Raw genomic sequence first — 57,671 nt, forward strand, 5'->3', positions numbered from 1 at the left:
CGCCTGGCACACCGGGACCTGGCGCGGGGCGCCGCCGGCCGGGGTCCATTCGGCGTCCTCGACGGAGGGGCCGTGGCGCGGGTCGAAGAAGCAGGGGGCGCGGCGCTCGGGCAGCGGCTTGTGCTCGCGGCGGGCGGCGAGGGTGGCGAGCGAGAACCGGCCGTCCTCCAGGGCCTGCGTCACGCCCGTCACATCGGCGGGCCGCTCGGCCTTGGCCATCAGCGTCTTGGAGGTCTCGTAGGAGTCGAGGGCGCGCTCGTAGTCGGCGCGCATCGCGTCGTCGGCGCCGGGCTCGGCGGGATGGAAGTCGAGCCGGTCGAGTTCCTCGCCGAACGCGGTGATGTCCTCGTCGACGACGACCTGGAGGCGCTGGAGGGCGGCCCGCTCCTCCTCGGCCTTCTTCCTGCGGCTGCGGCGGACCAGCGCGTACGCGCCCGCGCCGCCCGCGACGATCACCGCACCCACGCCGACGAGCGCGCCGGTGTCGACCCCGCCGCCGGAGCCCGAGCCGCCGCCCCACGAGGCGGGGGCGTGGCCCTTCATCTGCGGGAGCGCCTTGTCGACGAAGGCGTTGAGCTGGGTGGCGGCGTCGGTGTTGGTGCCGGGGGCGCGCACGGCGCTGTTCAGGTTCTGCACGGCCTGCTTCGACATGACCTTCCGGTCAGCGCCGGAGGTGAAGGCGTCGCCGAGCCGGATCGCGTACAGGCCGGTGACACCGGTGTCCGTGCGCAGGTTCTGCAGGATCGAGTCCTTGGGGAACGCGGAGCTGTTCGGCAGCACGGCCACGAACAGCGGCTTGTCCGCGTCCTTGATCTTCTTGGCCAGTGCGTCCGCCTGGGCCGCACTGAGCTGGCCCGCGGCTCCGGGATCCACGTAGACCGGGCTCTTCTTGAGCTGGTCGGCCACGTCGGACGCGCCGGTGGCGGCCATGGCGGGGCCCGCCGTGGCCAGTGCGGCGAGCGCTACGGCGGAGAGTGCGGTCAAAACCCTGAGCCTCATGGCCCCGACGCTACCCGAGGCCGCACGGAAACGGACATACGGGGTGGAGCGGTCGCGGGTCGGCTTGCTCCACCGTGGACACATCCCGGGGGCACGGGCCCCGTCCCCCGGATCGCGTGCCTACTGCGGCGGCTGGGTCCCGGCCCGGAGCAGGCCGTAGGTGTAGGCGTCCTGGAGAGCCTCCCAGGACGCGGCGATGACGTTGGGGGCGGCGCCGACCGTCGTCCACTCGCCCGTGCCGTCCGTGGTGGTGATCAGGACGCGGGTGGTGGAGGCGGTGCCATGCTTGCCCTCCAGGGTGCGGACCTTGTAGTCGACCAGCTCGAACTTGGCGACCTGCGGGTAGAACCGCTCCAGGCCCTGGAGCAGCGCCGAGTCCATCGCGTTGACCGGGCCGTTGCCCTCGGCGGTGACGATGATGCGCTCGTCGCCGACCCAGAACTTCACGGTGGCGCCGTTGGCGTGCGTGCCGTCCTTGAGGGTCTCGATGATCGCCCGGTACGACTCGATGCGGAAGTAGTCGCGCGGGCCTCCCTCGACCTCGTCGCGCAGGAGCAGCTCGAAGGAGGCGTCGGCGGCCTCGTAGGTGTAGCCCTGGAGCTCGCGCGCCTTGACCCGCTCCACGACGCGGGCGACGACCGCGCGGTCGTCGCCGAGGTCGACGCCGAGCTCCTTGCCCTTGAGCTCGATGGAGGCGCGGCCCGCCATGTCGGAGACCAGCATCCGGATGTGGTTGCCGACCAGCGAGGGGTCGATGTGCTGGTAAAGGCCGGGGTCGACCTTGATCGCGGAGGCGTGCAGGCCCGCCTTGTGGGCGAAGGCGGAGACACCGACGTAGGGCTGGTGCGTGGAGGGCGCGAGGTTGACCACCTCGGCGATGGCGTGCGAGATCCGGGTCATCTCGGCGAGCGCGCCCTTGGGCAGCACGGTCTTGCCGTACTTGAGCTCCAGGGCGGCCACGACCGGGAACAGGTTGGCGTTGCCGACGCGCTCGCCGTAGCCGTTGGCGGTGCACTGGACGTGGGTGGCGCCCGCGTCGACGGCGGCCAGGGTGTTCGCGACCGCGCATCCCGTGTCGTCCTGTGCGTGGATGCCGAGCCGGGCGCCGGTGTCGGCGAGCACGGTGGCGACGACGGCGTGGATCTGGGCGGGGAGCATGCCGCCGTTGGTGTCGCACAGGATCACCACGTCGGCGCCGGACTCACTGGCGGCCCGTACGACGGCCTTGGCGTACTCCGGGTTCGCCTTGTAGCCGTCGAAGAAGTGCTCGCAGTCCACGAAGACCCGGCGGCCCTGCTCGCGCAGGTAGGCCACCGTGTCGCGGACCATCTCCAGGTTCTCGTCCAGGGTCGTGCGCAGCGCCAGCTCGACGTGCCGGTCGTGCGACTTGGCGACCAGCGTGATCACCGGGGCGCCGGACTCAAGCAGGGCCCGCACCTGGGGGTCCTCGGCGGCCTTGCCGCCCGCGCGGCGGGTCGCGCCGAAGGCCACGAGCTGCGCGTTCTGGAAGCTGATCTCCTGCTGCGCGCGGGCGAAGAACTCCGTGTCGCGGGGGTTGGCGCCGGGCCAGCCGCCCTCGATGAAGCCCACACCGAACTCGTCCAGATGCCGGGCGATCGTCAGCTTGTCCGCGACGGTGAGGTTGATGCCCTCGCGCTGGGCGCCGTCGCGCAGCGTCGTGTCGAAGACATGGAAGCTGTCGTCGACCCGAAGGCCGGCGAGCAGACTCTCCTCGGCGGCTTCGTTCGCCTCGTTGGTCGTCATGCTGATCTGACTCCTGTCGGGTGAGTGGCTCCGAACTCATGGCTCCACTTGCCCCCGTCGCCGCGCTCCTCGCCCCCGGCCGTGGTGGGGCCGGTAAACGAAAAGACCCCTCGCGGGTGCGAGAGGTCTGCGCGCGGGTCTGGGGCACGATGGCCGCTGCCGCGGGTTGTGCCACGGTTCAGCGATCACTGCGGACCGGCGCGCTGCTGTCCATAATCATGCGGGAAGCGAGCACGCTCGCAGTCTGCCATACGGGCCCGGGGCCCGGAGGCGGGGTCTCACCATCCGGGCGCCCCCGACCTGCACTAATTCGAAGGAACCGGTTCCGCTTGCGTTCGCCGGGGTTCGTCCTTGACCCGGTTGAGATCAATATCGCGGGTCTCCCGCATGGTCAGGTAGACGACCAGGGACACCGCCGCACATCCCGCCACGTACCAGTAGAAGCCGGACTCGATGCCCGCCTGCTTGAACCAGAGCGCCACGTATTCGGCCGTCCCGCCGAACAGCGCGTTCGCGATCGCGTACGGCAGGGCGACGCCGAGCGCGCGGATGCCGGTCGGGAAGAGCTCGGCCTTCACACAGGCGTTGATCGAGGTGTAGCCGGTGACGACGACCAGGGCGAGCAGGGCGAGGCCGAAGGCCGGCCAGAAGGTGCCCGCGTGCCTGAGCATCTTCATGATCGGCACGGTCAGGAAGGTGGAGCCGACGGCGAAGGTGATCAGGAGCGGGCGGCGCCCGACCCGGTCGGAGAGCGCACCCGCCAGCGGCTGGATGCACATGAACACGAACAGCGCGCAGAAGCTGACGAGCGAGGCAGTCGACTTGTCCATGCCCGCGCTCTTGGACAGGAACTTCGTCAGATACGTCGTGTACGTGTAGTAGGCGACCGTGCCGCCCATGGTGAGCGCCATGACGAGCAGGGCCTCGCGCTTGTGCGCCCACAGCGCCTTCAGGGTGCCCCGGTCCGCGTCGTGGGCGGCGCCCGAGTCCTCGTACACCTCGGTCTCCAGCATGGAGCGGCGCAGGTAGAAGACGACGGCCGCGCCAAGGGCGCCGACGATGAAGGGGACGCGCCAGCCCCAGCTGTGCAGGGCCGCGTCCGAGAGGTTGCGCTGCATGACGATCTGGAGGCCGAGGCCGAGGAGCTGGCCCGCGGTCATCGACACGTACTGGAAGCTGGAGGCGAAGCCGCGCTTCTTCGGGTCGGAGGCCTCGGTGAGATAGGTCGCGCTGGCCGCGTACTCGCCGCCGACCGAGAGGCCCTGGAGAAGCCGGGCCACCAGGAGGACGGCCACTCCGCCGTACCCGGCGACGGCGTACGTCGGTGCGATCGCGATCAGGATCGCGGAGGCCGACATGAGGGTGACGGTCAGGGTGAGCGCCGCCTTGCGGCCCTTGCGGTCGCCGATCCGGCCGAGCAGCCAGCCGCCGACCGGCCGCATGAAGAAGCCGACCGCGAAGATCCCCATGGTGTTCATGAGGTTGGCGGTCTCGTTGCCCTTCGGGAAGAACGCGTCCGCGAAGTACACGGCGAACGTGGCGTACACGAACCAGTCGAACCACTCGACCATGTTGCCGGCCGAACCGACCCAGATCTTCTTCCAGTGCTCTCGTCCCATGGACGCTCACGTTGGCGCAGGCCCGCGCGGCCGACAAGGCGTGCGGGCGCAACGATCGGGCCTACTTACGTGCGTTGCGTTCCCGCCGTCAGCGACGCATCAGCGACTCGTCCACGAACTCCCTTACGTGGTCGAGGACTTGGGCCCGCCCGGTGCCGGGCAGGCCGACCGCGACATGCACGCTGAACCCGTCGAGCAGGGCGCGCAGGCGGGCCGCGAAGCGGTCGGCGTCCACCCGGCGGAACTCGCCGCGCGAGACCCCCTCGGCGACTATCGCGACCAGGTCGCGGTGCCAGGCCCCCTCGATGGCGGCCTGGCGGGCGCGGGCGGCGTGGTCGGCGTTCTGCGAGCGGTTCCAGACCTCCAGCCACAGGATCCAGTGCGGATCGCGCGGCCCGTCGGGGACGTACAGGTCGATGTAGGCATCGAGGCGTTCGCGGGCCGTGCCGGGCCGCGCGAGCAGGCCGCGGCGCTCCTCGCCGAGCCGGCCCTCGCTCCACTCCAGGGTCTGGAGCAGCAGCTCGTCCTTGGAGCGGAAGTAGTAGAGGAGGTGCCCGCTGGACATGCCCACCTCGCGGCCGAGCCCGGCCATGGTGAGCCCGTCGAGGCCGCGTTCGGCGATCGTGGCCATGGCGGCGACGAGCACCTCCTCGCGGGGCGGAGCGGTGTTGCGGCGGCGGGCGGCGGGACTCATCACCCGACCAGTTCTACCCGATGCGCGCGCCACCGCCCCGCGCGGTCACACCTTGGGCTGCTGCTGGGTGATGCAGTGGATGCCGCCGCCGCCCGCGAAGATCGTCCGGGCGTCGACGAGGGTCACCGTGCGCTCGGGGAAGAGCCGGCGGAAGATGCCCGCCGCGTTCTCGTCGCGCGGGTCGTCGAAGGCGCACAGGACCACGCCGCCGTTGCAGAGGTAGTGGTTGATGTACGAGTAGTCGACCCAGCCGTGGTCGTCCTTGAGGACGGTCGGCGCGGGGATCTCGACGACTTCGAGGGAGCGGCCCCGGGCGTCGGTCCGGGAGCGGAGCAGCGCCACGTTCTCCTTGCAGAGCTCGTGGTCGGGGTGGGCCGGGTCGGGCTGGGTGTGGACGACCACGACGCCGGGCCGGGCGAACGCGGCGACGATGTCGACATGGCCGAGGGTGCCGTAGCCGTGCGGCGGGTAGTCGGCGGTCAGGCCGCGCCGCAGCCAGATGGCCTTGCGGGTGCCGAGCATGGCGTGGATCTCGGTCTCGACCTCCTCGCGGGTCCAGCCGGGGTTGCGCTCGGGGCCGAGCTGCACGGTTTCGGTGAGCAGCACCGTGCCCTCGCCGTCGACGTGGATCGCGCCGCCCTCGTTGACCAGGCGTGAGGTGTACGTACGCGCCCCGGCCAGGTCGGAGACCTGGGCGCCGATCTTCGCGTCGTGCTCCCAGGTCGCCCAGTCCTGGGCGCCCCAGCCGTTGAACGTCCAGTCCACGGCGGCCAGTCGGCCCTTGCCGTCGGTGAGGAAGGTGGGGCCGATGTCCCGCATCCACGCGTCGTCGAGTTCGCGCTCGACGAGCTCGATGCCGGGGCCGAGCAGGGCGCGGGCGCTGTCGGCCTGCCCCGGTCCGACGACCATGGTGACCGGCTCGAAGCGGCGTACCGCGCGGGCGACCGAGGCCCAGGCGGCTCGGGACTCGGCGAGCTCGGCCTCGTTCGGGAACGTCACGTTGGGACCCGGCCATGCCATCCAGGTCCGCTCGTGCGGGGTCCACTCGGCGGGCATGCGGAAGCCGTCGGCGGCAGCAGACATCAGGGCGGTCCTTACAGGAAGTAGAGGCGGTTGAGGGAGACGGAGTCGGCCGGTTCGGAGCGCAGCGGGTCGCCGTCGAGGGTGACGAGCCCGGTGCGGCCGTCCACGCCGACGGCCCCGGTACGGGAGTTGAGCAGCAGGTCGGCGGGGCCGATGCCGCGGGTGCCGCGCACCGCGACCCGGCGGCGGCGCGTCGGCAGCCGGTCGCCGCCCTGGTGGAGGGCGGCCTTCGCCACGAAGGCGACGGACAGCTCGGCGGCGGTCCCGCCGTGGGCGCCGAACAGCGGGCCGAGCACGAGCGGTTCGCAGGTGTCGGTGGCCGCGTTGGGGTCGCCGGTGACGCCCCAGGCGGGGAAGCCGGACTTGAGGACCATCTGCGGCTTGGCGCCGAAGTAGGCCGGGCGCCACAGCACGAGGTCGGCCATCTTGCCGACCTCGATGGAGCCGATCTCGTGCGAGAGGCCGTGCGCGATGGCCGGGTTGATGGTCAGCTTCGCCATGTAGCGCAGGACGCGCGCGTTGTCGTCACCGGGCCCGTCGCCCTCCAGGGGGCCGAGCTCGGCCTTCATCTTCCCGGCCATGGCGAAGGTGCGGCGTACGGTCTCGCCCGCGCGGCCCATGCCCTGTGCGTCGGAGGAGGTGATGCCGATCGCGCCCAGGTCGTGGAGCACGTCCTCGGCGCCCATGGTCCCGGCGCGGATGCGGTCGCGGGCCATCGCGGCGTCGCCCGGCAGGTCGGTCTTGAGGTCGTGGACCGAGACGATCATGCCGTAGTGCTCGGCGACCGCGTCCCGCCCGAAGGGAAGAGTGGGGTTGGTGGACGACCCGATGACGTTGGGCACCCCGGCCATCTTCAGCACATTGGGTACGTGCCCGCCGCCGCAGCCCTCGATGTGGAAGGCGTGGATGGTGCGGCCTTCGAGCACCTTCAGGGTGTCCTCGACGGTGAGGCACTCGTTCAACCCGTCGCTGTGCAGGGCGACTTGGACGTCGTGCTCCTCGGCGACCCGCAGCGCGGTGTCGAGCGCGCGGGTGTGCGCGCCCATGTCCTCGTGGACCTTGAACCCGCAGGCCCCGCCCTCGGCGAGCGCCTCCACCAGCGGGGCGCCGTTCGAGGACGAACCCCGGCCGAGGAAGCCGATGTTGACCGGCCAGGCGTCGAAGGCCGCGAACGCGTGGCGCAGCGCCCAGGGCGAGTTGACGCCGACGCCCCAGACCGGGCCGAACTCCTGGCCGATGATCGTGGTGACACCGGAGGCGAGCGAGGCCTCCATGATGCGGGGCGAGAGCAGGTGTACGTGGGGGTCGACGGCTCCGGCGGTGGCGATGAGCCCCTCGCCGGAGACGATCGAGGTGCCGGTGCCGACGACCACGTCGACGCCGTCGAGGGTGTCGGGGTTCCCGGCCCGCCCGATGGAGCAGATCCGTCCCTCGCGGATGCCGATGGACACCTTGCGGATGCCCTGCACCGCGTCGATCACGACGACGTTGCTGATCACGACGTCGCAGGTCTCGCGCACTGCGGCCGCCTTCAGGTGCAGCCCGTCGCGGGCCGTCTTGCCGAAGCCGGCCAGGAACTCGTCGCCGGGGGCCTGCGAGTCGGACTCGACGCGGACGGTCAGACCCGAGTCCCCGAGCCGGATCCGGTCCCCGGTGCGGGGGCCGTGCACGGAGGCGTACTCGTACGGGTCCATCACTTGTCTCCCTCACGGGGGCCGGTTCCCAGGTAGCCGCAGGCGGCGGCCCTGCGCAGGGCCTCTTCCTTCGCGCCGGGTGCGTCGAGCGGCCCGTCGACCAGGCCCGCGAAGCCGATCGCGACGCGGTCGCCGCCGATCGGGACCAGGCCGACCTCCTCGCTCTCGCCGGGCCCGAACCGCACCGAGGACCCGGCGGGCACGCAGAGCCGCATGCCGTAGGCGGCCGCGCGGTGGAAGTCGAGCCGCGGGTTGGCCTCGAAGAAGTGGAAGTGCGAGGTGACGCTGACCGGCACCGAAGCGGTGTTGGTCACGGTGAGCCGGACCTCGGGGGCGGCCTCCGGGTAGCCGTCGCCGGGCAGCAGGGCGCCGGGGGCGGCCTCGCCGGCCGTGCCGCCGATGGGGTCGGACACCACCGCGAGCCGGGAGCCGTCGTCGAAGACGGCCTCGACATGGACCTCGGTGACCACGTCGGACACGCCGGGCAGCACGTCGTCGGGGCCGAGCACGGCGCGGGCCGCCTCGATGGCCTCGGCGAGCCGCCGGCCGTCGCGGGCCGCCTCGCAGACGGTGTCCGCGATCAGGGCGGTCGCCTCGGGCACGTTCAAGCGGAGCCCGCGGGCCCTGCGGGCCCGGGCCAGTTCCGCGGCGCCGAACAGCAGCAGCCGGTCACGCTCCGTCGGGGTCAGTCGCACGCCACCACACCTCCTGTTTGAACGCCACTCTAACCAGAGATTCCACAGAGTGGAAGCATTGACGGCACCGCTTGGCATGAGCCACATTGAGCGCCACTCAAACCCCCCGAGAGTGAGAGGCGCCGGCATGCCCATAGAACAGCGCGGAGTCGACACGGTCCCGGAAGCGGAACGAACCAGCGGGCCGCGCGATCTCGTGTCGATCCTGCTCGGCTCGAACCTCTGCCTCGGGGTGATCGTCTTCGGCTGGCTGCCGGTCTCCTTCGGCCTCGACTGGTGGGCCTCGGTCAGCGCGGTGATCGCGGGCACGGCGGTCGGCACCCTCCTGACGGCCCCGCTCGCGCTCGTCTCACTGCGTACGGCCACGAACCTGTCGACGTCGTCGGGCGCCCAATTCGGCGTACGCGGACGGCTGGTGGGCTCCGTGGTGGGCCTGCTGCTCTCGCTCGGGTACACCGCGCTGACCGTGTGGATCGGCGGGGACGCGATGACGGGCGTCCTGCACCGCCTGTTCGGCCTGCCGACGGGCGGGATCTCGTACGGCATCGTGTACGCGCTGCTCGCCGCGGCCACCGTCATCGGCGCGGTGTACGGCTACCGGGTGCTGCTTCGCCTGTCGCGCATCCTGGCGGTGGGCATGACGGCGCTGCTGATCCTCGGAGTCGTCGCCTACGCACCGCACTTCACCACCTCGGCGCTGCCGGACGCGGGCGGCTGTCTGCTGGGCTCGTTCTGGCCGACCTGGCTGCTCGCGCTCGTCGCGGCGGGGCTGAGCGGCCCGATCGCGTTCATCACGCTGCTCGGCGACTACACGCGCTACATCTCGCCGGCCCGGCACCGCCCGCGCCGCGTCCTGCACGCGACCTGGCTCGGCCTGACGGCGGGCCTCCTGGTGCCCCAGCTCTTCGGTACGTTCACGGCGTACGCGGCCCGCGCGGCCACCGACTACGCGGGCCCGCTGGTCGCGGCCGCCCCCGGCTGGTACCTGGTGCCGCTGCTGCTGGCCGCTTCGGCGGGCTCGGTGGGCAACGCGGGTCTGATGCTCTACTCGATGGGCCTCGACCTGGACGCGATCCTGCCGCGCGCCTCGCGGACCCAGGCGACGTTCGCGGTGGCGGGCGTCGCCACGGTGTGCGTGTTCGCGGGCCACTTCGCCTGGGACGCGCAAGCAGCGATGACCTCGTTCGTCCTGCTGCTCACGGCGATCGGCACGCCCTGGGCGGTGATCACCCTGATCGGCTTCGTGCGCTGCCGGGGCGTGTACGACGCGGACGCCCTCCAGGTCTTCAACCGCCGCTCGCGGGGCGGTATTTACTGGTACCGGGCCGGCTGGAACCTCCGCGCGGCGACCGCCTGGGCCCTGGGCGCGGCCACGGGGATCCTCGCGGTCTCCCTGCCCAACTACCAGGGCCCACTGCTGAGTTGGACAGGCGGAGTGGACTGCAGCTTCCTGCTGTCGGGGGTGGTGGGCGGTTTGGCGTACATGGCGCTGACCGCCCGCTCCTGGGCAACCGAAAGGGCCGCCGCGGACACGGAGTCGACGGCGGCCCTCGCGGAGAGCTGAGTTCTAGCCCAGCGGGTGCATCCACCCGTGGGGGTCCGGGGACACCCCGGTCTGAAGGTCGAGCAGCGCCTTGCGGAGCTTCATCGTGACCTCGCCGGGCTCACCGTCACCCTGCGTCCAGTTCGCGCGGGCGGACTTGACCGACCCGACCGGGGTGATGACCGCGGCCGTGCCGCAGGCGAAGACCTCGGTGAGCGAGCCGTTCTCGTTGTCCCGCTTCCAGTCCTCCGTGGAGATCCGCCCCTCGACGGCCTCGTACCCGAGATCGCGGGCGATCTTCAGGAGGGAGTCGCGGGTGATGCCGGGCAGCAGCGAGCCCGTCAGCTCCGGGGTGACGATTTTGTCGCCGTACACGAAGTACAGGTTCATGCCGCCCATTTCCTCGATCCAGCGGTGCTCGACCGCGTCGAGCCAGACGACCTGGTCGCAGCCGTGCTGGGCGGCCTCGGCCTGGGCGACCAGGGAAGCCGCGTAGTTTCCGCCGGTCTTGGCCGCGCCGGTGCCGCCCTTGACGGCACGGACGTACTCCTCGGACAGCCACACCGAGACGGGCTTCACGCCGCCGGGGAAGTAGGCACCGGCCGGGGAGGCGATCACGATGAACAGGTACTCGTTGGCCGGCTTCACGCCGAGGCCGACCTCGGTCGCGATCATGAAGGGGCGCAGGTAGAGGGAGGCCTCGCCGGTGGCCGGGACCCACGCCTTGTCCTGCTGGATCAGCGCGTCGCAGGCCGCGATGAAGAGGTCGACGGGCACCTCGGGCATCGCGATGCGGCGGGCCGAGGACTGGAAGCGCTCGGCGTTGGCCTCGGGCCGGAACGTGGCGACCGTGCCGTCGGGCTGGCGGTACGCCTTGAGGCCCTCGAAGATCGTCTGCGCGTAGTGCAGCGTCATGTTCGCCGGGTCCATGGACAGCGGGGCGTACGGCACGAGCTGGGCGTCGTGCCAGCCGCGGCCCTCGGTCCAGCGGACCGTCACCATGTTGTCGGTGAAGTGGCGGCCGAAACCGGGGCTGGCCAGAATCGCCTCGCGCTCCGCGTCGGACAGCGGATGCGAGGTGGGCTTGAGCTCGATCGTGGGCGTCGTCATGAGTGCTGTGTCCTTCACCGGTGGATAGTGACGGACCGCGCTCACGCCGCTGCTACTGCCTGGACGTCCGAGCTGCTCCGCATGTCGCGGCCCACGTCCGATTATCGCTCTTGGCGGGGCCTTGGACATAACGGCGTGATGTGCGGTCCGGGGTTGATGGTGTCACCCGGTGGGCGCATGCGAAAAGCCGCCGGGTGCGAAATGCGACCCGGCGGCTGTTGCGTAGGTGTGCCGCGGGTCAGCCGGCTACGCGTACGGCGAGCGCGTCGCCGATCTCGTCCGTGGTGCGGGCCGAGTCGCCGCGGGCCGCGAGGTCCTCGGAGACGGCGGCCTCGATGCGGGCCGCCTCGGCCTCGTGGCCGAGGTGGCGGAGCAGCAGGGCGACCGAGAGGACCGTGGCCGACGGGTCGGCCTTGCCCTGGCCCGCGATGTCCGGGGCGGAGCCGTGCACCGGCTCGAACATCGACGGGAACTCGCCGCTCGGGTTGATGTTGCCCGAGGCCGCGACGCCGATGCCGCCCGAGACGGCCGCGGCGAGGTCGGTGATGATGTCGCCGAAGAGGTTGTCGGTGACGATCACGTCGAACCGCGCCGGGTCGGTGACGAGGAAGATCGTCGCCGCGTCCACGTGCAGGTAGTCGGTGGTGACGTCGGGGAACTCCTTGGCCACCTTGTTGAAGATGTTGGTCCACAGGTGCCCGGCGTGGGCCAGGACGTTGTTCTTGTGGACCAGCGTCAGCTTCTTGCGCGGGCGGGCCTGGGCGCGGGCGAAGGCGTCCCGGACCACGCGCTCGACACCGTAGGCGGTGTTGACCGAGACCTCGGTGGCGACCTCGTGCGGCGTTCCGGTGCGGATCGAGCCGCCGTTGCCGGTGTACGGGCCCTCGGTGCCCTCGCGCACGACGATGAAGTCGATCTCGGGCTGGCCGGCGAGCGGGGTGGCGACGCCGGGGAGCAGCCTGCTGGGGCGGAGGTTGACGTAGTGGTCGAAGAGGAAGCGGAGCTTCAGCAGGAAGCCGCGCTCCAGGACGCCGGACGGGACCGAGGGATCGCCGATCGCGCCGAGCAGGATCGCGTCGTGCTGCTTGAGGGCCTCGACGTCGGCGTCGGTGAGGGTCTCACCGGTGGCGTGGTAACGCCGGGCGCCGAAGTCGAACTCCCTGGTCTCCAGCTTCACATCCTGCGGAAGGACGGCACGGAGAACCTTCAGGCCCTGGGCCACGACCTCCTGGCCGATGCCGTCACCGGGGATCACTGCGAGATTGATGCTGCGAGAACTTGCCGACATGGGGAAACCCTACTCGCCGTCCCAGCCATTGACACCCGATGTCCACAGTGTGGACCATCGGACATCGCCCGCGAAACGCTGTGGCCAGGTGTATGCCCGGCGTTCACCTCTCAGTGAGAATCGCGTCGACTCCAAGGAGGACGTTTCCGCCATGGACATCCCGAGATTCGGCATCCCCGACCAGCTCGCCGCGCGCATGAGCATGGCCGAGCAGCACGAGTACCTGCGCAGCAAGCTGACCCGTCGTGGGGTGCTGCGCACCACCGTGGCGACCGCCGCGGTCGCCGGTGCCGGCGTCGCGACGGCCGGGGCGGCCTCGCCCGCGTACGCGACCCCGACCGCGCTCATCTCGAACTCCCGTACCGGCGTTGACGGTTCACTGGCCGCGCCGTTCGGCCGGCACCTCGCGTACGGCGCCGACCCCAAGACGCAGATGCGGGTCTCCTGGCAGGTCCCGTTCGCGGTGAAGAAGCCGTACATCCGCATCGGCACGAGCCCGTGGTCGCTGAGCCGGAAGATCGACGCCGAGGTGCGCCACCTGACGACGCCCGCCCTGAACGGCGGGAAGATCGCGGCGGCCGAGCAGTTCTACGTGCACGCGGGCCTGGACCGGCTGCGGCCCGGCCAGACGTACTACTACGGGGTCGGCCACGACGGCTTCGACCCGGCGGACCGCCGCAACCTCGGCACGCTCGGCACCTTCACCACCGCTCCGGCGCACGCCGAGAACTTCACGTTCACGGCCTTCGGCGACCAGGGCGTCAGCTATCACGCGCTGGGCAACGACCAGGTGATCCTGGGCCAGAACCCGGCCTTCCACCTGCACGCGGGCGACATCTGCTACGCCGACCCGTCGGGCTCGGGCCAGTCGTCGGACCAGTACGACGCGCGCACCTGGGACCAGTTCCTGGCGCAGACCGAGTCGGTCGCGAAGACCGTGCCGTGGATGGTGACGACCGGCAACCACGACATGGAGGCCTGGTACTCGCCGCAGGGCTACGGCGGCCAGAACGCCCGCTGGTCGCTGCCGGCCAACGGCCCGGACCCGGTGAACCAGCCCGGCGTCTACTCGTTCGTGCACGGCAACGTCGGCGTGGTGGCGCTGGACGCGAACGACGTCTCGTACGAGATCCCCGCCAACTACGGCATCAGCGGCGGCAGGCAGACGCAGTGGCTGGACAAGCGGCTCGGTGAGCTGCGCGCCCATCACGCGGTCGACTTCATCGTGGTCTTCTTCCACCACTGCGCGTTCTCGACGACCAGCTCGCACGCCTCGGAGGGGGGCGTGCGGGACGTGTGGGTGCCGCTGTTCGAGAAGCACCAGGTGGACCTGGTGATCAACGGGCACAACCACGTGTACGAGCGCACCGATGCCATCAAGGGCAACAAGGTGGGCCGCAAGGTCGCGATCGGCGGGCGCACCGACCCGACCCGCGACGGCATCGTGTACGTCACGGCCGGTGCGGCGGGCCGTTCGCTGTACAGCTTCCCGGTGCCCGACTCGTACGAGGGCCATGTCGCGGACCGCGACAGCGTGGACACCTACCACTGGGCCAAGGGCGGCGCGAAGGTCACCGAGACCGTGGAGTGGTCGCGGGTCCGCTACACCAACTACTCGTTCCTCGCGGTGGAGGTCGAGACCGGCCGCCACCCGAGGATGAAGGTCAGCGCGCTCGCCGAGACGGGCGAGCGCATCGACCACTTCGAGATCCAGCGCGGGCGTTAGCCGGCAAGGGGCTCAGTGCCCCGTGGCGCCGCCGTTGTCCCTGCGGTCCAGCGCACGCTGGAGGGCGGCGGCGGCGTTCTTGCGGTCGGACTCGCTGCTGCGCGAAGAGTGACGGACTCGGCGGGCGGGCTGCTTGACCATGGGAATTCGACTCCTCTGCTGAGAGGTCCGGGGGCAGGCCCCGGCGGATGCAGTGAGGTGCCGGAAGGGGCGGGGAGCGCTGCCGCAGGGGTTGCCTGCCAAGGGGCACTGCGCTCACGACCGCCATTCGCTGGATCTGCGAGACGTTCGGCTTCTACAAAGCTAAGCCTTGCGCTGGAGTCTGTCTCCACAATTACTCGGACTTCCTACTATCTGAGACGGACCCCTCGCTACGCGGTCCGGCCAGACGGCTGCGCGAGCTTCGTACGCACCGCGTCCCCCGCGCCCCGGTGCAGCCGCAGCGCGCCCACCAGGGGGGCCAGGCCCACCGCGCCGAGCAGGCAGAACGCCACCGCGTAGGCGGCGGAGGGGGTATCGGTGAAGGCACCGCCCAGGCGCAGCGCGACGGTCGCGACGGCGACCCCGAGCCCGGCCGCGAGCTGATTGGCGGTCGCGGACAGCGCGTTGGCGTCACGCAGCCGCTCGGGGGCCATCTCGCTGAACGCGATGGTGGAGTAGCAGGTCAGGCCGAGCGAGCGGGTGGCCCCGCTGAGCATGACGAGGACGGCGGTCACGGCGACGGGGGTCGCACCGGTGAGCAGGGCGCAGCCCGCGACGGTCGCGGCGAGCCCGGCGGTGGAGACGATCAGCAGCGGGCGGAAGCCGAAGCGGTTGAGGAGATACGTGGTCGCGGGCTTGATCCCGATGTTGCCGACGAACACGAAGAGCACCACGGCACCGGACTTCACCGCGCTCCAGCCGAACACCTCCTGGAAGAGCAGGGGTAGCAGGAACGGCATGGCGCCGACCACGATCCAGAAGAGCGAGCCGCCGGTCACGGTGGCCCGGAACGACGCCACGTCCAGGGTGCGCAGATTCACCAACGGGTGGGCGGTGCGCAGCAGATGACGTCCGGCCGCGCCGAGCGCGAGGACCGCGAGCGCGGCGACGGCGGCGGCCACCGGCCAGCCGCTGTCGGTGTCGGCGACCAGGTGGGCGGCCCAGGTGAGGGCGGCGAGCCCGGTGCAGCTGAGCAGCACGCCGGGCACGTCGAGCGGCGGCGGGGTCGCGGTGGGCCCGGCCGCCACCAGGCGCCGGGCGACGGCGAACGCGGCCGCGCCGAGCGGCAGGTTGACCAGGAACATCCAGTGCCAGCTGGCGTACGTCGTGAGCAGTCCGCCGAGCAGCGGGGCGACGACGGGCGCCATCAGGCCCGGCCACACGATGTACGCCATGATCTTCGGGATGTCGGTCTTCTGGGCCCCGTTGAGCACCAGGAGCCGGCCGACCGGCACCATCATCGCGCCGCCCGCTCCTTGCAGCACGCGCATGGCTATGAGGAGGCCGAGGCTCCCGCTCGCCGCGCAGCCCGCCGAGGCGAGGGTGAACACCACGATCGCGGTGAGGAAGATCCGCCGGGCGCCGTAGCGGGCGGTGAGCCAGCCACTGAGCGGTATGAGCACGGCGAGGGTCAGCAGATACGCGGTGATCACCAGGCCGACGGAGGCGGGCGTGGTGTGCAGGGAGGCCGCCATCTGCGGGGCGGCGGTGGCCACGATGGTGCCGTCGAGCATCTCCATGAAGAAACAGCCGGCGACGAGGAGGGCGGTGGCGCGCTGTCTGGGTTCGAGCATGGGGTCAAGACTGGCCGCGGCCATTGCTGCACACAAGGTCTGGTTGGTTAGGTGAGGCGTGCGTGCTGTGCATCATTCGGCCATACTCGGCGCATGCAACAGCTGCCGGACATGAATCTGCTGCCCTCGCTCGATGCCCTGCTGCGGGCCGGGAGCGTGGCGGGGGCCGCCGCCGAGATGCGGATCTCACCGTCCGCGATGAGCCGCACCCTGGGTCGGCTGCGCCGGGTGGTGGGCGACGAACTGCTCGTACCGTCGGGGCGCGGCCTCACGCTGACGCCGCGCGCGAGGGAGCTCCAGCCGCGCGTGGAGGCGGCCCTGGCGGCCGCACTGGCCGCGCTCCGTCCGCCGCAGGAACTCGAACTCGCCACCCTGCAAAGGGAGTTCACCATCAGGTCCAACGACAGCGTGGCCGTCATCTTCGGCTCGGCGCTGACCGAGCGGGTGATGCGCGAGGCGCCCGGGGTGCGGCTCCGGATGCTCCCCGAGGGCGATGAGGACCCGGCCGATCTTCGGGACCGGATCGACCTGGAGGTGGGGCAGATGCACGATCTGCCGCACGACATCCGCAGCAGCCCGCTGGGTGAGTACGCCTACGCGGCCGTGGTGCGCGCCGACGGGCCCTACGCCGCCGAGCGGTTGACCCCCGAGCGGTTCGCCGCGCTCCCTCACATCACGGTCACCCGGCGCGGCCGGGTGCGCAGTGTGGTCGACGAGCGGCTCGCCGAACTCGGCCTGACCCGCGACGTCCTCGCCACCGCGCCGACGTACTCGGCGGCCTGCTTCTTCGCGCTCCGCTCGGACGCGCTGGCGCTGGTGCCGCGGCAGTTCGCGGTCGAGGCGGTCCGGGCGATGCCGCTCACGATCCTCGACATTCCGCTCGGCCTGCCGGCCAGCCCGTTCGTGCAGGCCTGGCACATCAGGGTGGACGCGGATCCGGCGCACCGGTGGCTGCGGGGGGCGCTCGCGGACATAGTGGCGGGGGTCAGCGGGGCGGGCGGGCCTGGGCCGGGCCCGTACGGGCGGACCGAGTCAGGGGCGGCTGGGGCCGCATCGCCCTCAGTTCCCTGATCAGGCCGCGCACGGCGACGGACCCGGCGAGTTCGGGGGTGGTCACATAGCCGACGGAGCGTGTCGGGCGCTCCGGGCCGAGATCAGTGATCTCGATGGTGGGCGGTGCTCCGACCAGGGACAGCTCCGGCATGATCGCCATTCCGAAACCGCTGCTCACCATCGAGAGCACCGCTCCGTCGTCCTCGGCGCGGACCGTGGCGGCCGGGATCCACTCCTGCTCGGCCCACCAACGCCGGGTGTACGACGTGCAGTTCTCGGTCCAGTCGACCAGCGGGAGCGAGCGCGGCGCGGCATGCCCGGCCGGGTGCACCAGCGCGTACCCCTCCTCCAGGAGTACGTCGCCGACGAGCCCGGGCGGGATCGGCGAGGTGGTCCCGATCGTGGCGATGCCGAGGTCCGCGCGCCCCGCCGCCACCTCCCCGGCCGTCCCCGCGCCGACCTCCCGCACCAGGCTGACCTCCGGCACTATCCCGGGGTGCCGGGCGGTGAGCCGTTCCAGCGCGGCGGGCAGCAACTGGAGTGCGGCGCTGCGGAACGCGGCGATCCGCAGCGGCCCCGCGACGGTGTCGTCGGCCGGGTCGGGCGCGGCCCCGCGCGCCTCGGCCGCCAGGGTGTCGAGAAGCCGCAGCACCCGGCGGGCGTGGGCGACAGCCCGGCTCCCGGCGGGCGTCGGGGTCGCGCCACGCCTGCCCCGTTCGAAGAGAACCGCACCTATCTTGGCCTCGCTGGAGCGCACCGAGTGCGAGACGGCGGACTGGGTCATGCCGAGCTTCTCGGCGGCGGCGGAGAAGCCGCGCTCGCGCTCCACGGCCACCAGGACGCGTAGTTCGTGCGGGGCGAGGTCGCTGGGCATGAGGGGCTCCCACCTGTACGTATGAGCAGAGTTGATGGATCGCTCGGTTCCATCGACGCAACCCCCTGCCGGGTCCGCGCATTCCTTTCTAACGTCCTGGGCCATGACGACTTCGATCACCGTTCAGCAGACCGCCCGCCCCGACGGGCTCCCCACCCCGGCCGACTTCGAGCTGGTCCGGGCCCAGATCCCCGACCCCGCCCCCGGCACCGCCCTCGTCGAGAACCTCTACCTCTCGGTGGACCCGTATCACCGCGAGGTGATGGACGAGGGCCCGCTGGGCACCCCGCTGGAGGGCCGCGCGCTCGGCCGGGTGCTCGCCTCGCGCGATCCCGGCCTCGCGGAGGGCGACCTCGTCTTCCACCGTGAGGGCTGGCGCACCCACGCCCCGGTGACCCTGGGCGTCGACGGGGTCCGCAAGATCAAGGCGTACGACGGTGTCCCGCTCTCCGCCCACCTCGGCATCCTCGGCGGCACCGGGCTGACCGCCTATGTGGCGCTCACCCGGACCCTGAGCCTCAAGCCCGGCGAGGACCTGTTCGTCACGGCGGCTGCCGGGGGCGTCGGCACAGCCGCCGGACGCATCGCCCGGCTGCTCGGCGCGGGCCGCGTCATCGGCAGCGCCGGGTCGGCGGAAAAGGTCGACTACCTTACGGGGACGGTCGGTTACGACGCCGCCTTCGACTACCACGAGGGCCCGGTCGGCGAGCTGCTCGCCAAGGCCGCCCCGGACGGGGTGGACGCGGTCGTCGAGAACGTGGGCGGCACCCACCTGGAGGGCGCGATCGCGGGCCTGCGCGACCACGGCCGGATCGCCTGGGTGGGCGCGGTGGCCCAGTACAACACCCTCGCCGAGCCGCCCGCGGCTCCCCGCAACCTCTACGACGTGGTCGGCAAGAACCTGCGCCTGGAGGGCGTCCTGGTCCGCAACCACCGTGACGCACAAGGCGAGTTGGAGGACTTCCTCGTCCCGCACCTGCGGTCCGGGCGGGTTGCGTCGGACGAGACGGTGGTGGACGGGTTCGACGGAATCCTGGACGGGTTCATCGGGATGCTGGGCGGGTCCAACACGGGAAAGCTCCTCATCCACGTAACCGACTGAACGCGCACCCTGCGTGGACGCCCCCCTGTGCACGGCACCCCCTGAGCCTGGCACCCCTGCACACGACATCCCGACCTAGATTGCATTCCTACCTAGGTGGTGGTGGAATACAGGCATGGCCGCAGACCGCAGATCCAGCTGGCTCAAGGGTGTCCTTGACCTCCTCGTCCTGTCCTGTCTCACCGGGGGTGAGAGCTACGGGTACGAGATCTCCAAGGCACTCACCGCCGCCGGGCTCGGCGAGATCAAGGGCGGGACGCTCTATCCCGTACTCAACCGCCTGGAGGAAGCCGGCCTCGCCGTCGGCGAGTTCCGGGCCGCCGAGCGCGGGCCGGGGCGCCGCTACTACCGGCTGACCGAGGACGGCCGCCGGGCGCTCGCCGAACAGGGCGCTTCCTGGCGGGAGTTCCACTCGGCCGTCACCACCATGCTCACCAGCACCGTTCCAGGGGGACCAGCGTGAACACCGAATACTTCGCCGAGCTCGGCCGGCTGCTCGCGGCACGCGGGATGCCGGAGCAGGAGGTGTCGGCGACCGTCGCCGACCTGACCGGCTACCTCGCGGAGTCCGGATCGGCCGACGCCCGCGAGGAGTTCGGGGCGCCGGACGTCTTCGCCGACCGGCTCACCCAGGGACGTACCGCCGAGCGGCCCGAGGCCGAGGCCGGGGCCGAGACCTGGAAGTGGACCGCCGACATCTACACCGACCGGCTGCTCCTCAACCAGTACGGGGCCGAGGGCTGGGAGGTCGAGGAGATCGACTTCGTCGGCCGCTTCGTGTGCCGCCGGCCGGACGCGGCGATGCGCTGGGAGTACCGCCGCGAGACCGCGCACGGCGCGAAGGGGCGCGAGGCACTGCTCGCCGATCTTGAGCCGGACGGCTGGGAGCCGTGCGGCCGCTGGCTGCACATGACGTACTTCAAGCGCCCGGCCGCCGCCAGCGCGGGCCCGGCCGCCGAACTCGCCGCGACCCCGGCGCAGCCCACGCGGCATGTGTTCTTCAGCGCCAAGTCCCGGGCTCTGGTCGCCATGTCCGTCATCTCGATGGTGTTGCTGGTGCTCGGCTACAGCTTCGGCCTGATCGACCTGAGCCGGCCCGGCGTCTACCTCGGCATGCTGGGCGCGGTCCCCGTGGGCGTGCTGCTCGCCTGGTTTGGGGTGAAGCGGGACGTGGCCAAGGGCATCGAGAGCCGCTGACGACCCGGGGCCGGCGAAGGGAGGCACCCCCTTGTCGGCCATGTGACCCTTCATCGGACCTTAAGAAATCCCACCGTTGACCGAGTGTTCATAAATCTCTCCCTGTAGAGGTCTGGCTTCAGACCATTGGCTGGCGCCACTCTTGCGCTCGATGTGCCGCTGGGGCACATGCGACCGAAGAGGCGGGCGGATGACACCGATCAGTCGTAGAGGATTCGTGGCACTCGGTGCGGGCGTGGCGGCCGGTGCCGTGCTGCCCTCGGGGGCGGCCGAGGCCGTCGGTACGGCGGTCACGAGCACGGCGGCCGCCTCGGCGACCGGCACCATCAAGGACGTCAGGCACGTGGTGATCCTGATGCAGGAGAACCGCAGCTTCGACCACTACTTCGGCCGTCTCAAGGGCGTCCGGGGCTTCGGCGACAAGAGCGGCATCCTGCTCGCGGGCGGACAGCCCGTCTTCAACCAGCCGAACGGGACCGGGCGCCAGTACCCGTGGAAGCTCAGCTCGACCCCGGCCTCGGGCGGCGCCGACGGCGAGACCCTCGCCCAGTGCAACGGCGACCTCCCGCACAGCTGGACCTCGCAGCACGCCGCGTGGAACAAGGGCCGGATGGACAGCTGGGTCTCGGGCGTCGGCAACGTGCGCTCGCTCGGCTACCTCGACCGGGGCGACATCCCGTTCCACTACGCGCTGGCCGACAACTACACGATCTGCGACGCGTACTTCAGCGCGACGCTCAGCGCCACCGGGCCGAACCGCACCTTCCTGTGGAGCGGCAAGGTCGACGGCTCCAGCTACGACGGCGGCGACGAGTCGGGCCTGACCTGGGAGACGTACGCCGAGGCCCTCCAGCGCGCCGGGGTCAGCTGGAAGGTGTACCAGAACGCCAACGACAACTACGGCGACAACGGGCTCGCATACTTCTCCAAGTTCACCTCCGCGCCCGCCGGCGACCCGCTGCACGATCGCGGCATGGGCTCCGTGCCGGCGGCCACCGGCTCCACCCCCGACGACATCGCCGCCGCGATCAAGGCGGACGCGCTCGCCGGGACGCTCCCCCAGGTGTCCTGGGTGGTCGCCAACCAGGCCTTCTCCGAGCACCCGTACGCCCCGCCCGGCGACGGCGCGCACTTCGTCGACCTGGTCTACCGGGCGCTCGCCGCGGCCCCCGACGTCTTCGACTCGACCGTCCTGTTCCTCAACTACGACGAGAACGACGGCTTCTTCGACCACGTGCCCCCGCCGTCGCCGCCCGCCGGCACCGCGGGCGAGTTCCTGAACGGCATCCCGTACGGTCTCGGCTTCCGGGTGCCGATGCTCGTCATGTCGCCCTGGACGCGCGGGGGTTGGGTCTCCTCCGAGGTCTTCGACCACACCTCGGTGCTGCGCTTCATGGAGAAGTGGACGGCCGCCCTCGGCACCCCGGCCACCTGCCCGAACATCAGCGCCTGGCGCCGCAAGGTCACCGGTGACCTGACGGGCGTATTCGACTTCTCCTCGCCGGTGTACGGCATGCCGTCCGGGCTCCCGGCCACCAAGGTGATCGGCATCAGTACGTGCGGCCCGCTGCCCAATCCCGCGCCGCAGAACAACGCGCTGCCCACCCAGGAGTCCGGCACCCGCCCGGCACGCGCGCTGCCGTACCAGCCGAACGGCAACCTCGACCGGTTCGAGTTCCAGACCGGCGGGCAGATCCTCGCCTGGTTCTCCATGGCCAACCAGGGCTCCCCCGCCACCAGCGCCGCGCACTTCTCCCTGCACCCGAACGCCTACCGCGACACCACGCCGTGGCAGTACACGGTCGACCCGGGCGGCACGGCCACCGACTTCTTCCAGATCGGTACGGGTGCGGGCGCGGGCAAGTACGACTTCACCATGGTCGGCCCGAACCGCTTCCAGCGCCGCTTCGTCGGCGATGCGACGAAGGCGGGCAAGTCCATCGAGGCGGCGTCGCGCTACGCGGTGGAGACCGGCACGGGCAAGATGGCGGTGTGGTTCAAGATGACCAACTCCTCCGCCGCTGCGGTGAAGTTCACGATCACCTCGAACCAGTACCGGACCGGCACGTGGACGTACAACGTCCCGGCGGGCGGCTCCACCGAGGACTTCTTCAACGCGGTGGCCTACCAGAACGGCTGGTACGACTTCACGATCACGGCCGACTCGGACTCGACGTGGTCACGCCGCTACATGGGGCACATCGAGACGGGGGCGGCTTCGGTCAGCGGGTGACGTTCGCGGTGCGGGCTCGCGGGTGGCGGTCGGCGAGCCGCGCGACCGGCCACAGCCGGCCCGCACCCAAAATTCCGCACCCCGGCAGAGCGCTAGAGCACGTCCCCATCCCTCCAGTCGAAGGTCAACGGGTGCCTGGCAGACGGGACTTGACCCCACATATACGTGCTGCCCTCCTCGCCCGGAAGCCGCACCACCCCCTCCGGCGCGAGCACCTCGATGGGCCCCTCCCACGCCTGCCAGCCCCGCGCCCGGTACAGCGGGGCGCCCGCCTCGCTCGCCGACAGCGCCCCGAAGGCGTAGGCACCCTCGATCACTCGCTCCAGGTCCGCCATGACCAGCCCGCCGAGCCCGCGCCGCCGCAGATCCGCGCGGACGGCGACGGCTTCGACGTACCCGATGCGGTACGAGCGTCCGGCGTGCAGCACCCGCCGCATGACGACGCTGCCGTGAGCCGCGAGTTCGCCGTCGTGGTGGACGAGGGAGTGCAGGCCGCCGAGCCCGTGGTCCCAGTCCTCGTCGCTGAAGTCCCCGTCGAAGGCGGCGTCGAGAAGGGCGCGGATCCCGGCGAGTCGGGCGGGGCCCAACTCACAAGTGTGCACAGTGCGTCGCATCACATCCATGCACCCCATCCTCCCAGGCCCCATCCACTGCCCTTTTCAGGTCACCTACGGGAAAAGGCCCTTGGACCAGACCACACCCCACCGCCAGACTCCCCCCATGCCCACACCTACCGAGCACCACTGGACCCCGATCCACGGCGAGCCGTACCGGCCCGTCCCCTACCGGCCGGCCCGGATGGCCAGCACCGAGACCCTGGCGCGAGCCGCCGGGTTGCGCGAGCGCATGGACGAGCGCCGCACCGTGCGCCGCTTCTCGCCCGACCCGATTCCCGAGCAGGCCGTCCGCGACGCGGTCGCCTGCGCCGCGACCGCACCCTCCGGCGCGCACCAGCAGCCGTGGACGTTCGTCCTGGTCAAGGACGCGGACGTACGGCGCCGCATCCGTGAGGCGGCCGAGGAGGAGGAGCGGATCTCCTACGACGGGCGGCTCGGCGAGGAGTGGCTCGCGGCGCTGCGGCCGATCGGCACGGACGCGGTGAAGACCCACCTCACCGATGCCCCGGTCCTGCTCGTCGTCTTCCAGCAGCGCTACTGGCTGGCCGAGGACGGCACCAAGCACAAGCACTACTACGTCGACGAGTCGGTCGGCATCGCGGTGGGCATGCTGCTCTCCGCCCTCCACCAGTCCGGCCTCGCGGCCCTCGTACACACGCCGAGCCCGATGCGCTTCCTGTCCGAGGTCCTGGAACGGCCGGCGAACGAGAAGGCGTTCGCCGTCATCCCGGTCGGCTATCCCGCCGACGACTGCGAAGTACCCGACCTGGTCCGCAAGTCCCTCGACCAGGTCCTGATCGAGGTCTGAGCGCCCGGCCGGCCGCCATGGAAACCGCCCCCGTCCTCGGTTGGGGGACCAAGGACGGGGGCGGGGTTCGGTGCGACTACGGGGTCAGCCCATGTGGGGGTACGTGTAGTCGGTCGGCGGGACCAGCGTCTCCTTGATGGCGCGGGTCAGCGTCCAGCGCATCAGGTTCTGCGGGGCGCCCGCCTTGTCGTTGGTGCCGGAGGCACGGCCGCCGCCGAAGGGCTGCTGGCCGACGACGGCGCCGGTCGACTTGTCGTTGATGTAGAAGTTGCCCGCCGCGTAGCGGAGCTTCTCCATCGTGTGGGCGGCCGCGGCACGGTCGTTGGAGATGACGGCGCCGGTCAGGGCGTAGTCGGAGGCCGACTCCATCTGCTCCAGCATCTCGTCGTACTTGGCGTCGTCGTAGACGTGGATCGCCAGGATCGGGCCGAAGTACTCGGTCGTGAAGACCTCGTTCGCCGGGTCGGTGCACTCGATGACGGTCGGGCGGACGAAGTAGCCCACCGAGTCGTCGTAGGTGCCGCCCGCGACGATCGTGCAGGAGGCATCCGCCTTCGCGCGGTCGATCGCGGCCTTGTTCTTGGCGAACGAGCGCTCGTCGATGACGGCGCCGATGAAGTTCGACAGGTCGGTGACGTCACCCATGGAGATGCCGTCGACCTCGGCCGCGAACTCCTCCTTGAAGCCGTCGTTCCAGATCGAGGCCGGGATGTACGCACGCGAGGACGCGGAGCACTTCTGGCCCTGGAACTCGAAGGAGCCGCGGGTCAGCGCGGTCTTCAGGACGGCGCGGTCGGCGCTGGGGTGCGCGACGACGAAGTCCTTGCCGCCGGTCTCGCCGACCAGGCGCGGGTAGGTGCGGTACTTCTCGATGTTCGTGCCGACGGTCTTCCACAGGTGCTGGAAGGTCTTGGTCGAACCCGTGAAGTGGATGCCCGCCAGGTCGCGGTGGTTGAGGGCGACCTCGGAGACGGCCAGGCCGTCACCGGTGACGAGGTTGATGACGCCCTTGGGCAGGCCCGCCTCCTCCAGGAGCTCCATGAGCAGCACGGCGGCGTGGGTCTGCGTCGGGGACGGCTTCCACACGACGACGTTGCCCATCAGGGCCGGGGCGGTCGGCAGGTTGCCCGCGATGGCCGTGAAGTTGAACGGCGTGATCGCGTAGACGAAGCCTTCGAGCGGGCGGTGGTCCATGCGGTTCCACACGCCCGGGGAGTTCGCCGGGGGCTGCTCGGCGAGCAGGTTGCGGGCGTAGTGGACGTTGAAGCGCCAGAAGTCGACGAGCTCGCACGGGGTGTCGATCTCGGCCTGCTGGGCGGTCTTCGACTGGCCGAGCATCGTGGAGGCGGCCAGCGTCTCGCGCCAGGGGCCGGCCAGCAGCTCGGCGGCGCGCAGGATGATCGCGGCGCGGTCGTCGAAGGACATCGCGCGCCAGGCCGGGGCGGCGGCGAGCGCGGCGTCGACCGCGTCCTGGGCGTCCTGCTCGGTGGCGTTGGCGTAGGTGCCGAGGAGGGCGCGGTGGTTGTGCGGCTGCACGACGTCGAAGCGCTGGCCACCGCCCATCCGCTTCTCACCGTTGATGGTCATCGGCAGGTCGACGGGGTTCTCCGCCAGTTCCTTGAGCTTGGCTTCCAGACGGGCGCGCTCCGGGGAACCAGGGGCGTAGCCGTGCACCGGCTCGTTGACCGGGGCGGGGACCTGGGTCACAGCGTCCATGGGTCCTTGACTCCTTTATGAGGGGTGTTCGGGCGATGGGAGGCACGGGGCCTGTCCGAAATCTAGTTCTTGGTGATCATCGAGCGGACGAAGAACAGCAGGTTGGCCGGCTTCTCCGCGAGGCGCCGCATGAAGTATCCGTACCAGTCGGTGCCGTACGCCGTGTAGACGCGCATCCGGTGGCCCTCGGCGGCGAGCCGCAGGTGCTCCTCGCTGCGGATCCCGTACAGCATCTGGAACTCGTACTCGTCCAGCTTGCGCCCTGCGCGCCGGGCGAGCTCCTGGCCGATGGCTATCAGGCGCGGGTCGTGGGACCCGATCATCGGGTAGCCCTCGCCCTCCATGAGGATCTTCAGGATGCGGACGTACGCCTTGTCGATCTCGCTCTTGTCCTGGTAGGCGACCTCGGCGGGCTCCTTGTAGGCGCCCTTCACGATGCGTACGCGGCTGCCGTTCGCGGCGAGGCGGCGGGCGTCGGCCTCGGTGCGGAAGAGATAGGCCTGGATGACGCAGCCGGTCTGCGGGAAGTCCTTCCGCAGCTCCTCGTGGATGGCGAACATCGAGTCGAGGGTGGTGTGGTCCTCGGCGTCCAGGGTGACCGTGGTGCCGATCGCGGCGGCGGCCTCGACGACCGGGCGCACATTGGCGAGCGCCAGCTCGTGGCCGCCGTCCAGGGCCTGGCCGAACATGGAGAGCTTCACCGACATCTCGGCCTTGGTGCCGTGGCCGAGGGCCCCCAGGCGCTCGATGAGTTCGAGGTAGGCGTCGCGGGCGTGGGTGGCCTGCTCGGGGGTGGTGATGTCCTCGCCGACCACGTCGAGGGTGAGCTCCAGGCCCTTGCCGACGGTCTCCTCGACGATCGGGACGACCTGGTCGACGGTCTCGCCGGGGATGAACCGGTTCACCACGGGCTTGGTCACCGGGGCGGCCGAAACAAGCTTGCGCATCTTGTCGCTGCGCGACGCGGCGAGGATCACGGGACCCAGCACGGGGCACCTCCACGGAAAGAACTAGACGAGGGCCGCGACCGGGACCGGAGGGACGATGGACGCCTTCCGGACGTACCGGTATCGGCACGGAGAACCACCGTGAAACCTAAGGATCTCCCCGATCCTCTGCCATCGACAGCTGTCACGCATCCGTGGCCCAGATCTCATACACATGTCTGAAGCGCCTTCCGGGATGAGCGAGAATGGCTCTTGTGAAGGGCGACTACCAGGATCTGGTCGATGAAATCTCGGCGCTGCTCGGCGCCCCCGCGACGCTGGAGAACCGGGATTTCGGGCTGATCGCCTTCGGTGCGCACGACTCGGACGACGATCTCGCGATGGACCCGGTCCGCACCCGTTCGATCCTGACCAGGAAGTCGACGCCCGCCGTCCGCGCCTGGTTCGAGGGCTTCGGCATCACCCGCGCCACCAGCCCCGTCCGCATCCCGGCGGCCCCCGACGCGGGGGTCTTCCGCAGCCGCATCTGTCTTCCGGTACGCCACCGGGGCGTCGCCCTCGGGTACGTCTGGCTGCTCGACGCCGAGCCGGGGCCGGCCGAGGACAAGCTGGCAGCGGCGATGGAGGTGGCCATCAGGATCGGGGTGCTGCTCGCGGACGAGGCGCAGGCCGGCGCCGACCTCTCGCGCGAGTTCCGGGCGGCGCTCACCGCGGAGCGCGGCTGGCAGCGCGACACGGCGACGGCCGCGTTGCAGGCGGCGCTCGGCCCGGACGCGGAGGGCCTGCACGCGCTGGTGTGCGTGGCCCCGTGGCCGAGCGAGGACGCCCCTTCGGCCCGGACGGTGCCGGGGGCCGCGGCGGTGTGCACGGTGCCGTGGCCGTCCTTGGGCGCGAGCGGGGCGCTGGGTCTTGCCGCCCTGGTGCGGCTGCGGTCGGCGGACGCGCTCGCGCCGGCCAGGACCGCGGCTGAGCGGCTGCGCGGGGATGCCGGGAACGGTGCGGCGGCGGGGGTGGCGGTGGCCCGCCGCGGTCTCGCCGAGCTCGCTCTCGCCCACAACGAGGCAACCTCCGCCGTGCGTGCGGCACTTGCGGAACCCCGGCTCGGCCCGGTCGCCCAGTGGTCGGACATCGGCCCGTACCGCACGCTGACCGCCCTGCCCGCCGTACGGGACCAGGATCCCGCGGTACGGGCCCTGTTGACCCCGGCCCACCGCGAACTAGCCCGCACCGCCGAGGTGTTCCTCGACCACGCGGGCCAGGCGGGGCGCGCGGCGGCGGCCCTGGGCATCCACCGCCAGACGCTGTACTACCGCCTGTCCCGCGTCGAGCACCTCACCGGCCTGGACCTGGACCAGGGCGAGGACCGGCTACTGCTCCACATGGCACTGAAGGCGGCACGACTGTGACACTCAACTGCCTTACGGGCAAAAGGATTTGACGTTCAGCTCCCGCCTTCGTCCCCGTCCAGCCCCATCATGATCTTCAGGCCCTCGGTCAGGTCCTTCGCCGAGGGGGCCGTCTCCGGGTCGACCATCCACTGGACCATCACCCCGGCGAGGAGCGCCTGGTAGAAGGTGCCGGCGAGCCGCGCCCGCTCCGGGTCGGCGTTCTCGTCGATACCGAGGAAGCCCTCCGCGAGGCCCTTGCGCCCCTCCAACTGCGGCTCGGCGAGGGCTTTTTGGAGCTCCGGATCACTGTCGATCCGGGAGACGATCTCCATCTGGAGCTTCCAGACCGGGCGGCTCTGCTCGTACGAGTCGATGACGCCCGCCCAGCCCCGCTCGAAGCGTTCCAGCGGGGGCAGGTCCCCGATCGCGGCGCCCTTCTCCCGGCTCGCGGCGACCGCGTCGCCCCACTCCTCGGTGAGCTTCAGGAAGGCCAGGTTGAGCAGGGCCTCCTTGGAGCCGTAGTGGTAGCCGATGGAGGCCAGGTTGGTGCCGGACTCGGCGACGATGTCGCGGGCGGTGGTGCGGGCGTAGCCCTTTTCCAGCAGGCAGCGCTTGGCGCCTTCGAGCAGATCCTCACGGTGTCCCATGACAGCAGCGTACCCGGTTCACAGACATCCGTCTAAGACAAGCGTCTAAGTCGGACTCTGCGGACCGGGTACGGGGCCGCCGGACCGGAGCGATCAGTCGGTCAGGTTCACCGAGCGGGCCGAGTTGGCGCCGATCTCCTCGGCGACCTCGGTCAGCACGTTCTGCGGGATGGTGTCGTCCACGGTCAGCACGGCGAGCGCGTCGCCGCCCTCCTCCGCGCGGGAGACCTGCATGCCGGCGATGTTGAGCCCGGCCTCGCCGAGCACCCGGCCGACGGCGCCGACGACGCCCGGACGGTCCTCGTAACGCAGCACGATCATGTGGTCCGCGAGCGCCAGGTCCACGTCGAACTCGCCGATCGCGACGACCTTCTGGAGGTGCTTGGGGCCGGCCAGGGTGCCGGAGACCGAGACCTCCTCGCCGTCCGACAGGGTGCCGCGCACCGTCACCACATTGCGGTGGTTGGGCGACTCGCTGGACGTCGTGAGGCGCACCTCGACGCCGCGCTCCTGCGCGAACAGGGGCGCGTTGACGTAGGAGACCGTCTCGTCCACCACGTCCTCGAACACACCCTTGAGCGCGCTGAGTTCGAGCACCTTGACGTCGTGCTGGGTGAGCTCGCCGTACACCTCGACGTCGAGGCGGACCGCGACCTCGCCCGCGAGCGCGGTGAAGATGCGGCCGAGGCGCTCGGCGAGCGGCAGGCCCGGCTTGACGTCCTCGGCGATCACGCCGCCCTGGACGTTGACCGCGTCCGGCACGAGCTCGCCGGCCAGCGCGAGGCGTACGGACTTGGCGACGGCGATGCCGGCCTTCTCCTGGGCCTCGTCGGTGGAGGCGCCCAGGTGCGGGGTGCAGACGACCTGGTCGAGCTCGAACAGCGGGGAGTCCGTGCAGGGCTCCTTCGCGTACACGTCCAGACCGGCGCCCGCGACACGGCCCTCCTTGAGGGCGGAGTACAGCGCGGCCTCGTCCACGATGCCGCCGCGCGCCGCGTTCACGATCCGCACGTGCGGCTGCACCTTGTGCAGCGCCTCGTCGCCGATCAGGCCGAGCGTCTCGGGGGTCTTGGGCAGGTGCACGGTGATGAAGTCGGAGGCTTCGAGCAGCTCGTCGAGGCTGAGGAGCTTGACGCCCATCTGGGCGGCGCGGGCGGGCTGCACATAGGGGTCGTACGCGACGATCTTCATGCCGAAGGCCGACATCCGCTGGGCGACCAGGACGCCGATGCGGCCGAGGCCGACGACGCCGAGGGTCTTCTCGCTCAGCTCGACGCCGGTGTACTTGTTCCGCTTCCACTCGCCGTTCTTGAGCGCGGTGTTGGCCTGCGGGATGTTGCGCGCGGTGGCGACGAGGAGGCCGCAGGCGAGCTCGGCGGCGGTGACGATGTTGGAGGTCGGCGCGTTCACGACCATCACGCCGGCTTTGGTGGCGGCCGAGACGTCGACGTTGTCGAGGCCGACTCCGGCGCGGGCGACGACCTTCAGCTTCTTGGCGGCGGCGATCGCCTCGGCGTCGACCTTGGTGGCCGAGCGGATCAGGATCGCGTCGACACCGGCGATGGCGGGCAGCAGTTCCGCGCGGTCGGCTCCGTTGCAGTGCCGGATCTCGAAGTCCGGCCCGAGGGCGTCGACGGTGGCGGGCGACAGCTCTTCAGCGATGAGTACGACAGGTTTGTGGGTAGTCGCAGTGCTCACGTGGGTCCTCACTGAATCCTTTGCGGACGGCCGTCCCGACGGCCGCAGGCGGTGGAGGGGCTAGCCGCGTGGAAGACGCACGACGCTGTGGGCCTGACGCGTTTGTGTTGCTGAGCAGTGTAGTGCTGCTCCCCCGGGGGTTTTCCGCCGCGAAGGCAGGATCACCCGATGGGGGTTGGACTGGTTGTCCATGGTCGTGCGGCAGCCAGCGGGGCCGGGCACCGATACTGTGCCCGACCCCGCTGACATCAGGCTTACGCCTCGTCGTTCTGCACCCAGCTCATGAGCTTGCGCAGCTCCTTGCCGGTGGTCTCCAGGAGGTGCTCGGAGTCCTGGGTCTTGTACTCGTTGTACTTCTTCAGACCGCCGTGGTACTCGTCCATCCAGTTCTTGGCGAACGTGCCGTCCTGGATCTCGGCGAGGACCTTCTTCATCTCGGCCTTGGTGTCGGCGGTGATGATGCGGGGGCCGGTGACGTAGTCGCCCCACTCGGCGGTCTCCGAGATCGACCAGCGCATCTTCTCCAGGCCGCCCTCGTACATGAGGTCCACGATCAGCTTCAGCTCGTGGAGGCACTCGAAGTACGCGATCTCCGGCTGGTAGCCGGCCTCGGTCAGCGTCTCGAAACCGGCCTTGACCAGCGCGGCCGTGCCACCGCAGAGGACGGCCTGCTCGCCGAACAGGTCGGTCTCGGTCTCCTCGGTGAACGTCGTCTTGATGACGCCGGCACGGGTGCCGCCGATGCCCTTCGCGTACGACAGGGCAAGCGCCAGGCCGTTGCCCTGGGGGTCCTGCTCGACGGCCACGATGCACGGAACGCCGCGGCCCTCTTCATACTGACGGCGCACCAGGTGGCCGGGGCCCTTCGGGGCGACCATCGCGACGGTCACGTCGGCCGGGGGCTTGATGAAGCCGAAGCGGATGTTCAGGCCATGGCCGAAGAACAGCGCGTCGCCGTCCTTCAGGTTGTCCTTGACGGACTCCTCGTAGACCTGGGCCTGGATCGGGTCCGGGACCAGGATCATGATGACGTCGGCCTCGGCCGCCGCCTCGGACGGCGTCACCACGCGCAGGCCCTGCTCCTCGGCCTTCGCCTTGGACTTGGAGCCCTCGTGCAGACCGACGCGGACGTCGACACCCGAGTCACGGAGCGACAGCGCGTGGGCGTGGCCCTGGCTGCCGTAACCGATCACCGCGACCTTGCGGCCCTGGATGATGGACAGGTCGGCATCGTCGTCGTAGAACAGCTCGGCCACTGGGATATCTCCTTGGTGTGCTGGTGTTGCGTCCACCGTATCGGTGGGGGTGAGTAAGGAAGGGGTGAGTCCGCGATACGGGCGGGTCAGGCCCGTATCGTCAGGCCTCAGGCGCTGCGGTCCAGGGCGCGCAGCGAGCGGTCCGTGATGGACCGGGCACCACGCCCTATGGCGATCGTGCCGGACTGGACGAGTTCCTTGATGCCGAACTGCTCCAGCATCTTCAGCATCGCCTCCAGCTTGTCCGCGCCGCCGGTCGCCTCGATGGTCACGGCCTCCGGGGAGACGTCGACGGTCTTGGCGCGGAACAGCTGGACGATCTCGACGATCTGGGAGCGCGTTTCGTTGTCGGCACGCACCTTCACCAGGACGAGCTCGCGCTGGATCGCAGCGCCGGGCTCAAGTTCGACGATCTTCAGGACGTTGACGAGCTTGTTGAGCTGCTTGGTCACCTGCTCCAGGGGCAGGTCCTCGACATTGACCACGATCGTGATGCGGGAGATGTCGGGGTGTTCGGTGACACCGACCGCGAGCGAGTCGATGTTGAAGCCGCGGCGGGAGAACAGGGCGGCGATCCGGGCGAGGATGCCGGGGGTGTTCTCGACCAGGACCGAGAGCGTGTGCTTGGTGGACATGAGCCTCTTACCTCTTCCTACAGCTCTCAGTCGTCTTCGTTGTCGCCGAAGTCGGGGCGGACTCCGCGGGCGGCCATGACCTCGTCGTTGGAGGTCCCGGCGGCGACCATCGGCCACACCTGGGCGTCCTCGTGGACGATGAAGTCGATCACGACCGGGCGGTCGTTGATCGAGTTGGCTTCCTGGATCGCCTTGTCCAGGTCCTCGGGGCGCTCGCAGCGGATCGCGTAACAGCCCATCGCCTCCGACAGCTTGACGAAGTCGGGGACGCGGGTGCCGCCGCTGGGCCGGCCCTCCTCGGCGATGCCGTCCTCCGGTCCGGAGTGCAGGACCGTGTTGGAGTAGCGCTGGTTGTAGAACAGCGTCTGCCACTGGCGGACCATGCCGAGGGCGCCGTTGTTGATGATGGCGACCTTGATCGGGATGTTGTTCAGGGCACAGGTCGTCAGTTCCTGATTGGTCATCTGGAAGCAGCCGTCGCCGTCGATCGCCCAGACCATGCGGTCGGGCTGCCCGGCCTTGGCGCCCATCGCGGCCGGGACCGCGTAGCCCATGGTTCCGGCGCCGCCCGAGTTCAGCCAGGTGGCGGGCAGTTCGTAGTTCACGAAGTGCGCGGCCCACATCTGGTGCTGGCCGACACCGGCAGCGTAGATGGTGTCCGCGTCCGCGAGCTCGCCGATGCGCTGGATGACGCGCTGCGGGGACAGCGTGCCGTCGTTCGGCTCGTCGTAGCCCAGCGGGTACGTCTCGCGCCAGCGGTTGAGGTCCTTCCACCAGGCGGTGTAGTCGCCCTTGTGGCCCTCGGAGTACTCGGCCTGGACGGCCTGGACCAGGTCGGCGATGACCTCGCGGGCGTCCCCGACGATCGGGACGTCGACCTCGCGGTTCTTGCCGATCTCGGCCGGGTCGATGTCCGCGTGGATGACCTTGGCGAACGGCGCGAAGCTGTCCAGCTTGCCGGTGACGCGGTCGTCGAAGCGGGTGCCGAGCGCGATGAGCAGGTCCGACTTCTGCAGAGCGGTGACGGCGGTGACCGCACCGTGCATGCCGGGCATTCCCACGTGCAGCGGGTGGCTGTCGGGGAAGGCGCCGAGCGCCATCAGGGTGGTGGTGACGGGCGCTCCGGTGAGCTCCGCGAGGACCTTCAGCTCGGCGGTCGCGCCGGCCTTCAGGACGCCGCCGCCGACGTACAGGACCGGGCGCTTGGCCGCCACGATCAGCTTGGCGGCCTCGCGGATCTGCTTCGCGTGCGGCTTGGTGACCGGCCGGTAGCCCGGCAGATCGGTCGTGGGCGGCCACGCGAACGTGGTCTGCGCCTGCAGCGCGTCCTTGGCGATGTCGACCAGGACCGGGCCCGGGCGGCCGGTCGAGGCGATGTGGAACGCCTCGGCGATCGTGCGCGGGATGTCCTCGGCCTTGGTGACCAGGAAGTTGTGCTTGGTGATCGGCATCGTGATACCGACGATGTCCGCCTCCTGGAAGGCGTCCGTGCCGATCGCCTTGGAAGAGACCTGGCCGGTGATCGCGACCAGCGGCACCGAGTCCATGTGCGCGTCCGCGATCGGGGTGACCAGGTTGGTGGCGCCGGGACCCGACGTCGCCATGCACACACCGACCTTGCCGGTGGCCTGGGCATACCCGGTGGCCGCGTGGCCCGCGCCCTGCTCGTGGCGGACCAGGACGTGACGGACCCGGGTGGAGTCCATCATCGGGTCGTACGCCGGGAGGATGGCACCGCCCGGAATCCCGAACACCACCTCCGCCCCGACTTCCTCAAGAGAACGGATGAGGGACTTCGCGCCCGTGACGTGCTCAACGGTCGCGGACTGGTGTCCGCCGTTACGGGGCCGCGGCTGCGGATGGTGGGCCCCGGTGGCCTGCTCGGTCATCGGCATTCTCTTCTCGAAGCTGAGGGTTTTTGCGGTGGTTTAGTCGAGATCGCGGTAGTGCTTGAGGGGTGCCAGTGCAACAAAAAACCCCTCGTGCCGTGAGGCAAGCGAGGGGAGCGCGTCGGGTGCGGTCTGCGGAGCCTGCTGGGGGCTCCGCTTCAGCCGACGCGCTTTCCAAGTACGAGAATTCGGGTGCGCATGGCACTGACCCTCCCCCCGGCGCGCAGGTGGTGTCAAGTAGGTGGGACGGGCGTCTCATTATTTGAGCTCAGCAGGGGCCGGCTCCGGCCACTGAGCACGGGGAGCGCGGCCCCGCCGGGCACCGGGTATTCACCGCGCACCAGGGCGCGCCGCAGCCGGTACTCGTCGAGGGGCCCGGAGAACGCCATGCCCTGCCCATGCGTACACCCCATGGCGCGCAGCGCCAAGACCTGTTCGGGTACGTCCACGCCGTCGGCCACCGACTGCATGCCGAGATCGCAGGCGATCCGGAGCAGCCCCGCGGTGATCTTGTGGAGCCGGGCCGATTCGACGACGCCCTCGACGAGTCCCCTGTCCAGTTTCAGCAGGTCGATGGGGAGCCGGCGCAGCGCGTTGATCGCCGCGTAGCCGCTGCCGAACCCGTCGAGCGCGATCCGTACGCCGAGTCTGCGCAGGCCCACCAGGCGTCGCTCCAGCTCGTCGAAGGAGATCCTGGGGTCGCTGTCGGCAAGCTCGATGATCAGGGCGCCCGAGGGCAGCCCGTGCCTGGTCAGGAGGGCTTCGAGGGAGCCGAGCGGCATCGACTTGTCGAGCAGGCGGCGGGCCGAGAGGCGTACCGAGACGGGTGCGTCGTGGCCTGCCCGCATCCGGTCGGCGGCGAGCTCCACGGCCTCTTCGAGCAGCCAGCGGCCGAGCTCGGCGGCGCGCTCGCTCTCGTCGGCGACCCGTAGGAATTCGGCCGGGGTGAACAGGATGCCCTGGGCTGATCTCCAGCGGGCCTGGGCGGCGACCGCGGAGACCTCGCCGGTGGTGAGATCGACGACGGGCTGGTGCAGAACCGCGAATTCGCCCTCGTTCAGCGCGGTACGCAGCCGGGCCGCGAGCTCCGACTTGCGGACGACCTCGGCCTGCATCTGCGGGGCGTACAGCTCGACCCGGTTCTTGCCGCCCTTCTTGGCCCGGTACATCGCGAGGTCGGCGTTGCGCAGCAGCTCCCCCGCGCCGACGCCGGGCTCGGCGAAGGCGACGCCGATGGAGGCGGCGACCCGGACATCGTTGCCGTCGATCTGGTAGGGCTGCGAGAGGGTGAGGCGCAGTCTGTCGGCGATCTCCCTGACGTGGTACTCGCGGGCCGAGCGGTCGCGGGTGCCGTCGCCCAGGATGAGGGCTGCGAACTCGTCGCCGCCGAGCCGGGCCGCGGTGTCGCCGGCCCGAACCGAGTCCTGGAGTCTGCGGGCGGCCTGGATGAGGAGTTCGTCGCCGGCCTGGTGGCCGATGGTGTCGTTGACCTGCTTGAAGCCGTCGAGGTCGATGAAGAGCACGGCGGTGCCGGGGTCGGAGTTGCGCCGCCCGCCGAGCGCCTTGCGCACCCGCTTGGTGAACAGGGCGCGGTTGGGCAGGTCGGTGAGCGGGTCGTGCTCGGCGTTGTGCTCCAACTGCGCCTGCAGGCGCACCCGTTCGGTCACGTCGCGGCTGTTGAGAATGAGCCCGCCCTGGTGGCGGTTGACGGTCGACTCCACGTTGAGCCACTCGCCGGTCCCCGACCTGAAGCGGCATTCGATCCGCGTCGTGGGCTCCTCGGCGGGCGGCGCCGCCAGAAACCGGCGCACCTCGTGCACCACCCGGCCCAGATCCTCGGGGTGGATGAGCGAGGCCAGCTCGGAGCCCACGAGCTCCTCCGCGTCCCGCCCGTAGACGCCCGCCGCGGCGGGGCTGACGTACCGCAGCATTCCGGTGGGGGCGGCGATCATGATGACGTCGCTGGAGCCCTGCACCAGGGAGCGGAAGTGGTTCTCCTTCTGGGCCAGTTCATGGGTGAGCGCGATGTTGTCGAGCAGCATGATCCCCTGGCGGACCACCAGGGCGAGCACGACGGTGCAGCCGGTGAAGACGACCGTCCGGTCGACCCGGTGCCCTTCGATGACGTTGTAGAGGATGCCGAGGGTGCACACGGCGGCCGCCAGGTACGGCGTGAGCGCGGCCAGCGAGCTGGCGAGCGGCCGCGTCACCGGCAGGGCGTTCGAGCGCACGCGGCCGGCCGCGGGGCGGGCGCCCTGCGGGGCGGCCATCGGCAGCCGGGGCTGCGGGGCGGACGTCCTGCGGGCGCCCCACGGGGCGTACGCGAGCAGCAGGGAGCCGGCGAACCAGCCGGCGTCCAGGAGCTGCCCGGAGCGGTAGTGCTCGCGCAGCAGCGGCGAGGTGAACAGGGCGTCGCACAGCACGGTCAGGGCGAGCGCCGCGATCGCGGTGTTCACCGCGGACCGGTTGGCGGACGAGCGCCGGAAGTGCAGCGCGAGCACCATGCTGACCAGGACGATGTCGAGCAGCGGATAGGCGAGCGTGAGGGTGGCGTGGGCGACGCCCTCGCCTTCGCCCTCGTGGGCCGTGCGCGCGAGCGCGAGGCTCCAGGACAGGGTGAGCAGGGAGCCGCCGATGAGCCAGGAGTCCAGCGCTAGGCAGACCCAGCCCGCCTTGGTGACGGGGCGTTTGGCGAGCACGAGCAGGCCCACGATGGCGGGCGGCGCGAAGCAGAGGAAGAAGAAGTCGGCGGGCGAGGGAGTGGGCACGCCGCGCTGGAGCACCACCTCGTACCAGCCCCAGACGCCGTTGCCGCAGGCGGCCATGGCGGAGGAGAAGGAGAAGAGGAGCCAGGCCGGCCGAAAGCTGTTCTCGCCCTCCGTCGCGCCGCTCCGCGCGTAGCGGAAGCAGGAGACCGCAGCGATCAGGGCCGCGCTGGAGAGGCCGAAGTCGCCCATGATCAGGGCGAGTTCCTCGGAACCCCAGCCCAGGAATGCGCCGGTGGCATATCCGGCGCAGACCACTGCGAGCACCAGCTGGGAGACCATGCCGGCCCCGCCGCCTCCGGCCATGGGCGGCCGGGTCAGAACCGCTCCGGGGGCGCTCATCGGACGGCTCCTCGCCACCGGGCCCGCCTCGGCGTACCGGCCGGCCGGGGCCAAGAGCCGGTATCGCCGCGCCATGAGCCGTGCTCCTGGGCGCCGTTCCTCGTTGTGCCGTTTGCCGCCGCGCCGTTCGTCGCCTCGGCGCTCGCCGCTCCACCGCGGTGCGTTGTTGCGCGATGCGCGCGGCGGGGTTGCCGCAGGCGGCTCCACCACGTCGGATCGTTCGTCCATTGGCCGTGCATCGCCCGTCGCCCCCCTCGCAGTGATCGCTCCCCCGCGCCGTAGACGCACGGCGCCGGCCCCCGGTCGGGACGATACACCAGTCTCGTCACTCAGGGACATAGCCCTTATACGCTCAGTGACAGTCTGGAGTCATGTGGGCACCCGGTGCACCTGAACGGCTGCGGAGAGTTACTGATCCGTCGTCAGAACGACGTTGGCGAGCGGTTCTTGGGCTACGAAGCGGGCGACCTGAGCGGCGAGCAGGCGCTTGGCCCGGGGCAGGAATGCGGAGCTCGAACCGCCCACATGCGGGCTGATGAGGACATTCGGTGCATGCCACAGCGGGTGTCCCTTGGGCAACGGTTCGGGATCGGTGACATCCAGTGCCGCGTGGATGTGCCCCGACTCCAATTCGGCAAGGAGCGCCTTGGTGTCCACCACGGGTCCGCGCGAGACGTTCACCAGGAGCGCACCGTCCTTGAGGCGGGCCAGGAACTCGGCGTCCACCAGGCCCGACGTCTCCTCGGTCAGCGGCGTGGAGACGATGACGACGTCCGCTTCCGGGAGCAGCGCGGGCAGATCTGTCAATGCGTGCACTTCACCGCGCCCCGTTGTGCGCCATGAGCGCGCGACGCGCGCCACCCGCGCGCACTCAAAGGGCGCGAGCCGGTCCTCGATGGCGGCCCCGATCGACCCGTACCCCACGATCAGAACGGACTTGTCGGCCAGCGCGGGATAGAACCCGGCCCGCCATTCCTGCCTCTCCTGCCCCCGGACGAAACCGGGAATCCCGCGCAGCGAGGCGAGCACGAGGGCGAGGGTCAGCTCGGCCGTGGACGCCTCGTGGACACCGCGTGCGTTGCACAGGCGCACACCGGGCGGCAGCAGGCCGACGCCGGGCTGTACGTGGTCGATGCCGGCGGTCAGCGTCTGCACGACCCGGACGCCGGTCATGGCGGCGAGCGGGCGGATCGCGATCTCGGACGGCTTCATGTACGGGACCACGTAGAAGGCGCAGTCGGCGGGGTCGGCCGGAAAGTCGGCGCCGCCGTCCCAGAACCGGTAGTCGAGGGAGGCGGGCAGGCCCGGGACGTCGGCCGGGTCGAAGGGGATCCATACGTCTGCGGTCATGGTCAGGAGGCTATGCGAAGGGCTCCGGGGGCCAGAGGTTAGTTTGGGGAGCGACGAGGGAGGGATCCGGCCAGGTGGAGCGCAGGACAATCGGGGCGGGGGCCCTGCGGGCGGGTGCGATCGGACTCGGCTGCATGCCGATGAGCTGGGGCTACACCCGCTCGCAGCAGGACCTGGAGCGCTCGCTGCGGGCGGTTCACGCAGCCCTCGACACCGGCTCGAACCTCCTTGACACCGCCGACATGTACGGCCCGTTCACCAACGAGCTGCTCATCGGGCGGGTCCTGAAGGAGCGGCGGGACGAGGCGTTCGTCGCCACCAAGTGCGGGCTGCTCGTGGGCGTCGACCAGCACGTGGTCGCCAACGGCCGCCCCGGGTACGTGCGCCGGGCCTGCGACGCCTCGCTGCGTCGCCTCCAGACCGACGTCATCGACCTCTATCTGCTGCACCGCGCCGACCCGGAGGTCCCCGTCGAGGAGACCTGGGGGGCGATGGCGGAGCTGGTGACGGCGGGGAAGGTACGGGCCCTCGGGCTCAGCGCCATGGGTGCGCGGGCGGTGCGCCGGACCGCGCCGGTGGCCGGGGTGCACGGGCTCCACGTGGGCCGGTACGAGGAGACGGTGCGGCTGCTCGACCGGGTCCAGCAGGTGTTCCCGGTCGCGGCCGTGCAGGCGGAGCTGTCCTTCTGGTCGCGGGAGGCGCTGGACACGCTGCTGCCGTGGTGCACGACGCGGGGCGTCGGCCTCCTCGCCGCGATGCCGCTCGGCAACGGGTTCCTGACGGGCACGCTCACCCCGGGCCAGGGGTTCGAGCCCGACGACATCCGGGCCCGCCACCCCCGCTTCACGGCGGAGATGATGGCGGCGAACCAGCCCGTGGTGGCGGGCCTGCGCCGGGTCGCCGCGCGGCACGGGGCGACTCCGGGGCAGGTGGCGCTGGCCTGGCTGCTGCGGCTCGGGCACCAGGTGATACCCGTGCCGGGCGCCAAGCGGGAGGAGTGGGTGCGCGAGAACGCCCGGGCGGCGGGCCTCGCCCTGACCCCGCGGGACCTGGCGGAACTGGCCGCGCTGCCGCTGGCGCGGGACTGAGCGACCGGCTCGCGGACCCCGCCCCTGGGCCACCCGGGCGCCTGCGGTGGGGAGTTGGAGCGCCCGGCCGGGGCCGCCGCCCGCAGAATGAACCCAGCGCATCGACCCCGGCGAAGGGAACCCCAACCGTGCGACGAACCACCGTGGCCACCGCCCTGGCCGCAGCCGCGCTCGTGCTCGCGGCGGGCTGCTCCTCCCCGGACGCGGGGCCGCAGGGCCGGGGCGCCCCGTCCGGCCCCAAGGCGTCCCCGTCGGCGACGCCGCACGCCCAACTCCCGCCCGCCAACGGCTCGGTGAAGGTCGCCAGGACCGTCACGGAGGATCTGAAGTCGCCCTGGGGCATCGCGCCGCTGCCCGAGGGCGGGCTCCTCGTGGGCTCCCGTGACGACGGCTCGGTCGTACTCGTCGACGCCCAGACCGGCAGGAAGACCGCCGTGGGCAGCGTGCCCGGCGTCGATCACCAGGGCGAGGGCGGACTGCTAGGGCTCGCCCTGTCGCCCTCGTACGCCTCGGACCATCTCCTCTACGCGTACTTCACCACCGAGTCCGACAACCGCATCGCCCGGATGATCTACGACCCGCAGCGGCCTGCGGGCCAGCAGCTGGGGGCGCCGGACACCATCTTGCGCGGCATCCCCAAGGGCAACAACCACAACGGCGGGCGGATCGCGTTCGGCCCTGACCGGATGCTGTACGCGGGGACCGGTGAGACGGGCGAGCGGGGGCTCGCGCAGGACAAGAAGTCGCTCGGCGGGAAGATCCTGCGGATGACGCCCGACGGGCAGCCCGCGTACGGCAATCCGGAGGCGGACTCGCTCGTCTACTCCTACGGGCACCGCAATGTGCAGGGCCTGGCCTGGGACGGCGAGAACCGGCTGTGGGCCTCGGAGTTCGGGCAGGACACCTGGGACGAGCTCAACCTCGTCGAGCCCGGCAAGAACTACGGCTGGCCCGTGGTCGAGGGCAAGGGGAACAAGCCGGGGTACGTCGATCCCGTCGTCCAGTGGAAGACGTCGGAGGCCTCACCGAGCGGGATCGCGTTCGCGGCCGGCTCCGTGTGGATCGCCTCGCTCAAGGGCGAGCGGCTGTGGCGCGTCCCGCTGGACGGCACCAAGCCGCTCGCCGACCCCGAGGCCTTCCTGACCGGCCAGTACGGGCGGCTGCGCACCGTCCTGCCGGCCGGGAGCGGCGGCAAGCTCTGGCTGCTCACGAACAACACCGATTCGCGCGGCAAGCCGAAGCCGGGCGACGACCGCATTCTGGAGCTGGACGTCACCTAGCCGTCGCCATCACCTGGGCATCGACGTCACATGGGGGCTCGACATCACGTAGGCGTCAAGGCGTCGGGCTGATCGACTCCGGGAACAGGTTGAGGCGGTGGGCCAGGGCCGCCGCCTCGCCCCGGCCCGAAACCCCCAGCTTGGCAAGGATGTTGGAGACGTGCACGCTCGCCGTCTTCGGGGATATGTAGAGCTCCTCGGCGATCTGGCGGTTGCTGTGGCCGGCCGCGACCAGGCGCAGGACGTCCTGTTCGCGGCTGGTCAGGCCGAGTGCCTCCGCCGGCTCCGCCCGCTCATCGGGCTCCCCGGGGTCCGGGGCGGTCAGCGACATGCGGGCCCGGCGGGCGAGGAGTTCCAGCTGTTCGCGCAGGGGACGGGTGCCCAGGCGTACGGACTCGGCGTGGGCCTGGCGGAGCAGCGAGGCTATGGTCTCGCGGTCGCCGCCCTCGGCGAGGAGGGCCGCGGCCCAGCGGTGGCAGACCAGGGCCAGGCAGTGGGGCCGTTCGAGGGGCCTAAGGGCTTGGGCGGCCGCTTCCCAGGCGGCGGCCCGGTCGCGGTCCTCGGCGCGGTCCAGTTCGGCGGCGACGACCAGGGCCAGCGCCTCGCACACGGGGACGCCGGTCGGGAGCCGTTTGGCCGCGGTACGGATCAGGTCGAGGGCGGCGGCCCGGCCGGGCTCGGCTGAGGGGAGGCCGCGCATGTCGGCCTCCATGGCGGCGGCCGCGGCGAGCAGGGGCCAGGCGTAGCGCTGGGTGCCGGGCGGGAAGCCCGGTTCGACGACGCGGGCCAGCTCGTCGCGGGCTTCGTCGATGCGGCCCTGGGCGGCCGCGATGCCCAGCGCGATCCTGGCGAGCGGGATGGCGTGCTGGGCCATCGGGTCGTACTTGCCGAAGGCCGCGTGGGCCTCTGCGAGGGAGGCCGCCGCGCGATCCGGCTCGCCCCGGAGCAGGGCGAGATCGGCGCGGCGCATGAGGGCGTTGCCGAGCGGCTTGGTGCTCACCGCGATCCGCTGGACCCGCTCGACGCAGTCGGCGGTCTCCTCCCAGCGGCCGAGGTTGAACAGGGACTCGGCGCGGTTGGCCTGCACCCAGGCCTCGTTGTCGAGGAGGCCGTACTTCTCGGCGAGGCGGACCCCGTCGTCGGCCAGGCGCACGGCGTCCGCCGAGCGGCCGACGGCTTCCAGGCCGGAGCAGAGGTTCACATGGCCGCGGGTCGCCTCGCCGACGAGGCCCAGCTCCAGCGAGCGGTCGATCACCGTACGCATCGTGGCGAGGCCTTCCTCGACCGAGCCGGAGTCGAGCAGGAGGCTGCCGAGGGTGAGCTTGACGTTGAGCTCGATCTCCTCCGTCTTCACCAACCGGGCGTATTCCACGGCCTGTTCGGCCGCGGCGAGCGACTCGGCGCCGGGCTTGTGGAGCATGCTCCAGCCGGCCGCGGTGGCGAGGACCTCGGCGTGCACGGCGGACGGCGCGAGCCCGCGCACCAGCTCCTGGGCGGTGGTGATCTCGGCCCAGCCGTCGCCGCGGCCCAGGTTCTGCATCAGGCGGGAGAGCTGGATCCAGAACCAGGCGGCGCGCAGCGGGTCGCCCGCGGCGGGCTGGTCGCTTTCGGCCTCGATGAGCCGGAGCGCCTTCTTGGCGAGCTTCAGGGCGCGTTCGCGCTCGCCGCACAGCCGGGCCGCCTCGACGGATTCGGCGAGCAGGTCGAGGTAGCGCAGCGACGCCGGGGTCTCGGGGGCGCAGCCGCAGGCCGGGTAGGAGCCCGCGTGGTCCAGGGGCCGGAGCCCGGCGCGGATCTCCTGCGGGACGGCGTCCCACAGCTCCATCGCCCTCGACAGGAGCTTGAGTTGCTCGGAGTAGGCGTGCCGGCGGCGGGCCTCGACGGCGGCGTCGAGCACCACGGGCAGCGCCTTGGCGGCGTCGTGCGCGTGGTACCAGTAGGTGGCGAGCCGGGTGGTCCGCTCGTCGGGCCGCACCAGCGAGGGGTCGGCCTCCAGGGCTTCGGCGTAGCGGCGGTTGAGGCGCGAGCACTCGCCGGGCAGCAGGTCGTCGCTGACGGCCTCGCGGACCAGGGAGTGGCGGAAGCGGTAGCCGTCGCCGTCCCACGCGGGCAGCAGGATGTTCGCGCCGACGGCGGCGCGCAGGGCCTCGATGAGCTTGTCCTCGGGGAGCCGGGCGACCGCCGCGAGCAGCGGGTACTCGACGGTGGAGCCGCCCTCGGCGGCGATCCGCACCACCCGCTGGGCGTCCTCCGGCAGGCCTTCGACGCGGACCAGCAGGAGGTCGCGCAGCGAGTCGCTGAGGTCGGGGCAGGTGCCGTCGGGGTCGCGGCCGACGACGAGTTCCTCGACGAAGAAGGCGTTGCCGTCGGAGCGCTCGAACACCTCGTCCGCCAGGCGCTGTTCGGGCTCGGCGGCGAGGATGCCGGTCAGCTGGTGGTGGACCTCGGACCGGGTGAAGCGGGGCAGTTCGATGCGCCGCACGCTGCGCAGCCGGTCGAGCTCGGCGAGCAGCGGGCGCAGGGGGTGGCGGCGGTGGATGTCGTCGGCGCGGTAGGTGGCGACGACGACGAGCCGGCCGCGCCGCAGGGTGCGGAAGAGGTAGGCGAGCAGATGGCGGGTGGAGGCGTCCGCCCAGTGCAGGTCTTCGAGGACGAGGACGACGGTGCGCTCGGTGGCGATCCGCTCCAGCATCCGTACGGTGAGCTCGAAGAGGCGGGCGGTGCCGTCCTCGCGCGAGGTGGGGCGGCCCGTCCTGGCGAGCTCGGGCAGGAGCAGGGCCAGCTCTTCCTCCTGGCCGTCGGCCGCGGCGGCGAGCTCGTCGGGCAGCCGGCGGCGCAGGGCGCGCAGCGCGGCCGAGAAGGGGGCGAAGGGCAGCCCGTCGGCGCCGACCTCGACGCAGCCGCCGATGGCGATCACCGCGCCGGCCGCGCGGGCGGCGTCGGTGAACTCCTCGACGAGCCGGCTCTTGCCGACGCCCGCCTCGCCGCCGACGAGCAGCGCCTGCGGCTCTCCCTCGGCCGTGGCGCGGGCAAGTGCTTCGTTCAATACCGCCAGTTCGCCGGCGCGGCCGACGAACACGGGGCTGACTGACCTGGTCTCCACGCTGCCGAGCATCGCACAGGCGTCTGACAACGCGGCGCCGGACGGTCCGTCCCCGGCTGGGGAGGCGGCCCCGGAGGAGGTCGGGGCCGCGGCCGGGGACGGCGTCCGGGCGGTGGTGGCGGGGCGGGCCGGGGTGGTAGTCATCGCGGGCGGCCGGGCTCAGGCGGCCCGTACGAACCGGTTCCGCGGTGAACTCACCCGCCCCTCCGGCCCGTTGTCGCCATTGCGGCGGCCGAAGCGGCGCCCGGCCCGTCGGGCCAGGCCCACCAGGCGCTCCCGGTCGGCGCGGCGCAGCAGCTCGGCCTCGTGGACCTTGTGCATCTCGTACTCGAACATCTCGGTACTCCTGGGTTGACTCGGTTGAGGTTGCGTCGCCCGGTCCGGGTGTTGTTCCGGTTCCTTGCGATGCCTCAACTCTCGTCTCCCAGGGGCCCCTCCCACATCGGGCGAGTGCCGCATCTGTAAGGAGGTGCTGCCTTAGACGGGCCGGATGTGTCCCGGATACCTGACCGGTCCGTCTAAGGCGGGGCGGCGGGCGCCTTAGGCGCGCCCCGGGGAACCTCAGCCCTTGGTGCTGGGCAGCGCCGCGAACAGGTCGAGGTACATGCCCGCGGAGATCAGCAGGCCGATCACGCCGAGGACGACTCCGGCGAGGGCGACGGCCTTGACCCACACCGGCTGCTCGGCGTGGCCCGGCGTCCCGAAGGCGGGGCGGGCGAGCACGAAGGCGCCGACGACCAGGGCGAGCAGCGCGAAGACGCCGTTGACCAGGGCGGTGGTGTGCCAGGAGTTGCCGTAGATCTCCTGGATCTGCTGGGCCGCGGTGCCGTTCTGGGAGGTCTTGATCTGGCCGACCAGGGTGGCCCGCTCGGAGAGCGTCTTGCCCATCCAGGTGCCGCTGAGCGACACGGCACCGAGCGCACTGGCGACAACGGCAGCGGCGCCCGTACCGAAGGCCGGCCGGGGGGCCGGCTCGTCGTCGGGCTCGTCGGCGTCGTCCTCGTCGGCGAGGCCGTCTTCGGGCGCGGCCTTCGCGGAGTCCTGCGGGTCGGTGGCCCCGGCGGCCTGTGCGTCAGGGGTCTGGGCGGCCTCGGGGGCCGCCTCGACGGTCTCTCCCGCGGTGGCGGACGTGGCCCCGGTCTCGGCGTCCGTCTTGGCCCCGGTCTCGGCGTCCGTCTTGGGCTCGGTCTCGGCGTCGGTCTTCGTCGTGGCGGGGGTGGCGTTCATGCCGGGCACGCTAGGTGCCGTTTCTGAGAGCCCGCTGAGAGCTTCCTTAACGCGCGGCCCGTACGTTCACCGGCGTCCGCCCCGCACCGTCCTCAACTCCCGTGCCTTCAGCGGCCCGCCTGCCTCAGCGCCCCACCCGCGCCGCCCGCCACTCGTCCGCGAGGACCGCCCAGATCTCGCTGTCGTGCCGCACCCCTCGGTAGAGGTAGCTCTCGCGGAGCACCCCGTCCCTGGTCATGCCGAGCCGCCTGGCGACGTTGGTGCTCGCGGTGTTCTCGGCGGACGCCACCCACTCGACGCGGTGCATCCCGCGTACGTCCACGGCCCAGTCGATCAGCATCGTGATGGCCCGGGTGATCAGGCCGCGCCCGACCGCCGCCTCCTCCAGCCAGCAGCCGACCTCGCAGTTGCCCTGCGCCGGCTCGAAGGTCCGGAAGATGACGGCGCCGACCAGCGTGTTGTCGAGCCAGATGCCGTAGATGCGCCCGGCGTCGGCGGCCGCCTTGTCCGCGTACCCCTGGAGGAAGGCGCGCGCGGAGGTCAGGTCGGTCGCGAAGTCGGGCAGGGCGATGTGGGTCCCGATGTACTCGCGGCCCCGGTCCATGTGGGCGAGGAACTCCTCGGCCTGCCAGGGCTCCAGCGGGCGGAGCTCCGCCCCGTCGTCCCCCAGCGATACTGCGAACATCCCCGCTCCTCCATCTGAACCAAGTGATTGCTAGGGCACGAGCTGGTCGGTCCGGCCGGCCGCCGGCTGCTCCGGGATCTTCGCACGGCGGCATTCGGGAGCCTCGATGCTGATCCGGGGAAGCCTGCGGTCGAGCCAGCCGGGCAGCCACCAGTTGGCGCCGCCGAGCAGGTGCATGAGGGCGGGGACCAGGAGGGTGCGCAGGACGAACGCGTCCAGGGCGACGGCCGCCGCGAGCGCGATGCCGAACATGGCGATCACGCGGTCGCCGCTGAGCACGAACGCGAGGAAGACCGAAATCATGATCACGGCCGCCGAGTTGATCACGCGACTGGTCTCGGCGAGGCCGACCCGGACCGCCCGCCGGTTGTCGCGGGTCTCCAGCCACTCCTCGTACATCCGGCTGACCAGGAACACCTGGTAGTCCATGGACAGGCCGAAGAGGACGGAGACCATGATCACCGGCAGGAACGGTTCGATCGGGCCCGACCGGCCGAGCCCCATGAGTTCGCTGCCCCAGCCCCACTGGAAGACCGCGACGACGATGCCGAACGCGGAGGCCACCGCCGCCACGTTCATCGCGGCCGCCTTGAGCGGGATCCCGATCGAGCGGAAGGCGAGCAGCAGCAGGACGCAGCCGAGCGCGATCACCACGCCCACGAACAGCGGGAGTTTGCCGACGATGATCGCCGCGAAGTCGTCGTAGCTCGCGGTCACGCCGCCCACGTACGCCTTGAGCGAGCTGCCGCGCTCGGCGGCCGGGAGCACCTCGTGCCGCAGCCGGTCGACGAGGTCGCTGGTGCGCTGCGACTGCGGTGCCGAGTCCGGTACGACGGTCAGGACGGCGGTGCTGCCACTGCCGTTGTACGTCACCGGGCTCACCGAGGCGACGCCGCCGGTGGCGCGCAGCACGCCGGGCAGCCGCTCCATGGCGAGCCGGTCGGCGGGGCCTTCGAGTTCGGCGACGACGGTGAGCGGCCCGTTCACGCCGGGCCCGAAGCCGTCGGCGAGGAGGTCGTACGCCTGGCGCGTGGTCGTCTTGGCGGGGTTGTTGCCCTGGTCGGAGGTGCCGAGGTGGAGGGAGAGCGCGGGCAGCGCGAGCACCAGCATGACCACGGTGGCGATCGCGCCGAGCAGCTTGGGGTGGCGCTCGACGAAGCCGGCCCAGCGGGCGGCGAACCCGGTGGGCAGCTCGGGCCGCGGCCCGTGTTCGGCGAGCCTGCGGCGCTCACGGCGGCTGAGCGCCCGCATCCCGATGAACGAGAGCAGCGCGGGCAGCAGCGTGACCGAGGCGGCCACGGTCAGGACGACGGTGAGGGAGGCGGCGACGGCGACGCCGCCCAGGAAGCTCAGGCGCAGGATGAGCATGCCGAGCAGGGCGATGCACACGGTCGCGCCCGCGAAGACGACGGCCCGCCCGGTGGTCGCGACGGCCGTGCGGGCCGCTTCCCCGACGCTCATGCCCTGGCGCAGTCCACGCCGGTGTCTGGTGACGATGAACAGGGCGTAGTCGATGCCGACGCCGAGCCCGATGAGCATGCCGAGCATGGGCGCGAAGTCGGCGACGGTCATGACGTGGCCGAGCAGTGCGATGCCCGCGTACGCGGTGCCGACGCCGACCAGCGCCGTGGCGATCGGGAGCAGGCTGGCGGCGAACGAGCCGAACGCGAGGAACAGCACGACGGCCGCGACGACCACGCCCACGACCTCGCTGAGGTGCGCGGACGGCGCTTCGGTGAGGGATACCGCGCTGCCGCCGAGCTCGACGTCGAGGGAGTCGGAGGCGGCGGCCCTCGCCGTGTCGACGACGGCCTTGGCCTGCGCCTTGGGGACGTCGTCGGCCTGTTCGTCGAAGGTGACCGTCGCGTACGCGGTACGTCCGTCGGCGCTGATCCGGGCCGCGCCCTCGGCCCCGTACGGGCCGGTCACGGAGGCGACGCCGGGGAGCTTCGCGACCTGCGCGAGCGTGTGCTGCATCCTCTGCCGTACGCCGCTGTCGCGGACCGAGCCGGAGTCGGTGTGCCAGACGATCGAGTCGGTGTCGCCGCCCCGGCCGTGGAAGGCGGCGTCCAGCAGCGCGCTCGCCCGGCCGGACTCGGTGCCGGGGGCCTCGTAGTCGTTGGAGTAGGCGGAACCGGCGACGGCCGCCGCGGTCGTGGTGGCGCCGAGCGCGAGGAGCCAGAGCAGTACGGCGACGAGGCGGTGCCTGACACACCAGCGCGCGAGGGCGGCCAACAGAGTGCTCCCGGATGATTTTGTGGCTCTTTGACCGGGAACAGCCCGCAAAGAACGGCGGTGCGCAGGATGCGCGTCAGCCACTCTGGCAGTCAATAGAGATCGTTTGCCCCTTTCGTGGCCTTCCTCACAGGGCTCTTCTCCCGAATGGGGGCAAAGGGCCCGGAGTTCAGCGCCGAAGGGCCTCCGCGGGTTCGATGCGGGCGGCACGCAGCGCGGGGTAGGCGCCGGCGAGCAGGCCGGTGAGAGTGCCGATCAGCGGGGCGGGCAGCGTGGTCCAGGGGTCGAGGATGGCCGTCCAGTCGTGGGCGAGGGCGACCGAGAGCGTGACCACGATGCTGGCGGCGGTGCCGAGCAGCCCGCCGAGGGTGCCGAGCACCGCGGACTCGGTGAGGAACTGGGCGGCGATGTGCCGGGGCCGCGCACCCAGCGAGCGGCGCAGTCCGATCTCGCCGGTACGTTCCAGGACGGAGACCAGGGTGGTGTTGGCGATGCCGACGGTGCCGATGACCAGGGTGATGCCCGCGAGCAGCAGGAACAGTGAGTCGAGGCTGCCGGTGACGCTGTCCTGGAGCGCGTGCGGTGCGGGCGGCGGCACGGCCTGGAGGTGGTCGGGGCGGTCGGGCCGCAGCGCGAGCGGGGCCTGCTTGGCGATGAGCCGGGCGGCGCCGACGCGGGTCTGGATGAGCATGGTGGCCGCGTAGTCGGGCGCCGGGTCGCCGTAGTCGGCGCGGGCCGTGCGGTCGGGAATCATCACCGAGAGCAGCAGGTTGGGCAGCCGCTCGACGTTCTGCAGGATGCCGACGACGGTGTACGGGGTGCCGTTGACGAAGACGGCGGGCTGGGCCGCGAGGTTGCTGATGCCGAGGTGGCGGGCGACGGCCGAGCCGATCACGGCGACATGCATGCGCCTGCTGTCGTGGAAGGTGTTGTAGAGCGTGCCGCCGCCGAGCGTGGGCCCGACGGCCTGGAGCAGCCCCGGGCTCGCCGCGTACACCGTGAGGCCCTCGGCGCCCTGCGGGCCCGCGGCCGCTCCGGTGGCCGGTCCCGAGCGGGTGGAGACGGCGGGCGGAGTCTTGAACACCTGCCAGTACGTGCCCGCGTGGACGGCGCCGGACAGCCCCTCGGCGCGCTGGTCGGCGTCGTCGGGGAAGTCGTAGCGGGTGGCCGCGCCGGTCTGCTGTGCCGGGTCGGGCGCGCCGACGTCCTTCACGGTGACCTGGGTGGCGGCGAGCACCGTGAAGTCCGAGCTGATCTGGCCGCGCGCGGTGGCCGTCAGCCCGAGGATGGCAACGAACGCGCCGACGCCGAGCAGCGTGCCGAGGATGGTCAGGGCGGTGCGGGCCGGGCGTTGCAGGATGCCGGCCACGGATTCGGCCGCGAGGTCCCTGAAGACCATGCGGGTACGGGGGATGCCCGGGTGGCGCGGGCGCCGGGCCGTCCTCCTCACGCCGGGCTCCAGACGCTCGACTGCCCGCTGTCCTCGGCGAGTTGACCGTCACGGATGGTGATCGTGCGCCGCGCGCGGGCGGCGACGGCCGGGTCGTGGGTGATGACGACGAGGGTGATGCCACTGTCGTTGAGGGCGTCGAGCGTGTCCATGACCCGCCCCGCCGACGCGGAGTCCAGGTTGCCGGTGGGCTCGTCGCAGAGCAGCAGGCTGGGCCGGTTGACGAGTGCGCGGGCGATGGCCACGCGCTGGCGCTCGCCGCCGGACATGGCGGAGGGCAGCGCGTCGAGCCGGTGCCCGAGGCCGACGGCGAGCAGCGCGTCGACTGCCTCGGTACGCCGTCGGGCGCGCGGGGTGCCGAGGTAGACCTGGGCGAGCATGACGTTCTCGGTGGCGGTGCGGTACGGCAGCAGGTGGAAGGCCTGGAAGACAAGGCCGATGCGGTGTCCGCGCAGGGCGGTGCGGTCGGCCTCGGGCAGCCCGCCGGTGTCGATGCCGTCGAGCCGGTAGCGCCCGCCGGTGGGCCGGTCGACGAGCCCGATCACATTGAGCAGCGTCGACTTCCCGGACCCGGATGGCCCGACCACGGCGATGTACTCGGCCCGGCGGACCGTGAGGTCGGTGGGCCGCAGGGCGTGGACGGGGGGCGGCCCGGGGTAGGTGCGGGCGGCCGCGACGAGGTGAATGACGGCGGGGATGCCGGCGGGCACCGCCTCGGCCGCCTCCACCCCCGGCCCCTCCCCCGCCGCCCCACCTCGCCTGCGCCACCCCCTCACTGGCCCACCACCACCGCGTCCCCCGCGGCGAGCCGGAAGCCCGGGGCGGCCGTCACGGCCACGTACCCGTCGGCGTCCATGCCCGCGGTGACCGGGATGCGGTTCTGGGCACCGGAGGCGGCGCGTACGGACACTGAGGTGCGGCCGTCGGCGCCCGCGCTCACGGCGGTGGCGGGCACGACCAGGACCGGGCCGTTGCTGGACGCGGCGGTCACGGTCAGGCGCACGTCGAGGCCGAGCCACGGCGCGGGGAGTTCGGTGTCCGGGGTGACGGTCAGCGGGTAGCCGGCCCGGGCCTGCGGGGTGTCGCCGCCGCCCTGGCCGCCGCCGGACGAGCCGTTCTGCCCCCCAGTTCCCGAACTGCCGTTGCGCTGGCCGGAGTTGGATGCGCCCGTGGTGTACGCGCCGAGCGCGGTGATGGCGCCCTTGGCCTCCTGGCCGAGCACTTCGGCGGAGAGCTGGACCTTCATGCCCTCGCGCAGCGACGACTTCTGGTCCTGGGTGAGGACGGTCGTCACCACGGGCCGCCCCGAGTCGATGGTGAGCAGCGGCGGGGCGACGGCCGAGCCCACGGCTCCGTTGACGGCCGAGAGCCGGGCGGGGAAGGCGGGCACGAAGGTGAACTCGGCGAGCGGGAGCATCACCCCGGTGTGCGCGACGAGGTCGTCGAGGGCCTTCTGCGCGGTCGCCAGGTCCTGTTCCGCGTAACCGAGTTGGGTGGTGGCGGCCGAGATCGCGGCGGCCCCCTTCGCGCCGTCGCGGGTCGCGCGGGCCGCGGTGACGGCGCGCTGCGCGGTGGTGACGGCCTGGCGGGCCGCGGTGAGCTGCTGCTGGTCGGACGCGCCGTGCGGGCCGCCGGTGTTGGGCGGGTCGTAGCCGCGGTCGGCGTAGAGCGCGGCTACGGCGGTCTTGGTGCGCGGCCCGAAGGTGCCCGCCGGGTCGCTGTCGGCGTATCCGAGGCGGCGCAGCGCGTCCTGGAGTTCGCCGACGTCCTTGCCGGTGTCGCCGGGCTTGAGGTCCCGGTAGGCGGGCACCGGCCCGGACAGCGCGATGACGGGCCGCCCGGAGACCTCGACCAGGACGTCGCCCGGCGCCACCGCACTGCCGGCCTTCTTACGGATCCCGGTCAGGAGCAGCGCACCGGCCGCCGCCCCTTGGGACTGGCCCTGTACGGGCGTGAAGTTGACGCTGCCCCCCGCGGTGACGGTGCCGCGCAGGATCACCGACTTGGTGAGGACGCGCTGCTGCACCGGGGCGGTGAGCACGGTCGGGTCGGGCGCCCGCCGCCCGGCGGCGTCCTGCGCGGGGGAACGGACGAAGACCGAGGCGACGAGTCCGCCGACGGACAGCAGCGCGGCGCCCGCGGTGACGACCAGGAGAATGCGCTGACGCTTGATCAGAGCCGATGCCGTCGGCGGAAGTTGAGGTTCCGCGGACCGCGGTGCGGGCACGCCCGACGGACCGGCTTCCTTGTCCGGCCTATCGGCGTCCAGGGCAGTCGGAATACCCGATTCGGGCGTGGAACTGTCTGCCATTCGGGTCCGCCTGCCAGGTAGCCGCCCGGTCCGCTTGCGGGATCGGGCGCCAGCTTGATGTGCGGGACCGGCCGCGTCAAGAGGGAATTTCCGGGGTGCCCGGAGACAAGTGTGGCCGAATAACGGCTGTCGTGAACGCACGGAACCGGGGAGACCTGTCAGCACACGATCTTTTCCTGGCCTTTTCAACTGGGCTTCCCCGTCAGGGAATTCGATATTCCGGGCCACTGCCTTCACCCGGCCCTTCGCGGGATCCAGTCATGATTTCCCCGCACCCTCCGCCCCTGTCGTTCCATCGAGCCCATGGAGGCCCAGAGTCCGCAAAATCTCCATTGACCGGACGAACCGCACCACTTACGGTTCTCCTGCCCTGGGAGACATCCCGGGACACAGCGGTCTCCGGCCGGAACCGTGCAACAAATGAGCACGAAAGCTCGGCCTCACGTCATTTCTCGGGAAACTGAAGGGGATTCGTTGTGAGATCCAGATACGCGTTAGCCGTGGCCGGTGTCGCAGTCGCCGCCCTGACCGGCCTCGCCACCCCCGCATCGGCCGCGAGCACCCCGGCCGCCACCACGCTCGGCCCGGCCGCCACCGTCATCGGCATCGAGTTCGTCGACGCCAACTACCAGGGCGCGACGTACACCGTGACGGGCGGCACCTGCACCGCGACCACCTCGGACGTGGACTACTACATCAACTCCATGCCGGGCGGCTGGAACGATGTCATCTCCTCGTTCCGCAGCTATGCCAACTGCTGGACCAAGCTGTATGAGAACAGCAACCGCTGGGGCTCGACCTACGGGTTCGTCGGCGACTCCAGCTACGTCGGGGACGCGATGAACGACCGTGCCAGCTCCATCGAGTGGAGCTGACCGGATCCCACTCGGCTGCCGCCGCGGACCAGGGCACGGTCCGCGGCGGCGGCCGACCGGCGAACCGGCTGCTCCGTACCCCAAGCCCTGCGGGCACGAAGTCTGAAAGGTGGCCATGGACGCGCGAGTTCCACAGGGAGGGCGCCCGGGTGCGGCGACGCCGGCCAGGGTCCCCAGGGTATCGGGCCCGCCCCTCGCGGTGGCGGCGGCCGTGGCGCTGCTGCTCGCCGCGGGCTGTTCGAGCCCGTCACCGAAGGCGGAGCAGCCGAAGACCGGCGCCATTGTGAAGATCACCGATGCCGCACAGATCAAACCGCTGCCGCTGGACGCGTACACCCTCAATCAGCAGCAGTACCTGGACACGCTCAATGCCCAGCGCGTACTGGCTCGGCGGTGTATGACGCAATACGGAATCGACTGGCACGGCAGCGATGTGATCGACCCGGCACCCGTCGGCCAGAAACTCGACACGCTGTTTCTGATCATCGACGAGAACCGTGCCTCGCAGTACGGATACCACTCACCCGACGATCATTCCAAGGGCGGCTCCCAGGGCGGAAAGAAGTCCGGCACGGGCCCTGATCCGACCCCGGTCGAGAAGTCGGTCTTCACCGGCACCTACAAAGGCCCGGACATCAATGGCCATTCCGTCCCCAAAGGCGGCTGCAATGGCGTGGTGGAAGCCGAGTTGACCAAGGGCGGCGCACCTGGAGTGGGGATCTTGGACGCCGCGAACGTCATGATGGGCCCGTATCAGCAATCGAAGTCGGACAGCCGGGTCCAGGACGCGTTCGGCGCCTGGAGTACGTGCATGAAAGGCAAGGGGTACACGTACAAGAGCCCCGACGACGCCGTGAACGACCCGGCGTGGCGCTCGCCCCAGCCGAGTCCGACGGAGATCGCGACGGCCCGCGCGGATGTCGCCTGCAAACAGCAGACCAATGTCGTCGGCATCTGGTACGCGGTCCTCACCGCCTACGAGAACCGGTACATCGAGGACCACGCCGAGGACCTGACCAAGGTGAAGCAGCAGATCGACGCCACGCTGCGCAATTCGGCGACGATCCTCGCGACGGGGAGCTGACGTGAAGTCGGCCAAACGCCGGCGCATGGCGGTTGTGGCGGCACTCGCGGTGCTTCTCTCGATGGCCGGGCTCTCGGGCTGCGACGACGACTCGTCGCCGCAGCCCGCCACGACCACCCAGGGTGCCTCCCCCGGATGACTCCGAGTCGCGGTCAGCCGGAGATGCTCGGGCGGCCGTTCTCGATGTGGCCCATCAGGCGCCTGCGGAACGAGCCGCCGCCGTCCGCGGTCACTTCGAGGTCGTACCAGCCGTGCGCGTCGGCGGCGGAGTGCACCACGGTGCGGCTGCGGCCGGGCTTGACCGTCACGGTCCGCTTCCAGTCCCGCAGATCGGCCTCGTCGGCGTAACCGAGCGGCCGTACGACGAAGGTGACGGGCCTGTCGCCGCGATTGCGGAGCGTCAGATGGACGTCGCGGTCGTTGTGGTCGAGGTACGTCGTCACCTCGGCGGCGTCCGCGGCCCCTGCGCCCTCGAATTCCCGCCGGAACCCGTTCGGCCCGGTGACCGTGAACCTATAGGCGCCGTTCGCCCCACCGGTAAGGGGCACGCTCCATTGCGCCTTGCCCCTTACGTCCTTGTGCTGCGGCGCGGCGAACTCCTTGGCGTACGGGTAGAGCGCGAAGTGGGCGCTGGCCCGGCCGTTGTTGCTGAGCTGCACCTGGAGGGCGCCGTCGGCGACGCGTGCGTAGGCGTCCGGCTGGTACGGCAGCGGCCGGGCGGGCCGGGTGCCCTCTTCCTGTACGGGCATGTGCTGCTGGGCGGGCGGCTCGGGGCGCCAGCGTCCGCTCAGCGGCGGGATGGGGCCGGGGTGGGTCACGGCGGGCTGCGGCCTGCCCCGCTTGAAGTCGAAGGCGGAGGTGAGGTCGCCGGTGACGGTGCGCCGCCACGTGCTGATGTTGGGCTCGCGCACCCCGGTCCACTGTTCCAGGAAGCGGATCACGGAGGTGTGGTCGAAGACCTCGGAGCAGACGTAGCCGCCCACGCTCCACGGCGAGACGACGAGCAGCGGCACCCGCGCGCCGAGCCCGGTGGGCTTGCCGTCCCACTGCTCGTCGGCCACCTCGGGCGGAGCGACGGGCGGCGGGACGTGGTCGAAGAAGCCGTCGTTCTCGTCGTAGTTGATGAGGACGACGGTGTGCCGCCAGACGTCGGGGTGCTTGCCGAGCTCGTCGAGCACCTTGTAGACGATGGTGGCGCTGTGCACGGGCGAGGAGACGCTCGGGTGCTCGGAGTCGAGCGCCGAGGGCACCAGGTAGGAGACCTCGGGCAGGGTGCCGGCGGCGACGTCCTTGCCGAAGGCGTCGGCGAGCGTGCCGGTGGGAACCCGCCTCAACCCCCGTTCGAACAGGCCGCGTTCGGCCTTGGTGAGCGTGGCGACACCTTGGTCGAGCAGCCCAAGCAGCCTCTGACGCTCGGCGTTGTCAGTGGCGTCGCGTACAACGGAGTAGAAGGACTCCATGAAGGTGTGCCCGCCGGTCTTGGCGAGCGCCTTGCGCGCAATGGCTTTGAAGGTGGTGAAGAACTCGACCTGGTTGTCGGTGAAGTTCTCCCACTCGGTGTACGTCTTCCAGCTGCGCCCGGCCTTTTCGAGCCGCTCGGCGTAGGTGCCCCAGCCGTACCCGGGATGGGTCCCCTCGTCATAGGCGTCATTGCCGACAGCCCGCTGGCCGTTCGCCTCGAACCCGGTCTTCCCACTCCACAGATGATTGCGATTGGGGCTGGTGGAGCTGTGGATGGAGGAGTGGTAGGCGTCGCAGACGGTGAAGGTGTCGGCGAGCTCGTAGTGCAGCGGGATGTCCTGGCGGTCGTAGTAGGCCATGGTCGCCGAGGTCTTGGCGGACACCCAGTTGTCCATCCAGCCGCCGTTCCAGGCCTTGGCGCCGCCGCTCCAGGAGTGGTCGAGGGCGCCTATGTACTGGAGGTCCTTGTGCTGGGTGGCGGCGGCGCCACGCACGGGGAAGGGGAGGACGGTGCTGCCGAGCGGCCCGGGCTGCTCGAACACGGGTCGGCCACTGGGCAGTTGGAGGGCATTGCGGTCACCGAAACCGCGCACGCCCCTCAGGGTGCCGAAGTAGTGGTCGAACGACCGGTTCTCCTGCATGAGGATCACGACATGCTTGACCGCGCTCAGCCCACCGGCGGGCGGCCCGGCGGCCATCGCCGACTGCAGCGAGGGCGGCAGCAGCGACCCGGCCGCGGATGCGCCGAGTGCGCCGCCGCCGAGTGCGAGCAGGCGGCGCCGTGAGATGTCCGTGGCCAAGTGATCCTCCCGGGTTGTACGTGGTGAGGTGCGTCGGGGGGAACGGTAGTGACCCAGGGTGTCCCCCAGAAGGCCCTCCCCCGGCCCCCCGATGAACGTCCAAGCGCCCCCACCAAAAGTCCAACCCCCTGCCCTTCCCTGGGGGCTCGGCCCCCAGACCCCCCGCCCCTGTGGCCGATCGCGCAAGTTCCCCGCGCCTCTAACCCCCTTTTCAGCCGCGGACCGTGCGTGGCTGGTCGCTCCCCCAAGTTCTCGGCTTCGCTCGAACAGGGGGGACCCCCATCGCGGCGGAGCCGCACGTGTCACAGCCCCGCGCCCCTGGCAGCGTCGATCCTGGCCAGAACCCGGCATCTCCAGCCCGTCATGGGGGGGTCCCCCCTGGCCCTTAAGGCCTTGGGGGAGATTGAGGACGAGCGCCCTTAAGGCGCGAACGGGGTCCGGGGCGGAGCCCCAGGAAAACCTGCTCACCCCATTCCAACCCCCGGAGGCCACGCGGCGGAGCCGCAGAGTGTCACAGCGGGAAGGGGCGGGGTGGGGGAAAGCAAAGGGCGGCCCGCCCCGGGCAAGTCGCCGGAACGGGCCGCCCCTTGGGGGACGCGGACGTGAGGGCTAGCCCTCGACGCCCAGCTTCTCCAGGATCAGCTGCTTCACGCGCGCCGCGTCGGCCTGACCACGCGTGGTCTTCATGACCGCCCCGACCAGCGCCCCGACCGCCGCAACCTTGCCACCCCGGATCTTGTCCGCGATCGCCGCGTTGGAAGCGATCGCCTCGTCCACGGCGGAGCCCAGCGCACCCTCGTCCGAGACAACCTTCAGACCGCGCTTCTCGACGACCGCGTCCGGGTCGCCCTCACCCGCGAGGACACCCTCGATGACCTGGCGGGCCAGCTTGTCGTTGAGGGAACCCTCGGAGACCAGCGCCACGACCCGCGCGACCTGGGCCGACGTGACGGGCAGCTCGTCCAGGGCGACACCCTGCTCGTTGGCGTTGCGGGCGAGCTCACCCATCCACCACTTACGGGCACCCGCCGCGTCCGCGCCCGCCTCGATCGTCGCGACGATCGGGTCGACCGCGCCCGCGTTCAGCATCGACTGCATGTCGTGCTCGCTGACGCCCCACTCCTCGCGGAGCCGGTTGCGCCGCACCCGGGGCATCTCGGGGAGCGCGGAACGCAGTTCCTCGACCCACGCGCGCGCGGGAGCCACCGGCACCAGGTCCGGCTCGGGGAAGTAGCGGTAGTCCTCGGCGTTGTCCTTGATGCGCCCCGAGGTGGTGGAGCCGTCGTCCTCGTGGAAGTGACGGGTCTCCTGCACGATGGTCCCGCCCGAGGACAGCACGGCCGCGTGCCGCTGGATCTCGAAGCGGGCCGCCCGCTCCACGGAACGCAGCGAGTTGACGTTCTTGGTCTCCGAACGCGTGCCGAACTTCTCGACGCCGTGCGGGCGCAGCGACAGGTTCACGTCGCAGCGCATCTGGCCCTTGTCCATCCGGGCCTCGGAGACGCCGAGCGCCTTGATGACCTCGCGCAGCTCGGCCACGTACGCCTTGGCGACCTCGGGGGCCC

General features: G+C 71.2%; 46 protein-coding genes (2 of these 46 cut by a window edge). 14 read left to right on the forward strand and 32 right to left on the reverse strand.

The window, feature by feature from the left end:
* From ACSHXC_RS11555 to ureA, 7 genes are all read right to left on the reverse strand, one after another.
* Positions 1-999 carry the 5' portion of a hypothetical protein gene (locus ACSHXC_RS11555; RefSeq protein WP_438291489.1) on the reverse strand. The gene continues 342 nt to the left of window position 1, outside the view, so the window shows 999 of its 1,341 coding nt (coding positions 1-999); it begins with the start codon at positions 997-999; the stop codon falls past the left edge of the window.
* Positions 1,000-1,119: 120 nt separating this feature from the next.
* Complete coding sequence (cimA, locus tag ACSHXC_RS11560; protein WP_438291490.1) at positions 1,120-2,763, reverse strand: citramalate synthase; 1,644 nt, start codon at positions 2,761-2,763, stop codon at positions 1,120-1,122.
* A gap of 305 nt (positions 2,764-3,068) precedes the next feature.
* A complete protein-coding gene (locus ACSHXC_RS11565) occupies positions 3,069-4,382 on the reverse strand; it encodes an MFS transporter (protein WP_438291491.1) in 1,314 nt (437 codons plus the stop codon).
* A gap of 88 nt (positions 4,383-4,470) precedes the next feature.
* Positions 4,471-5,076: a TetR/AcrR family transcriptional regulator gene (locus ACSHXC_RS11570; protein ID WP_438296535.1), complete on the reverse strand. Its 606-nt coding sequence runs from the start codon at positions 5,074-5,076 to the stop codon at positions 4,471-4,473.
* A gap of 45 nt (positions 5,077-5,121) precedes the next feature.
* Positions 5,122-6,159, reverse strand: a complete 1,038-nt coding sequence (locus ACSHXC_RS11575; RefSeq protein WP_438291492.1) for an agmatine deiminase family protein — start codon at positions 6,157-6,159, stop codon at positions 5,122-5,124.
* An 11-nt stretch (positions 6,160-6,170) separates the two neighbouring features.
* Positions 6,171-7,853, reverse strand: coding sequence for an urease subunit alpha (locus ACSHXC_RS11580; RefSeq protein ID WP_438291493.1), 1,683 nt, complete (start codon positions 7,851-7,853; stop codon positions 6,171-6,173).
* Positions 7,853-8,548, reverse strand: coding sequence for an urease subunit gamma (gene ureA, locus ACSHXC_RS11585; protein ID WP_438291494.1), 696 nt, complete (start codon positions 8,546-8,548; stop codon positions 7,853-7,855). Before ureA ends, ACSHXC_RS11580 begins: the two co-directional genes overlap by 1 nt.
* 127 nt (positions 8,549-8,675) lie before the next feature.
* Here ureA and ACSHXC_RS11590 point away from each other — a divergent pair, with 127 nt between their 5' ends.
* Positions 8,676-10,112, forward strand: a complete 1,437-nt coding sequence (locus ACSHXC_RS11590) for a cytosine permease (protein ID WP_438291495.1) — start codon at positions 8,676-8,678, stop codon at positions 10,110-10,112.
* Positions 10,113-10,115: 3 nt separating this feature from the next.
* Here ACSHXC_RS11590 and ACSHXC_RS11595 read toward each other — a convergent pair whose 3' ends face one another.
* Positions 10,116-11,201: a branched-chain amino acid aminotransferase gene (locus tag ACSHXC_RS11595; RefSeq protein ID WP_438291497.1), complete on the reverse strand. Its 1,086-nt coding sequence runs from the start codon at positions 11,199-11,201 to the stop codon at positions 10,116-10,118.
* A 238-nt stretch (positions 11,202-11,439) separates the two neighbouring features.
* Entirely contained in the window at positions 11,440-12,489 is a 1,050-nt protein-coding gene (locus ACSHXC_RS11600) for a 3-isopropylmalate dehydrogenase (RefSeq protein WP_438291498.1), read from the reverse strand.
* Positions 12,490-12,640: 151 nt separating this feature from the next.
* On the opposite strand from ACSHXC_RS11600, the gene ACSHXC_RS11605 reads away from it, so the two are divergent.
* A complete protein-coding gene (locus ACSHXC_RS11605) occupies positions 12,641-14,215 on the forward strand; it encodes a purple acid phosphatase family protein (protein WP_438291499.1) in 1,575 nt (524 codons plus the stop codon).
* A gap of 12 nt (positions 14,216-14,227) precedes the next feature.
* On the opposite strand, the gene ACSHXC_RS11610 is transcribed toward ACSHXC_RS11605, so the two are convergent.
* On the reverse strand, positions 14,228-14,356 hold the full coding sequence (locus ACSHXC_RS11610; RefSeq protein WP_267056578.1) for a hypothetical protein: 129 nt from the start codon (positions 14,354-14,356) through the stop codon (positions 14,228-14,230).
* Positions 14,357-14,586: 230 nt separating this feature from the next.
* A complete protein-coding gene (locus tag ACSHXC_RS11615) occupies positions 14,587-15,990 on the reverse strand; it encodes an MFS transporter (protein ID WP_438291500.1) in 1,404 nt (467 codons plus the stop codon).
* Positions 15,991-16,083: 93 nt separating this feature from the next.
* Between ACSHXC_RS11615 and ACSHXC_RS11620 the strand changes: the two genes are divergently transcribed.
* A complete protein-coding gene (locus ACSHXC_RS11620; RefSeq protein ID WP_438291501.1) occupies positions 16,084-17,061 on the forward strand; it encodes a LysR family transcriptional regulator in 978 nt (325 codons plus the stop codon).
* On the opposite strand, the gene ACSHXC_RS11625 is transcribed toward ACSHXC_RS11620, so the two are convergent.
* Positions 16,976-17,917: a LysR family transcriptional regulator gene (locus tag ACSHXC_RS11625; protein ID WP_438291502.1), complete on the reverse strand. Its 942-nt coding sequence runs from the start codon at positions 17,915-17,917 to the stop codon at positions 16,976-16,978. The two genes, ACSHXC_RS11620 and ACSHXC_RS11625, sit on opposite strands and share 86 nt — an antisense overlap.
* 103 nt (positions 17,918-18,020) lie before the next feature.
* Between ACSHXC_RS11625 and ACSHXC_RS11630 the strand changes: the two genes are divergently transcribed.
* From ACSHXC_RS11630 to ACSHXC_RS11645, 4 genes are all read left to right on the forward strand, one after another.
* On the forward strand, positions 18,021-19,019 hold the full coding sequence (locus tag ACSHXC_RS11630; RefSeq protein ID WP_438291504.1) for a zinc-binding dehydrogenase: 999 nt from the start codon (positions 18,021-18,023) through the stop codon (positions 19,017-19,019).
* A 115-nt stretch (positions 19,020-19,134) separates the two neighbouring features.
* Positions 19,135-19,482 (forward strand): PadR family transcriptional regulator, encoded by a 348-nt coding sequence (locus ACSHXC_RS11635; RefSeq protein ID WP_438291505.1) that lies wholly within the window; start codon positions 19,135-19,137, stop codon positions 19,480-19,482.
* Entirely contained in the window at positions 19,479-20,216 is a 738-nt protein-coding gene (locus ACSHXC_RS11640; protein ID WP_438291506.1) for a hypothetical protein, read from the forward strand. The genes ACSHXC_RS11635 and ACSHXC_RS11640 overlap by 4 nt, the downstream gene beginning before the upstream one ends.
* Positions 20,217-20,406: 190 nt before the next feature.
* Positions 20,407-22,449, forward strand: a complete 2,043-nt coding sequence (locus ACSHXC_RS11645; protein ID WP_438291507.1) for a phosphocholine-specific phospholipase C — start codon at positions 20,407-20,409, stop codon at positions 22,447-22,449.
* Positions 22,450-22,541: 92 nt separating this feature from the next.
* Here the strand turns inward: ACSHXC_RS11645 and ACSHXC_RS11650 are convergent, their stop codons facing one another.
* Positions 22,542-23,096 (reverse strand): GNAT family N-acetyltransferase, encoded by a 555-nt coding sequence (locus ACSHXC_RS11650; protein WP_438291508.1) that lies wholly within the window; start codon positions 23,094-23,096, stop codon positions 22,542-22,544.
* Between the two features lie 73 nt (positions 23,097-23,169).
* On the opposite strand from ACSHXC_RS11650, the gene ACSHXC_RS11655 reads away from it, so the two are divergent.
* A complete protein-coding gene (locus tag ACSHXC_RS11655; protein WP_438291509.1) occupies positions 23,170-23,874 on the forward strand; it encodes a nitroreductase family protein in 705 nt (234 codons plus the stop codon).
* An 84-nt stretch (positions 23,875-23,958) separates the two neighbouring features.
* Here ACSHXC_RS11655 and pruA read toward each other — a convergent pair whose 3' ends face one another.
* Together pruA and ACSHXC_RS11665 are read right to left on the reverse strand one after the other, a co-directional pair.
* Positions 23,959-25,590: an L-glutamate gamma-semialdehyde dehydrogenase gene (gene pruA, locus ACSHXC_RS11660; RefSeq protein WP_438291510.1), complete on the reverse strand. Its 1,632-nt coding sequence runs from the start codon at positions 25,588-25,590 to the stop codon at positions 23,959-23,961.
* Positions 25,591-25,652: 62 nt separating this feature from the next.
* Positions 25,653-26,579 (reverse strand): proline dehydrogenase family protein, encoded by a 927-nt coding sequence (locus ACSHXC_RS11665; RefSeq protein ID WP_438291511.1) that lies wholly within the window; start codon positions 26,577-26,579, stop codon positions 25,653-25,655.
* 203 nt (positions 26,580-26,782) lie between these two features.
* On the opposite strand from ACSHXC_RS11665, the gene ACSHXC_RS11670 reads away from it, so the two are divergent.
* The gene (locus ACSHXC_RS11670) at positions 26,783-27,943 is read left to right on the forward strand and encodes a PucR family transcriptional regulator (RefSeq protein ID WP_438291512.1); all 1,161 of its coding nucleotides are present in this window, start codon (positions 26,783-26,785) and stop codon (positions 27,941-27,943) included.
* 35 nt (positions 27,944-27,978) lie between these two features.
* On the opposite strand, the gene ACSHXC_RS11675 is transcribed toward ACSHXC_RS11670, so the two are convergent.
* The 7 genes from ACSHXC_RS11675 to ACSHXC_RS11705 form a co-directional block, all read right to left on the reverse strand.
* The gene (locus tag ACSHXC_RS11675) at positions 27,979-28,572 is read right to left on the reverse strand and encodes a TetR/AcrR family transcriptional regulator (RefSeq protein WP_438291513.1); all 594 of its coding nucleotides are present in this window, start codon (positions 28,570-28,572) and stop codon (positions 27,979-27,981) included.
* 93 nt (positions 28,573-28,665) lie between these two features.
* Positions 28,666-30,270 (reverse strand): phosphoglycerate dehydrogenase, encoded by a 1,605-nt coding sequence (gene serA, locus ACSHXC_RS11680; RefSeq protein ID WP_438291514.1) that lies wholly within the window; start codon positions 30,268-30,270, stop codon positions 28,666-28,668.
* A gap of 254 nt (positions 30,271-30,524) precedes the next feature.
* The gene (gene ilvC, locus ACSHXC_RS11685) at positions 30,525-31,526 is read right to left on the reverse strand and encodes a ketol-acid reductoisomerase (RefSeq protein WP_438291515.1); all 1,002 of its coding nucleotides are present in this window, start codon (positions 31,524-31,526) and stop codon (positions 30,525-30,527) included.
* A gap of 107 nt (positions 31,527-31,633) precedes the next feature.
* On the reverse strand, positions 31,634-32,161 hold the full coding sequence (gene ilvN, locus ACSHXC_RS11690; protein ID WP_053726090.1) for an acetolactate synthase small subunit: 528 nt from the start codon (positions 32,159-32,161) through the stop codon (positions 31,634-31,636).
* Positions 32,162-32,187: 26 nt separating this feature from the next.
* Entirely contained in the window at positions 32,188-34,056 is a 1,869-nt protein-coding gene (locus ACSHXC_RS11695; RefSeq protein WP_438291516.1) for an acetolactate synthase large subunit, read from the reverse strand.
* 227 nt (positions 34,057-34,283) lie between these two features.
* A complete protein-coding gene (locus tag ACSHXC_RS11700; RefSeq protein WP_438291517.1) occupies positions 34,284-37,157 on the reverse strand; it encodes a putative bifunctional diguanylate cyclase/phosphodiesterase in 2,874 nt (957 codons plus the stop codon).
* A gap of 408 nt (positions 37,158-37,565) precedes the next feature.
* Positions 37,566-38,507, reverse strand: coding sequence for a 2-hydroxyacid dehydrogenase (locus tag ACSHXC_RS11705; RefSeq protein WP_438291518.1), 942 nt, complete (start codon positions 38,505-38,507; stop codon positions 37,566-37,568).
* 74 nt (positions 38,508-38,581) lie between these two features.
* On the opposite strand from ACSHXC_RS11705, the gene ACSHXC_RS11710 reads away from it, so the two are divergent.
* Together ACSHXC_RS11710 and ACSHXC_RS11715 are read left to right on the forward strand one after the other, a co-directional pair.
* Entirely contained in the window at positions 38,582-39,595 is a 1,014-nt protein-coding gene (locus ACSHXC_RS11710) for an aldo/keto reductase (protein WP_438291519.1), read from the forward strand.
* Positions 39,596-39,723: 128 nt separating this feature from the next.
* Positions 39,724-40,875 carry a PQQ-dependent sugar dehydrogenase gene (locus ACSHXC_RS11715; protein WP_438291520.1) on the forward strand — a complete coding sequence of 384 codons (1,152 nt, stop codon included), beginning with the start codon at positions 39,724-39,726 and terminating at the stop codon, positions 40,873-40,875.
* 55 nt (positions 40,876-40,930) lie between these two features.
* Here the strand turns inward: ACSHXC_RS11715 and ACSHXC_RS11720 are convergent, their stop codons facing one another.
* The 8 genes from ACSHXC_RS11720 to ACSHXC_RS11755 form a co-directional block, all read right to left on the reverse strand.
* The gene (locus ACSHXC_RS11720; protein ID WP_438296537.1) at positions 40,931-43,990 is read right to left on the reverse strand and encodes a helix-turn-helix transcriptional regulator; all 3,060 of its coding nucleotides are present in this window, start codon (positions 43,988-43,990) and stop codon (positions 40,931-40,933) included.
* Between the two features lie 147 nt (positions 43,991-44,137).
* Positions 44,138-44,314, reverse strand: a complete 177-nt coding sequence (locus ACSHXC_RS11725) for a hypothetical protein (protein ID WP_438291521.1) — start codon at positions 44,312-44,314, stop codon at positions 44,138-44,140.
* A gap of 225 nt (positions 44,315-44,539) precedes the next feature.
* A complete protein-coding gene (locus ACSHXC_RS11730) occupies positions 44,540-45,205 on the reverse strand; it encodes a hypothetical protein (RefSeq protein WP_438291522.1) in 666 nt (221 codons plus the stop codon).
* A gap of 124 nt (positions 45,206-45,329) precedes the next feature.
* Positions 45,330-45,890, reverse strand: coding sequence for a GNAT family N-acetyltransferase (locus ACSHXC_RS11735; RefSeq protein ID WP_438291523.1), 561 nt, complete (start codon positions 45,888-45,890; stop codon positions 45,330-45,332).
* Positions 45,891-45,920: 30 nt separating this feature from the next.
* Positions 45,921-48,125: an MMPL family transporter gene (locus tag ACSHXC_RS11740; protein ID WP_438291524.1), complete on the reverse strand. Its 2,205-nt coding sequence runs from the start codon at positions 48,123-48,125 to the stop codon at positions 45,921-45,923.
* A gap of 169 nt (positions 48,126-48,294) precedes the next feature.
* Entirely contained in the window at positions 48,295-49,524 is a 1,230-nt protein-coding gene (locus tag ACSHXC_RS11745) for an ABC transporter permease (protein ID WP_438291525.1), read from the reverse strand.
* Between the two features lie 47 nt (positions 49,525-49,571).
* Positions 49,572-50,303: an ABC transporter ATP-binding protein gene (locus tag ACSHXC_RS11750; protein ID WP_438291526.1), complete on the reverse strand. Its 732-nt coding sequence runs from the start codon at positions 50,301-50,303 to the stop codon at positions 49,572-49,574.
* Positions 50,304-50,347: 44 nt separating this feature from the next.
* Positions 50,348-51,802 carry a peptidoglycan-binding protein gene (locus ACSHXC_RS11755; RefSeq protein WP_438291527.1) on the reverse strand — a complete coding sequence of 485 codons (1,455 nt, stop codon included), beginning with the start codon at positions 51,800-51,802 and terminating at the stop codon, positions 50,348-50,350.
* A gap of 584 nt (positions 51,803-52,386) precedes the next feature.
* Between ACSHXC_RS11755 and ACSHXC_RS11760 the strand changes: the two genes are divergently transcribed.
* The 3 genes from ACSHXC_RS11760 to ACSHXC_RS11770 all read left to right on the forward strand — a co-directional run bounded on the left by ACSHXC_RS11760 (position 52,387) and on the right by ACSHXC_RS11770 (position 53,984).
* Entirely contained in the window at positions 52,387-52,761 is a 375-nt protein-coding gene (locus tag ACSHXC_RS11760; protein ID WP_438291528.1) for a hypothetical protein, read from the forward strand.
* 211 nt (positions 52,762-52,972) lie between these two features.
* On the forward strand, positions 52,973-53,845 hold the full coding sequence (locus ACSHXC_RS11765; RefSeq protein ID WP_438291529.1) for a hypothetical protein: 873 nt from the start codon (positions 52,973-52,975) through the stop codon (positions 53,843-53,845).
* Between the two features lies 1 nt (position 53,846).
* Positions 53,847-53,984, forward strand: coding sequence for a hypothetical protein (locus ACSHXC_RS11770; RefSeq protein WP_438291530.1), 138 nt, complete (start codon positions 53,847-53,849; stop codon positions 53,982-53,984).
* A 13-nt stretch (positions 53,985-53,997) separates the two neighbouring features.
* On the opposite strand, the gene ACSHXC_RS11775 is transcribed toward ACSHXC_RS11770, so the two are convergent.
* On the reverse strand, positions 53,998-56,106 hold the full coding sequence (locus ACSHXC_RS11775; RefSeq protein WP_438291531.1) for a phosphocholine-specific phospholipase C: 2,109 nt from the start codon (positions 56,104-56,106) through the stop codon (positions 53,998-54,000).
* A 609-nt stretch (positions 56,107-56,715) separates the two neighbouring features.
* A protein-coding gene (gene gatB / locus ACSHXC_RS11780) for an Asp-tRNA(Asn)/Glu-tRNA(Gln) amidotransferase subunit GatB (protein ID WP_438291532.1) crosses the window boundary here: on the reverse strand, positions 56,716-57,671 show its 3' portion. 550 nt of this gene lie beyond the right edge of the window; only the last 956 of its 1,506 coding nucleotides appear in the window; the start codon falls outside the window, past its right edge; the stop codon is at positions 56,716-56,718.

Origin of the sequence: Streptomyces sp. HUAS TT7 (assembly GCF_051550175.1) — a bacterium.
Classification (GTDB): domain Bacteria; phylum Actinomycetota; class Actinomycetes; order Streptomycetales; family Streptomycetaceae; genus Streptomyces.

Bases quoted from the DNA above. Each gene is read 5' to 3' on its own strand.
- ACSHXC_RS11565 (WP_438291491.1), bottom strand. From the start codon at position 4,382: ATGGGACGAGAGCACTGGAAGAAGATCTGGGTCGGTTCGGCCGGCAAC.
- ACSHXC_RS11580 (WP_438291493.1), bottom strand. From the start codon at position 7,853: ATGGACCCGTACGAGTACGCCTCCGTGCACGGCCCCCGCACCGGGGAC.
- ACSHXC_RS11720 (WP_438296537.1), bottom strand. From the start codon at position 43,990: ATGCTCGGCAGCGTGGAGACCAGGTCAGTCAGCCCCGTGTTCGTCGGC.
- ACSHXC_RS11725 (WP_438291521.1), bottom strand. From the start codon at position 44,314: ATGTTCGAGTACGAGATGCACAAGGTCCACGAGGCCGAGCTGCTGCGC.
- ACSHXC_RS11620 (WP_438291501.1), top strand. From the start codon at position 16,084: ATGCAACAGCTGCCGGACATGAATCTGCTGCCCTCGCTCGATGCCCTG.
- ACSHXC_RS11655 (WP_438291509.1), top strand. From the start codon at position 23,170: ATGCCCACACCTACCGAGCACCACTGGACCCCGATCCACGGCGAGCCG.
- ACSHXC_RS11625 (WP_438291502.1), bottom strand. From the start codon at position 17,917: ATGCCCAGCGACCTCGCCCCGCACGAACTACGCGTCCTGGTGGCCGTG.
- pruA (WP_438291510.1), bottom strand. From the start codon at position 25,590: ATGGACGCTGTGACCCAGGTCCCCGCCCCGGTCAACGAGCCGGTGCAC.
- ACSHXC_RS11670 (WP_438291512.1), top strand. From the start codon at position 26,783: ATGGCTCTTGTGAAGGGCGACTACCAGGATCTGGTCGATGAAATCTCG.
- ACSHXC_RS11610 (WP_267056578.1), bottom strand. From the start codon at position 14,356: ATGGTCAAGCAGCCCGCCCGCCGAGTCCGTCACTCTTCGCGCAGCAGC.
- ACSHXC_RS11650 (WP_438291508.1), bottom strand. From the start codon at position 23,096: ATGGGGCCTGGGAGGATGGGGTGCATGGATGTGATGCGACGCACTGTG.
- ACSHXC_RS11630 (WP_438291504.1), top strand. From the start codon at position 18,021: ATGACGACTTCGATCACCGTTCAGCAGACCGCCCGCCCCGACGGGCTC.
- ACSHXC_RS11700 (WP_438291517.1), bottom strand. From the start codon at position 37,157: ATGAGCGCCCCCGGAGCGGTTCTGACCCGGCCGCCCATGGCCGGAGGC.
- ACSHXC_RS11595 (WP_438291497.1), bottom strand. From the start codon at position 11,201: ATGACGACGCCCACGATCGAGCTCAAGCCCACCTCGCATCCGCTGTCC.
- cimA (WP_438291490.1), bottom strand. From the start codon at position 2,763: ATGACGACCAACGAGGCGAACGAAGCCGCCGAGGAGAGTCTGCTCGCC.
- ACSHXC_RS11635 (WP_438291505.1), top strand. From the start codon at position 19,135: ATGGCCGCAGACCGCAGATCCAGCTGGCTCAAGGGTGTCCTTGACCTC.
- ACSHXC_RS11600 (WP_438291498.1), bottom strand. From the start codon at position 12,489: ATGTCGGCAAGTTCTCGCAGCATCAATCTCGCAGTGATCCCCGGTGAC.
- ACSHXC_RS11615 (WP_438291500.1), bottom strand. From the start codon at position 15,990: ATGCTCGAACCCAGACAGCGCGCCACCGCCCTCCTCGTCGCCGGCTGT.
- ilvN (WP_053726090.1), bottom strand. From the start codon at position 32,161: ATGTCCACCAAGCACACGCTCTCGGTCCTGGTCGAGAACACCCCCGGC.
- ACSHXC_RS11730 (WP_438291522.1), bottom strand. From the start codon at position 45,205: ATGAACGCCACCCCCGCCACGACGAAGACCGACGCCGAGACCGAGCCC.
- ACSHXC_RS11645 (WP_438291507.1), top strand. From the start codon at position 20,407: ATGACACCGATCAGTCGTAGAGGATTCGTGGCACTCGGTGCGGGCGTG.
- ACSHXC_RS11745 (WP_438291525.1), bottom strand. From the start codon at position 49,524: ATGGTCTTCAGGGACCTCGCGGCCGAATCCGTGGCCGGCATCCTGCAA.
- ACSHXC_RS11705 (WP_438291518.1), bottom strand. From the start codon at position 38,507: ATGACCGCAGACGTATGGATCCCCTTCGACCCGGCCGACGTCCCGGGC.
- ACSHXC_RS11590 (WP_438291495.1), top strand. From the start codon at position 8,676: ATGCCCATAGAACAGCGCGGAGTCGACACGGTCCCGGAAGCGGAACGA.
- ACSHXC_RS11675 (WP_438291513.1), bottom strand. From the start codon at position 28,572: ATGGGACACCGTGAGGATCTGCTCGAAGGCGCCAAGCGCTGCCTGCTG.
- ACSHXC_RS11735 (WP_438291523.1), bottom strand. From the start codon at position 45,890: ATGTTCGCAGTATCGCTGGGGGACGACGGGGCGGAGCTCCGCCCGCTG.
- ACSHXC_RS11570 (WP_438296535.1), bottom strand. From the start codon at position 5,076: ATGAGTCCCGCCGCCCGCCGCCGCAACACCGCTCCGCCCCGCGAGGAG.
- ACSHXC_RS11575 (WP_438291492.1), bottom strand. From the start codon at position 6,159: ATGTCTGCTGCCGCCGACGGCTTCCGCATGCCCGCCGAGTGGACCCCG.
- ACSHXC_RS11695 (WP_438291516.1), bottom strand. From the start codon at position 34,056: ATGCCGATGACCGAGCAGGCCACCGGGGCCCACCATCCGCAGCCGCGG.
- ACSHXC_RS11605 (WP_438291499.1), top strand. From the start codon at position 12,641: ATGGACATCCCGAGATTCGGCATCCCCGACCAGCTCGCCGCGCGCATG.